Annotated in this window: 54 protein-coding genes, 1 riboswitch and 1 other annotated feature (2 of these 56 cut by a window edge); all 54 genes read left to right on the top strand. The window is 42.0% G+C overall.

All coding sequences use genetic code 11. The features are described from left to right. Positions 1-214 carry the 3' end of a 2-dehydropantoate 2-reductase gene (locus AMR95_RS05005; protein WP_058837744.1) on the top strand. It extends 686 nt beyond the left edge of the window, so 214 of the gene's 900 nt are visible here — the last part of the coding sequence; its start codon lies off the left edge, out of view; it ends in the stop codon at positions 212-214. Positions 215-279: 65 nt separating this feature from the next. Continuing rightward, positions 280-1,899, top strand: a complete 1,620-nt coding sequence (bshC, locus tag AMR95_RS05000) for a bacillithiol biosynthesis cysteine-adding enzyme BshC (RefSeq protein ID WP_058837743.1) — start codon at positions 280-282, stop codon at positions 1,897-1,899. 128 nt (positions 1,900-2,027) lie between these two features. Next, positions 2,028-2,459 carry a division/cell wall cluster transcriptional repressor MraZ gene (mraZ, locus tag AMR95_RS04995; RefSeq protein WP_003211163.1) on the top strand — a complete coding sequence of 144 codons (432 nt, stop codon included), beginning with the start codon at positions 2,028-2,030 and terminating at the stop codon, positions 2,457-2,459. A 66-nt stretch (positions 2,460-2,525) separates the two neighbouring features. Next, positions 2,526-3,458 carry a 16S rRNA (cytosine(1402)-N(4))-methyltransferase RsmH gene (gene rsmH / locus AMR95_RS04990; RefSeq protein WP_024426925.1) on the top strand — a complete coding sequence of 311 codons (933 nt, stop codon included), beginning with the start codon at positions 2,526-2,528 and terminating at the stop codon, positions 3,456-3,458. A gap of 37 nt (positions 3,459-3,495) precedes the next feature. After that, positions 3,496-3,843 carry a cell division protein FtsL gene (gene ftsL, locus AMR95_RS04985; RefSeq protein WP_039178324.1) on the top strand — a complete coding sequence of 116 codons (348 nt, stop codon included), beginning with the start codon at positions 3,496-3,498 and terminating at the stop codon, positions 3,841-3,843. A 7-nt stretch (positions 3,844-3,850) separates the two neighbouring features. Beyond that, complete coding sequence (locus AMR95_RS04980; RefSeq protein WP_058837797.1) at positions 3,851-6,001, top strand: penicillin-binding protein; 2,151 nt, start codon at positions 3,851-3,853, stop codon at positions 5,999-6,001. A 128-nt stretch (positions 6,002-6,129) separates the two neighbouring features. Beyond that, positions 6,130-8,049, top strand: coding sequence for a stage V sporulation protein D (locus tag AMR95_RS04975; RefSeq protein ID WP_039178327.1), 1,920 nt, complete (start codon positions 6,130-6,132; stop codon positions 8,047-8,049). 211 nt (positions 8,050-8,260) lie between these two features. Then, positions 8,261-9,736, top strand: a complete 1,476-nt coding sequence (locus AMR95_RS04970) for a UDP-N-acetylmuramoyl-L-alanyl-D-glutamate--2,6-diaminopimelate ligase (RefSeq protein WP_058837742.1) — start codon at positions 8,261-8,263, stop codon at positions 9,734-9,736. Positions 9,737-9,871: 135 nt separating this feature from the next. Continuing rightward, positions 9,872-10,846 carry a phospho-N-acetylmuramoyl-pentapeptide-transferase gene (gene mraY, locus AMR95_RS04965; protein WP_003211854.1) on the top strand — a complete coding sequence of 325 codons (975 nt, stop codon included), beginning with the start codon at positions 9,872-9,874 and terminating at the stop codon, positions 10,844-10,846. A gap of 9 nt (positions 10,847-10,855) precedes the next feature. Then, positions 10,856-12,202, top strand: a complete 1,347-nt coding sequence (gene murD / locus AMR95_RS04960) for a UDP-N-acetylmuramoyl-L-alanine--D-glutamate ligase (protein WP_052196550.1) — start codon at positions 10,856-10,858, stop codon at positions 12,200-12,202. Between the two features lie 59 nt (positions 12,203-12,261). After that, positions 12,262-13,362 (top strand): stage V sporulation protein E, encoded by a 1,101-nt coding sequence (gene spoVE, locus AMR95_RS04955; protein ID WP_024424259.1) that lies wholly within the window; start codon positions 12,262-12,264, stop codon positions 13,360-13,362. A 199-nt stretch (positions 13,363-13,561) separates the two neighbouring features. Beyond that, positions 13,562-14,656, top strand: a complete 1,095-nt coding sequence (murG, locus tag AMR95_RS04950; RefSeq protein ID WP_058837741.1) for an undecaprenyldiphospho-muramoylpentapeptide beta-N-acetylglucosaminyltransferase — start codon at positions 13,562-13,564, stop codon at positions 14,654-14,656. Between the two features lie 31 nt (positions 14,657-14,687). Beyond that, complete coding sequence (gene murB / locus AMR95_RS04945) at positions 14,688-15,599, top strand: UDP-N-acetylmuramate dehydrogenase (RefSeq protein ID WP_041084933.1); 912 nt, start codon at positions 14,688-14,690, stop codon at positions 15,597-15,599. A gap of 127 nt (positions 15,600-15,726) precedes the next feature. Then, positions 15,727-16,506: a cell division protein FtsQ/DivIB gene (locus AMR95_RS04940; protein WP_039178345.1), complete on the top strand. Its 780-nt coding sequence runs from the start codon at positions 15,727-15,729 to the stop codon at positions 16,504-16,506. Next, entirely contained in the window at positions 16,503-17,192 is a 690-nt protein-coding gene (locus AMR95_RS04935; protein WP_039178348.1) for a DUF881 domain-containing protein, read from the top strand. The genes AMR95_RS04940 and AMR95_RS04935 overlap by 4 nt, the downstream gene beginning before the upstream one ends. A 20-nt stretch (positions 17,193-17,212) precedes the next feature. After that, positions 17,213-17,938, top strand: coding sequence for a DUF881 domain-containing protein (locus AMR95_RS04930; RefSeq protein WP_058837740.1), 726 nt, complete (start codon positions 17,213-17,215; stop codon positions 17,936-17,938). Next, positions 17,938-18,306 (top strand): small basic family protein, encoded by a 369-nt coding sequence (locus AMR95_RS04925; RefSeq protein WP_003210988.1) that lies wholly within the window; start codon positions 17,938-17,940, stop codon positions 18,304-18,306. Before AMR95_RS04930 ends, AMR95_RS04925 begins: the two co-directional genes overlap by 1 nt. A gap of 159 nt (positions 18,307-18,465) precedes the next feature. Continuing rightward, positions 18,466-19,788, top strand: coding sequence for a cell division protein FtsA (gene ftsA / locus AMR95_RS04920; RefSeq protein WP_039178353.1), 1,323 nt, complete (start codon positions 18,466-18,468; stop codon positions 19,786-19,788). A 33-nt stretch (positions 19,789-19,821) separates the two neighbouring features. Then, positions 19,822-20,967, top strand: a complete 1,146-nt coding sequence (ftsZ, locus tag AMR95_RS04915; RefSeq protein WP_024424252.1) for a cell division protein FtsZ — start codon at positions 19,822-19,824, stop codon at positions 20,965-20,967. Positions 20,968-21,269: 302 nt separating this feature from the next. Next, positions 21,270-25,586 (top strand): S8 family peptidase, encoded by a 4,317-nt coding sequence (locus AMR95_RS04910; RefSeq protein ID WP_058837739.1) that lies wholly within the window; start codon positions 21,270-21,272, stop codon positions 25,584-25,586. Positions 25,587-25,836: 250 nt separating this feature from the next. After that, positions 25,837-26,766 (top strand): sigma-E processing peptidase SpoIIGA, encoded by a 930-nt coding sequence (gene spoIIGA / locus AMR95_RS04905; protein WP_039178359.1) that lies wholly within the window; start codon positions 25,837-25,839, stop codon positions 26,764-26,766. A gap of 58 nt (positions 26,767-26,824) precedes the next feature. Beyond that, positions 26,825-27,544, top strand: coding sequence for an RNA polymerase sporulation sigma factor SigE (gene sigE / locus AMR95_RS04900; protein ID WP_007499746.1), 720 nt, complete (start codon positions 26,825-26,827; stop codon positions 27,542-27,544). A gap of 143 nt (positions 27,545-27,687) precedes the next feature. Then, positions 27,688-28,467 (top strand): RNA polymerase sporulation sigma factor SigG, encoded by a 780-nt coding sequence (gene sigG, locus AMR95_RS04895; RefSeq protein ID WP_024424250.1) that lies wholly within the window; start codon positions 27,688-27,690, stop codon positions 28,465-28,467. A 151-nt stretch (positions 28,468-28,618) separates the two neighbouring features. After that, on the top strand, positions 28,619-29,557 hold the full coding sequence (locus tag AMR95_RS04890; RefSeq protein WP_039178363.1) for a sugar-binding transcriptional regulator: 939 nt from the start codon (positions 28,619-28,621) through the stop codon (positions 29,555-29,557). A 244-nt stretch (positions 29,558-29,801) separates the two neighbouring features. Continuing rightward, complete coding sequence (locus tag AMR95_RS04885) at positions 29,802-31,046, top strand: NAD(P)H-dependent oxidoreductase (protein ID WP_039178366.1); 1,245 nt, start codon at positions 29,802-29,804, stop codon at positions 31,044-31,046. Between the two features lie 12 nt (positions 31,047-31,058). Continuing rightward, the gene (locus AMR95_RS04880; protein WP_039178369.1) at positions 31,059-31,490 is read left to right on the top strand and encodes a transcriptional regulator GutM; all 432 of its coding nucleotides are present in this window, start codon (positions 31,059-31,061) and stop codon (positions 31,488-31,490) included. Positions 31,491-31,508: 18 nt separating this feature from the next. Continuing rightward, the gene (gene srlA, locus AMR95_RS04875; protein WP_003210918.1) at positions 31,509-32,039 is read left to right on the top strand and encodes a PTS glucitol/sorbitol transporter subunit IIC; all 531 of its coding nucleotides are present in this window, start codon (positions 31,509-31,511) and stop codon (positions 32,037-32,039) included. A 13-nt stretch (positions 32,040-32,052) separates the two neighbouring features. Further along, positions 32,053-33,063: a PTS glucitol/sorbitol transporter subunit IIB gene (gene srlE, locus AMR95_RS04870; RefSeq protein WP_024426936.1), complete on the top strand. Its 1,011-nt coding sequence runs from the start codon at positions 32,053-32,055 to the stop codon at positions 33,061-33,063. A gap of 26 nt (positions 33,064-33,089) precedes the next feature. Continuing rightward, positions 33,090-33,446, top strand: a complete 357-nt coding sequence (locus AMR95_RS04865; protein WP_007499733.1) for a PTS glucitol/sorbitol transporter subunit IIA — start codon at positions 33,090-33,092, stop codon at positions 33,444-33,446. A 128-nt stretch (positions 33,447-33,574) separates the two neighbouring features. Then, positions 33,575-34,351 carry an ABC transporter ATP-binding protein gene (locus AMR95_RS04860; protein WP_039178373.1) on the top strand — a complete coding sequence of 259 codons (777 nt, stop codon included), beginning with the start codon at positions 33,575-33,577 and terminating at the stop codon, positions 34,349-34,351. 79 nt (positions 34,352-34,430) lie between these two features. Continuing rightward, entirely contained in the window at positions 34,431-34,667 is a 237-nt protein-coding gene (locus AMR95_RS04855) for a YlmC/YmxH family sporulation protein (RefSeq protein ID WP_008344958.1), read from the top strand. A 211-nt stretch (positions 34,668-34,878) separates the two neighbouring features. Beyond that, positions 34,879-35,742, top strand: coding sequence for a peptidoglycan editing factor PgeF (pgeF, locus tag AMR95_RS04850; protein WP_039178375.1), 864 nt, complete (start codon positions 34,879-34,881; stop codon positions 35,740-35,742). Between the two features lie 6 nt (positions 35,743-35,748). Further along, positions 35,749-36,438, top strand: a complete 690-nt coding sequence (locus AMR95_RS04845; RefSeq protein ID WP_039183105.1) for a YggS family pyridoxal phosphate-dependent enzyme — start codon at positions 35,749-35,751, stop codon at positions 36,436-36,438. 1 nt (position 36,439) lies between these two features. Then, on the top strand, positions 36,440-36,898 hold the full coding sequence (gene sepF / locus AMR95_RS04840) for a cell division protein SepF (RefSeq protein WP_003212271.1): 459 nt from the start codon (positions 36,440-36,442) through the stop codon (positions 36,896-36,898). Positions 36,899-36,904: 6 nt separating this feature from the next. Then, a complete protein-coding gene (locus AMR95_RS04835) occupies positions 36,905-37,186 on the top strand; it encodes a YggT family protein (RefSeq protein WP_041084921.1) in 282 nt (93 codons plus the stop codon). Between the two features lie 53 nt (positions 37,187-37,239). Then, positions 37,240-38,016, top strand: coding sequence for a YlmH family RNA-binding protein (locus AMR95_RS04830; protein WP_039178378.1), 777 nt, complete (start codon positions 37,240-37,242; stop codon positions 38,014-38,016). A gap of 26 nt (positions 38,017-38,042) precedes the next feature. Beyond that, complete coding sequence (locus AMR95_RS04825) at positions 38,043-38,537, top strand: DivIVA domain-containing protein (RefSeq protein ID WP_008344947.1); 495 nt, start codon at positions 38,043-38,045, stop codon at positions 38,535-38,537. A 59-nt stretch (positions 38,538-38,596) separates the two neighbouring features. Next, positions 38,597-38,834 (top strand) — a binding site (T-box leader). A 59-nt stretch (positions 38,835-38,893) separates the two neighbouring features. Continuing rightward, positions 38,894-41,659, top strand: a complete 2,766-nt coding sequence (gene ileS / locus AMR95_RS04820; RefSeq protein WP_058837738.1) for an isoleucine--tRNA ligase — start codon at positions 38,894-38,896, stop codon at positions 41,657-41,659. A 160-nt stretch (positions 41,660-41,819) separates the two neighbouring features. Further along, complete coding sequence (locus AMR95_RS04815) at positions 41,820-42,194, top strand: TraR/DksA family transcriptional regulator (RefSeq protein WP_039178384.1); 375 nt, start codon at positions 41,820-41,822, stop codon at positions 42,192-42,194. Positions 42,195-42,288: 94 nt separating this feature from the next. After that, the gene (gene lspA, locus AMR95_RS04810) at positions 42,289-42,756 is read left to right on the top strand and encodes a signal peptidase II (RefSeq protein WP_024424236.1); all 468 of its coding nucleotides are present in this window, start codon (positions 42,289-42,291) and stop codon (positions 42,754-42,756) included. Beyond that, on the top strand, positions 42,753-43,667 hold the full coding sequence (locus tag AMR95_RS04805) for an RluA family pseudouridine synthase (RefSeq protein ID WP_058837737.1): 915 nt from the start codon (positions 42,753-42,755) through the stop codon (positions 43,665-43,667). Before lspA ends, AMR95_RS04805 begins: the two co-directional genes overlap by 4 nt. A gap of 170 nt (positions 43,668-43,837) precedes the next feature. Next, the gene (gene pyrR / locus AMR95_RS04800; RefSeq protein WP_024424234.1) at positions 43,838-44,380 is read left to right on the top strand and encodes a bifunctional pyr operon transcriptional regulator/uracil phosphoribosyltransferase PyrR; all 543 of its coding nucleotides are present in this window, start codon (positions 43,838-43,840) and stop codon (positions 44,378-44,380) included. A 155-nt stretch (positions 44,381-44,535) separates the two neighbouring features. Beyond that, a complete protein-coding gene (locus AMR95_RS04795) occupies positions 44,536-45,864 on the top strand; it encodes a solute carrier family 23 protein (protein WP_039178389.1) in 1,329 nt (442 codons plus the stop codon). A 130-nt stretch (positions 45,865-45,994) separates the two neighbouring features. After that, positions 45,995-46,918, top strand: coding sequence for an aspartate carbamoyltransferase catalytic subunit (locus AMR95_RS04790; RefSeq protein ID WP_039178391.1), 924 nt, complete (start codon positions 45,995-45,997; stop codon positions 46,916-46,918). Further along, positions 46,902-48,188 (top strand): dihydroorotase, encoded by a 1,287-nt coding sequence (locus tag AMR95_RS04785; protein ID WP_024424231.1) that lies wholly within the window; start codon positions 46,902-46,904, stop codon positions 48,186-48,188. The genes AMR95_RS04790 and AMR95_RS04785 overlap by 17 nt, the downstream gene beginning before the upstream one ends. Continuing rightward, on the top strand, positions 48,185-49,279 hold the full coding sequence (locus tag AMR95_RS04780; protein WP_058837736.1) for a carbamoyl phosphate synthase small subunit: 1,095 nt from the start codon (positions 48,185-48,187) through the stop codon (positions 49,277-49,279). The genes AMR95_RS04785 and AMR95_RS04780 overlap by 4 nt, the downstream gene beginning before the upstream one ends. Beyond that, complete coding sequence (gene carB / locus AMR95_RS04775; RefSeq protein ID WP_058837735.1) at positions 49,264-52,479, top strand: carbamoyl-phosphate synthase (glutamine-hydrolyzing) large subunit; 3,216 nt, start codon at positions 49,264-49,266, stop codon at positions 52,477-52,479. The genes AMR95_RS04780 and carB overlap by 16 nt, the downstream gene beginning before the upstream one ends. Next, positions 52,476-53,252: a dihydroorotate dehydrogenase electron transfer subunit gene (locus AMR95_RS04770; RefSeq protein ID WP_058837734.1), complete on the top strand. Its 777-nt coding sequence runs from the start codon at positions 52,476-52,478 to the stop codon at positions 53,250-53,252. Before carB ends, AMR95_RS04770 begins: the two co-directional genes overlap by 4 nt. After that, positions 53,246-54,178: a dihydroorotate dehydrogenase gene (locus tag AMR95_RS04765; protein WP_058837733.1), complete on the top strand. Its 933-nt coding sequence runs from the start codon at positions 53,246-53,248 to the stop codon at positions 54,176-54,178. Before AMR95_RS04770 ends, AMR95_RS04765 begins: the two co-directional genes overlap by 7 nt. Next, positions 54,150-54,854 carry an orotidine-5'-phosphate decarboxylase gene (gene pyrF / locus AMR95_RS04760; RefSeq protein ID WP_058837732.1) on the top strand — a complete coding sequence of 235 codons (705 nt, stop codon included), beginning with the start codon at positions 54,150-54,152 and terminating at the stop codon, positions 54,852-54,854. The genes AMR95_RS04765 and pyrF overlap by 29 nt, the downstream gene beginning before the upstream one ends. A 7-nt stretch (positions 54,855-54,861) precedes the next feature. Continuing rightward, positions 54,862-55,500, top strand: a complete 639-nt coding sequence (gene pyrE / locus AMR95_RS04755; RefSeq protein WP_058837731.1) for an orotate phosphoribosyltransferase — start codon at positions 54,862-54,864, stop codon at positions 55,498-55,500. A gap of 162 nt (positions 55,501-55,662) precedes the next feature. Next, a riboswitch (SAM riboswitch) is annotated at positions 55,663-55,765 on the top strand. A gap of 116 nt (positions 55,766-55,881) precedes the next feature. After that, positions 55,882-55,986, top strand: a complete 105-nt coding sequence (locus tag AMR95_RS18735) for a DUF2292 domain-containing protein (RefSeq protein WP_369810469.1) — start codon at positions 55,882-55,884, stop codon at positions 55,984-55,986. Positions 55,987-56,031: 45 nt separating this feature from the next. Further along, positions 56,032-56,733, top strand: a complete 702-nt coding sequence (locus AMR95_RS04750) for a phosphoadenylyl-sulfate reductase (protein WP_047202129.1) — start codon at positions 56,032-56,034, stop codon at positions 56,731-56,733. 13 nt (positions 56,734-56,746) lie between these two features. Beyond that, positions 56,747-57,671 carry the 5' portion of an inorganic phosphate transporter gene (locus AMR95_RS04745; RefSeq protein ID WP_047202130.1) on the top strand. Its footprint extends 140 nt past the window's final position, so 925 of the gene's 1,065 nt are visible here — the first part of the coding sequence; its start codon is at positions 56,747-56,749; its stop codon lies off the right edge, out of view.

Genomic DNA, 57,671 nt, shown 5'->3' with positions numbered 1-57,671 from the left:
CTGGTCACACGTCGTTTCAATTTGTAAGAAAACGGCCGCCAATCAATCGTCGATGCTTCAAGATATCGTCAAAGGCCGTGAAACCGAAAGAAAAGCCATCGTTGGCTATCTTTTAAAAAAGGCTCAAGCTCAAGAGATTCTGGCGCCACATCTTACTTTCTTCAATCGAAGCTTGGAAGTATTGGAAAAAAAGCAAACAAAATCTTTTGAGTGAGCTCATTTACATGCTATACTTTTTTCGGGAAACTAACTATTTATTGAAGAAAGGAAGTTCTAAACATGCAATTGACTGAACTTTCCATCCGAAGTCAGAATTTATTCATACGTGATTATATAGAAGAAAAAAAAGAGATGACTGCTTTTTTTGATTATGATATACATTCTGAGCACACATGGAAAAAGAGATACGACGATCTCATGGAAATGAGCTTCCCGCGCGAGGCTTTAGCAGATTATATGAGCGCATACCACGCAAAGTTTGAATCGGCAGCGATGCGTCAGAACATTGAAAAGATCCGTGACAAGCGGAGTGTCATGGTGGTTGGAGGGCAGCAGGCAGGCCTACTTTCAGGACCGCTTTATACCATACATAAAATCATATCCATTATTCAGTTCGCAAAAGAAAAAGAATCAGCGCTTGGCGTTCCTGTGATTCCAGTCTTTTGGGTAGCAGGTGAGGATCATGACGTAGATGAAATTAATTTTGTCTACACATCTGGCGAAAAAGGTCCAGTCAAGCAAAAGCTGCCATTACATAACGTTAAAAAAACTGCTGCAAAAAGAACACCGCTGCATCAAGAAAAAACAGAGAAATGGCTACGTGACGTGTTTTCAACGTATGAGGAATCTGCATATACAAATAACTTGCTTGATCAGCTTCTTCGATGTTTACGCAAATCACAAACGTTTACGGATTTCTTTGAATGGATTGTATGCGACCTTTTTGAAGAAGATGGACTTCTTCTATTTAATTCAGGAGACTTAGGCGTTAAACCACTTGAGCGTACGTTGTTCAAGCACATTGTCGAGACAAATGATGCGGTCACAGCTCGTTTGAATGAAACGCAGGCTGCCATGAAACGAGCGGGATATCAGCCGATCATTGAAGCTGGTGACAATCAGGCGAACCTGTTTTACGAATATGATGAGGAGCGTTTCCTTATTGAAAAAGAAAACGGCCAGTTTTCTATATCAGAAGTGGGGCTTACATGGACAAAAGAAGAGCTTTTGCAGGAAATTGAGGAGCACCCAGAACGGTTCAGCAACAATGTGGTGACGCGCCCCTTAATGCAGGAAACCCTTCTCCCGACACTTGCTTTTATGGCAGGACACGGTGAAGTCAACTATTGGGGAGAGCTGAAAGGAATCTTTGAGCATTTTAAATTAAAGATGGCACCTGTTCTTCCAAGACTGCATGTGACCATTCTTGAAAGGCATATCAATAAGAAGCTCCCGGTCAGAGAACTTTCTGTAGAAGAAGTGCTGACAAGCGGAGTAAAAGAAAAGAAAGAGGCTCACTTTGAGCAAAGCCTTCCAGACAGCTTTGTTCAAGCCGTTGATCATGCGAAACGTGAATTAGCGAAAGTTCACGGTGTATTGAGAAAAGAAGCACTGGAGGTTGAACCAAACTTCGAGCAGCTTCTAGATAAAAATGCCAAATTTATCGAAGACCAGCTTCAATTTGTTTATCAAAAGGTGGCGCAGCGTGTGGAAGAGAAGGAAGGATATATCCTTCGAGATTTTGAACGGATTGAAAACAGCTTAAAACCACTAGATGCGCCGCAAGAAAGAATTTGGAATATCATGTACTTTTTAAACAAATATGGTCCAGAATTCTTCAAAACGTTCAAAAATCTGCCATTTTCATTTCAAAACAAGCAGCAAATTGTCAAACTTTGAAATAAAGTTTTAATGAACCCTGACTAGTTCAGGGTTTTTTTTTATGTAGAAACAGTGTAAAATAAGTTTTGTGGAGAGAAGTGGTGGATAGTGGAGAGTAAGGGTGAGAAAGTGGGGCTCTGTTTATCATGTTCATGGGTGAATACCAACATACGATTGATACAAAAGGGCGCATGATCATCCCTGCTAAATTTAGAGACGGTCTCGGAGAACAGTTTGTGCTGACGAGAGGGCTTGATCAATGTTTATTTGGCTACCCTATGAGTGAGTGGAAACTAATTGAAGAGAAACTCAAAGCACTGCCGCTAACGAAAAAAGATGCACGTGCGTTTACCCGGTTCTTCTTCTCCGGCGCAGTTGAATGCGATCTGGACAAGCAGGGGCGCATTAACATCGCATCAAACCTACTCCAATATGCAAAACTCGAAAAAGAATGTGTGGTCATCGGCGTTTCAAATCGAATTGAGTTGTGGAGTAAGTCGATCTGGGAACAATATACAGAAGAGCAAGAAGATTCTTTTGCTGAAATTGCTGAAAACATGATTGGGTTTGATATATAATAATCCCTTGTGCAGCAAGCTTTCTACACATTCATTTCTATTTGAAAAAGGTGGGACCATAACATCATGTTTCAACATGAGACAGTATTATTAAAAGAAACAGTTGACGGTTTAAACGTCAAAGAAGACGGTACATATGTAGACTGCACGCTGGGCGGAGCAGGTCATAGCTCATATTTACTATCTCAACTATCAGAAAAAGGTACATTGATTGGATTTGACCAAGACGATGCTGCACTGGATCATGCACGAGAGAAGCTCGCGGATTCTAAAGCGAACATTCTTTTCATAAAAAGCAACTTCCGATATTTAAAAGAACGTCTGAATGAACAAGGCATTACAAGCGTAGACGGTGTGATTTTTGATCTTGGGGTTTCATCTCCTCAGCTCGACACACCAGAGAGAGGCTTTAGTTATCACCATGATGCACCTCTTGACATGCGAATGGATCAAACAGCCGCATTGTCGGCAAAGCAAGTGGTGAATGAATGGCCATTTGAAGATCTAGTTCGGATTTTCTACAAATATGGGGAAGAAAAATTCAGCAAGCAAATCGCACGCAAAATTGAAGAAGCTAGAAAAAAAGCGCCAATTGAAACAACAGGTGAACTTGTCGACATTATCAAAGAAGGAATTCCCGCACCTGCAAGACGAACTGGCGGACATCCAGCAAAAAGAGTGTTTCAAGCGATCCGAATTGCCGTAAATGATGAATTGAAAGTTTTTGAAGAAGCACTAGAACAAGCAATAGAGTTACTCAATCCGAAGGGGAGAATTTCTGTCATTACATTCCATTCACTTGAAGACCGGATTTGTAAAAGTACATTTAAAGAAATGTCTTCTCTTCCAGAACTTCCGCACGGACTACCAGTGATTCCAGAAGGACTTGAACCAAAGCTGAAGCTGATCACGAGAAAACCAATCGTTGCATCAGAACAAGAGCTGGAACATAACAACCGTGCCCGTTCAGCGAAGCTCCGAATTGCAGAAAAAAAGTAAAACGACACCATAGATGATGATAAAAAGGAGGTTTCTTATGAGTAATTTGGCTTACCAAAGAGAAGTAAAACAATATCAAACAGAGCAGCAAGGCCAATCGGTTGTTATTAAAAGAAGAGGTTCTATCACACTTGGTGAAAAAATCTTACTTGTCATGTTTGTCATGGCTCTTATGTGCAGCTCTATTCTCATCATTTCTAAAGCCTTTGCTGTCTATCACGCCAATATCGAGGTGCAGAAATTAGAGCAGCAAGTATCTTTAGAATCGAAGAAGATTACTGAGCTTCAAAAGGAAAAAGACTTGCTGAGTGAACCAGAAAGAATCATTGAAGCTGCGAAAAAAGCAGGCTTAAGCATTTCGAAAGATGTTAAGAAGGTCGATTAAGATGGCGATGCCTAAAAAGAATAAAATGATGAACAGAGGCGCGGCAATTGCGAGTATTTGCTTCGCCCTGTTTTTCTTTATCATCCTTGCACGTTTTATTTATATCCAGATTACAGGAACGGTCGATGGTCAAGTGTTAGCCGCAAAGGCAAATGAACAATATCAATCGAAGAAAACACTTGAAGCCAAAAGAGGGTCTATTTTAGACCGAAATGGGAATGTGATTGCCGAGGATACATCTGTCTATAAGCTCATTGCGATCATGAGCAAGAAAATGACGGTCGATCAAAAGCACCCAATGCATGTCGTCGACAAAGAAAAGACAGCAAAAGAGCTGTCAAAAGTAATTGATATGAGCGAAAGCGAAATTTTAAAGCGTCTGAATACAAAAGATGCGTTCCAAGTTGAGTTTGGTAAAGCTGGGAAAGACATCAGTTTTTCAACAAAGGAAAAAATTGAAAAGCTGAAGCTTCCAGGGATCGCATTTGAAAAAGACACGAAGCGATATTATCCAAACGGAATGTTTGCTTCAAATCTGATCGGTTATGCAAGATTAGATGAGGCGACAAAGGACATGTCAGGCGCGATGGGACTTGAGAAGGCGCTGAACAAATTTTTAAAAGAAAAAGACGGCTATGTGACATATAACAGTGACAGAAGCGGGTGGGCTCTTCCAAATAGTAAAGAAGACATTGTCGCTCCGAAGGATGGGAAAAACGTCACGCTGACCATCGATCAAAAAATCCAAGCGTTCCTTGAAGAAAGTATGACGCAGGTTGCTAAAAAATATAAACCGAAGAAAATCATTGCTACAGTCGTTGACCCAAAAACGGGAAAGGTGCTCGCGATGGGACAGCGGCCAAGCTTTAATTTAAATGAATTAGACATTACGAATTATAACAATGATGTCATTTCATATGCGTTTGAACCAGGTTCAACGATGAAAATCTTTACACTTGCTGCGGCAATCCAAGAAGGGGTCTACCAAGGCAATGATAAATATCAATCTGGTACTTATAAAGTAGGCGGCGGCCTTGTAAGAGACCACAACAACGGAAATGGCTGGGGGAAAATTGACTTTCATGAAGGTGTTCTCCGTTCGTCAAACGTAGCCTTTGCAAAGCTGGCAAAAGAAAAGTTAGGCTTCACGCGCTACGAACAATATTTGCAGAAGTTCCATTTTTACGACAAAACAGGTATTGACTTGCCGAACGAAGCGTCTAGTAAAATCAATTACAGATACGAATATGACAAAGCATCGACAGCTTACGGTCAAGCGTCTGCCATTACACCGATTCAACAAATTGAAGCAGCAACAGCCATAGCAAACGGTGGAACGATGATGAAGCCATATGTCATTGATCATATTACAGACCCGAACACAAACAAAACGATTTTACAGCACGAACCAACAGTAGCTGGAAAGCCAATTTCCTCAGATACAGCAAAGCAAGTACGTGACATTTTAGGCGAAGTTGTTTCCTCGAAGATTGGAACAGGTCAGCCTTACCAAATCAAAGGCTTTGACGTTGCTGGAAAAACAGGAACAGGACAAATCGGCGGTGCCGGCGGTTACCTCCAAGGAAGAAACGATTACGTCTTTTCATTTATGGGAATGGCGCCGAAAGATGATCCAAAGCTGCTCGTTTATGTAGCTGTACAGCAGCCGCAGCTGTCTGACACAGAAACTGGCTCTGCCCCAGTTGCACAAATCTTTAACCCAGTGATGAAAAATAGTCTGCTATATTTAAATATTGCACCAACAAAAACAGACGATAAAAAATCAGGCGAACAAAAAGTGAAGCAAGAAACAATGCCTTCACTCTTAGATTTAGAAGTGAAGCAGGCGGAAACAGAAGCCAAAAACAAAAACTTAACGCCTGTTGTCATCGGCGATGGCCTCTCCATTAAACGACAGTGGCCAAGTGCAGGCTCTGAATTCTCTGAAAGCCAGAAAGTTTTCTTGAAAACAGCAGGAAAAACCATCAAAATGCCTGATATGACAGGCTGGTCGAGAAGAGAAGTTCTTCAATATGCATCCATTTCCGGTGTGCATATCGAAACAAAGGGACAAGGATATGCTATCAAACAAAGTGTGAAAAGTGGAGCGGAGATTTCAGATAAAGTTGTTACAGTGACATTTAAAAGCCCGAATTAATTGCAAAACCTAGCAAACGACTTGCTAGGTTTTTTCTTTTGCCGAGCGGGATAGACGAGACGTTCTACATAAGGACGGGCCTGCATATGATGGAAACAAGCCATATGTATGTAAGGAGTGAACCGGGCGTGCGAGTATCAAGTGTAACAGTGAGAAAACGATTGCTTTTCGTGCTGCTGATTGGGGTGATCATTTTTTTCATCATAGATACTAGATTAGGATATGTACAGTTTATTATGGGTGAGAAGCTCACAAGCTTAGCAAAAGATTCATGGAGCCGGAACCTCCCGTTCGAACCAGAAAGGGGAGATATTTTGGACCGAAATGGGGTAGAGCTTGCGACGAACAAAAGTGCCCCATCTATATTGGTCGTTCCGCGTCAAATTAAAGATCCCGCAGAAACAAGCAAGAAACTGGCGGCAGTACTGAATATGTCAGAGGAAAAAGCGTACAAGCACGTCACAAAGAAAACATCGATCGAACGAATTTCTCCAGAGGGAAGAAAAGTATCTCATGAAAAAGCAAAAGAAGTCAGAGAGCTTGATTTAGATGGCGTTTATGTTGCGGAAGACAGCATCAGACACTATCCGTTCGGCAGTTTTCTTTCTCATGTGCTTGGCTTCGCTGGAATTGATAATCAAGGGTTACTTGGACTTGAAGCCTATTATGATGATGACCTGAAAGGTGAAAAAGGCTCTGTAAAGTTCTATTCCGATGCAAAAGGGCAGAAAATGCCAGATGAAGCAGATGATTATACACCGCCTAAAGATGGCCTTGATATGAAGTTAACTGTCGATGCGAAAGTACAAACCATCATAGAGCGGGAATTAGACAACGCGCAGGCGAAATATAACCCAGACGGCATGATTGCAATTGCGATGAATCCGAAGAACGGTGAAGTGCTTGGAATGTCGAGCAGACCGGATTTTGATCCAGCGGATTATCAATCAGTTGACTCGAAAGTGTTTAACCGAAATCTACCGGTGTGGAGCACATATGAGCCAGGTTCGACGTTTAAAATTATTACGCTTGCAGCAGCGCTAGAAGAGAAAAAAGTCAATTTAAAACGCGATCATTTTTTTGACAGCGGATCTGTAACAGTTGATGGTGCAAGGCTTAGGTGCTGGAAAAAAGGCGGCCACGGATCACAGTCATTTTTAGAAGTGGTGCAAAATTCCTGTAACCCCGGCTTTGTTGAACTAGGCGACCGTCTAGGAAAGGATAAATTATTTTCCTATATTAAAAATTTCGGGTTTGGCCAAAAAACAGGAATTGATCTTCAAGGGGAAGGGCGAGGCATTTTGTTCCCGCTGGACCGGGTTGGCCCTGTAGAGCAGGCGACAACTGCCTTTGGTCAAGGTGTATCTGTTACGCCGATACAGCAAGTAGCTGCCGTAGCCGCAGCGGTAAATGGCGGAACACTTTACACGCCGTACATTGCAAAAGAATGGATAGATCCAATCACAAAAGAGGTTGTGAAAAAGCAATCACCGATTGCCAAAAAGAAAGTGATTTCAGCAGAAACATCAAAAGAAATCAGATATGCGCTTGAAAGTGTAGTCGCTCAAGGGACTGGCCGAAATGCATTTGTTGAAGGATATCGAGTTGGCGGAAAAACAGGGACAGCACAGAAGGTAAAAGACGGCAAGTACATGGAAAATAACCACATTGTGTCGTTTATCGGGTTTGCGCCTGCTGATGATCCAAGTATCGTTGTATATGTGGCTGTAGATAACCCGAAAGGCACTATTCAATTTGGCGGGACAGTTGCTGCGCCAATTGTGGGTCATATTATGCGGGACAGCCTGCCTGAAATGGGTGTGAAAAAAAGAAAAGGACAAATTGAAAAGAAGTACCAGTGGCTGGACACAAAAACGATTGAAGTACCGAATCTTGTAGGGGGATCTGTTTCAGACCTTGAATCCCTCCTGATTAATCTTAAGATCGATGCTTCTGGAACTGGCAGTAAAGTGGTGAAGCAATCACCTGCTGCTGGGACGAAGGTCAAAGAAGGCTCCACCATCAGATTATACTTAAACGATGAATAATAAAGAATGAACAGAGGGTAGCCGCACTCATTCGGCTACCTCTTTTTGTTGAAAGAGAAGGTCTGTTTGAAAAAAAGAACCTAAAGTGTGTTTTTTCCAAGAGAAACTTAAGGAATACGCTGGATGTATCCTTTTTTTTACGATAAAATATAGACTGTGTGTTTTTTTCGCAAGACATGCACGTGAACGAATTTGAGAGGTTTGATATGAAATGAAATTACAAGAACTCCTTACATACTTTAAAAGTGAAAACAACGAATTAATAAACGAAAATCCTGATATCACTTCCATCGAAATGGATTCTAGAGAGGTGAAAAAAGGAAGCCTTTTTGTCTGTATAAAAGGCTATACAGTAGATGGACACGATTATGCTGAAAAAGCGGTGAAAAGCGGGGCTGCAGCGATTGTAGCAGAACACCCTCTTAACATAACAGATGTACCAGTCATTATTGTGAAACACTCTCAAAGAGCTCTTGCAAGAATAGCTGATGCGTTTTACGAACAGCCAACTCATAAGCTGAATCTCATCGGGATCACAGGCACAAACGGAAAAACTTCCACAACACACATGATTGAACAAATGATGAGAAAAGCCGAAAAGAAAACAGGCTTAATCGGTACGATGTATATGAAGGTGAATGATGACATTCTCGATGTGAAAAACACGACACCTGAAAGTGTCACACTTCAGAAGACCTTCAAACAGATGCTTGATCAAGATGTAGACACAGCCATTATGGAAGTATCATCACACGCACTGCATCTTGGCAGGGTACATGGATGTGATTATGATATTGCCGTTTTCACAAACCTTTCGCAGGACCATCTTGACTACCACAACACAATGGAAGAATATAAACATGCGAAAAGCTTGCTGTTTTCACAGCTGGGCAGTGCCTTTCATCACGATAAGCCAAAGCATGCGATTTTAAATGCGGATGATGATGCTTCGAGTTACTATGAAAAAGTGACAGCTGCTGAAGTCATGACATATGGCTTAGAGCAAAAAGCAGATGTCATGGCAAAGAATATTCAAATCAAGCCGAAGGGAACTCAATTTGATTTAATCACTCCAATTGGTACCAAAAATGTGACAGTTGCCCTCATCGGTAAGTTTAATGTGTACAACATCCTAGCAGCTGTATCAGTAGGGATCGTATCTGGCTTAACATTTGAAACGATTGTAAGTGCTATTGAAGAGCTGGAGGGAGTCAAAGGCCGATTTGAACTTGTGAACTGTGATCAAGATTTCCCTGTGATCGTCGATTACGCCCATACACCTGACAGCTTAGAAAATGTCCTGACAACGTGTAGAGAATTAACAGACGGCAAAATTTTCTGTGTGATAGGCTGCGGCGGCGACCGTGATAAAACAAAGCGCCCTCAAATGGCCCAAATCGCTGTGAAGTATGCAGATGAGCCTGTATTTACATCAGACAACCCAAGAAGCGAAGATCCTTCAGCTATCTTAAAGGATATGGAAAATGGTGTGCCAGACGCATATTATCATAGCTTTGTGAATCGCAAACAAGCCATCTTTTTTGCAATTGCCAATGCGAAAAAGGGCGATACAGTCTTAATAGCGGGTAAAGGTCATGAGACATATCAAATCGTTGGCGATCAAGTGTACGATTTTGATGATGCAAAGGTTGCTATGGACGCTATTTTAGATCTAAACAAATCTTAAAATGATGAAAAGAGTGTAATGAAATGAAGCATTTTGTACAAAAACAACATACGAAGAACGCGAATGAATACCTTAATAATGAATGCAATTTTCTGATGGAAAACGGCTTTGGAAATTCGGAAGGAGTAAAGAACGATGCTTGAACAGGTGATATTGTTTACAATCATAATGGGATTTTTAATCAGTGTTCTTTTATCCCCGATTTTTATTCCGTTTTTAAGAAGACTTAAATTTGGTCAAAGTATTAGAGAAGAAGGACCACAGTCTCACCAAAAGAAATCAGGTACTCCGACAATGGGCGGAATTATGATTATCTTTTCTATCACAATTACGACGATTGTGATGATCAACAAATTTTCTGAGATTAGTCCAGAAATGTTTTTATTGTTATTTGTCACGCTTGGCTACGGTCTATTAGGATTTTTAGATGATTATATTAAAGTAGCGATGAAACGAAACCTAGGTTTAACATCGAAACAGAAATTAATCGGTCAAATTGTGATCGCAGTGATTTTTTATGCAGTCTTCCATTATTATCAGTTTGCAACGACGATTCGCATTCCAGGAACAGATGTCAGCTTCGATTTAGGATGGGCTTACTTTATCCTTGTCGTTTTCATGCTTGTCGGGGGTTCAAATGCTGTGAACTTAACGGATGGACTGGATGGTCTATTATCTGGTACCGCTGCTATTGCCTTTGGAGCCTTTGCTATACTGGCTTGGAATCAATCACAGTACGATGTAGCGATCTTTTCAGTAGCTGTTGCTGGAGCCGTTCTTGGGTTTCTTGTGTTTAACGCGCATCCTGCAAAAGTATTTATGGGCGATACAGGGTCGCTTGCTTTAGGCGGAGCGATTGTAGCGATTGCCATTTTAACAAAGCTTGAAATTTTACTTGTCATTATTGGAGGAGTATTTGTTGTCGAAACGTTATCCGTTATTCTTCAAGTGATCTCCTTTAAAACAACTGGAAAAAGAATCTTTAAGATGAGTCCGCTTCACCACCACTATGAGTTAGTTGGCTGGTCTGAGTGGAGAGTAGTTGTCACCTTCTGGACAGCTGGTTTATTACTTGCTGTTTTAGGAATTTACATCGAGGTGTGGTTATAATTGAATAAGATGCAAATGTTAAAAAACGAACATGTACTAGTATTAGGTCTTGCAAAAAGCGGATATGCGGCAGCTTCAATTCTTCATGAGCATGGAGTAAATGTCATAGTAAATGACCAAAAGCCGTTTGAAGAAAATGAACCTGCTCAGCTTCTTTCTGAAAAGGGGATTGATGTCATTTGTGGCAGCCATCCTCTTCGTATGTTCGATGATAATGAAATAACGATTTTAATTAAAAATCCAGGAATTCCATATGAAAATGTGATGGTTCAAGAGGCGATTCGCCGCCAAATTCCAGTTTGGACGGAAATTGAATTAGCTTATCATTTAACCTCAGCTCCTTTTATTGGGATTACTGGATCAAATGGAAAAACCACTACCACGACTTTGATTTATGAAATGCTGAAAAGCGATAGTCAAAAAACTTTAGTGGCAGGTAATATTGGCACAGTTGCCAGCGAAGTCGCTGCAAAGGCAGCTGGCGATGAGTGGATTGTAACTGAGCTGTCTTCTTTTCAGTTAATGGGAACAGTTGATTTTAGACCTAAAATCAGCTTAATATTAAATATTTTTGATGCACATTTAGACTATCACCACACTCGTGATGAATATGAAAAAGCAAAGCAGAAAGTATACGCACATCAACTTGAAGATGACATAGCTGTCATTAACCTTGATGATCCATCAGTTGTAAAACTAGCCGAAGCTTCAAAAGCAAAAAAAGTATTTTTCTCGGTAAAAGAGCAAGTAGAACATGGTGCGTATATTAAAAATGGTGCAATTTACTACATGAATGAACATATCATCGATTTAAAGGATGTTGTTCTTCCTGGTGAGCATAACCAAGAAAATATTTTGGCAGCTATATGTGTCGTGAAAAATACAGGCTGTTCAAATGAAGCAATCGCACACGTTCTCACGACTTTTAGTGGAGTGAAGCATCGTCTCCAGTTTGTAGATACAATTCAAAGCAGAAAATTCTATAACGATAGTAAAGCCACCAATATACTGGCAACAAGTAAAGCATTGTCAGCTTTTAAGCAGCCGACCATTTTACTAGCCGGCGGGCTTGATCGCGGTAATGAATTTGATGAATTGAAGCCTTTTATGAAAAATGTAAAAGGAATCATCACATTTGGTGAGACGGCACCTAAGTTTGTGAAGCTTGGTGAAGAACTGGGAATACATCACGTAAAACATGTCGATAATGTTGAACAAGCAGTACCTGCGGCGTTTAACATTTCTGAAGAAGAAGACGTGATTTTATTATCCCCGGCTTGTGCAAGCTGGGATCAACATAAAACATTTGAAGAACGTGGAGACATGTTTGTAAACGCCGTGCATATGCTTAAATAAGGGCTTGTCTCTCATAATGACTGACAGCCCAAATGAATTATGCTTGGGGTGTCGGTCTCTTGACGAATAAGAAAACTTCTCCGGACTTTTTGCTTGTTGTCATTACGTTACTTTTATTGACGATTGGTTTAATTATGGTGTACAGCGCTAGTGCTGTGTGGGCATCGTATAAATTTGATGATTCGTTTTATTTTGCAAAAAGACAGCTTTTGTTTGCCGGAATCGGAGTTATCGCGATGTTTTTCATTATGCGAGTCGATTATTGGACGTGGCGGACTTGGTCAAAGATATTGATTGCTGTTTGTTTTCTCCTTTTACTGCTTGTACTTATTCCAGGTATCGGTATGGAGAGAAATGGATCAAGAAGCTGGATCGGTGTCGGTGCGTTTAGTATTCAGCCCTCTGAATTTATGAAGCTTGCGATGATTGCGTTTCTTGCAAAATTCTTATCTGAAAAACAAAAAAATATCACATCCTTTCGTAAAGGTTTCGCACCAGCATTAGGCATTGTGTTTTCTGCATTTGCCATCATAATGCTGCAGCCAGATTTGGGAACAGGGACGGTAATGGTTGGAACCTGTATTATTATGATATTTGTTTCAGGTGCGAGAATTGCTCACTTTATATTTCTCGGTCTTTTAGGGCTCAGTGGATTTGCTGCACTCGTCTTATCAGCGCCCTACCGCATAAAACGAATTACATCGTACTTAAATCCTTGGGAAGATCCACTAGGCAGTGGGTTTCAAATTATTCAATCCTTATACGCTGTTGGTCCAGGCGGTCTGTTCGGAATGGGTCTCGGTCAAAGTAGACAGAAATTCTTTTATTTACCTGAGCCTCAAACAGACTTCATCTTTGCGATATTGTCTGAAGAGCTTGGCTTTATAGGAGGATCACTCATTTTGCTGCTCTTTAGTGTTCTATTATGGAGAGGCATACGAATAGCACTTGGAGCCCCAGACTTATACGGAAGTTTCCTAGCAGTTGGCATTATTTCAATGGTTGCCATTCAAGTGATGATTAATATCGCAGTTGTTACTGGACTCATCCCTGTGACAGGGATCACGCTCCCATTCCTAAGTTATGGCGGCTCATCACTGACATTAATGCTGATGGCAATTGGCGTACTTCTGAATGTAAGCAGGTACGCTAGATATTAATGTGCTGCTAGTTAATGAAACCATGATGACATTTATTTTGCAAAAGTACAAAAAAATGATTTGAAGAGTGAAAAAGACAGCTTTCGTATTGAAAACATGTTTTTTTGACTCTTCTTTACAGGTTTTAACGGAGCCCTGTTGTTTAAAACAGGGTTTATACTTTGTTCAGAGCAGAAAAAAATTGAGGGGAAATGGTATAATGCGTATAGTAATCAGTGGAGGCGGAACAGGCGGACATATTTATCCGGCCTTAGCTTTTATTAAAGAAGTGAAAAGACTGCATCCTAATGTAGAATTTTTATATATTGGTACTGAAAATGGACTTGAAAAGAAAATTGTAGAAAGAGAAAATATCCCTTTCAAGTCCATAGAAATTTCAGGTTTTAAAAGAAAGCTTTCCTTTGATAACGTAAAAACGGTGATGAGATTTCTAAAGGGCGTTCAAAAAAGTAAATCTTACTTAAAAGAATTCAAGCCAGATGCGGTCATTGGAACAGGTGGTTATGTGTGCGGCCCTGTTGTTTATGCAGCTTCTAAGCTGAAAATCCCGACTATTATTCACGAACAGAACAGTCTGCCTGGAATCACAAATAAGTTTCTGGCGAGATATGTTGATAAGGTAGCCATCTGCTTTGAAGAAGCAAAGGAACATTTTCCTTCTGAAAAGGTTGTATTTACGGGAAACCCTAGAGCCTCTGAAGTCGTCTCTATAAAAGAGGGGAAATCTCTTAAAGAGTTTGGGCTGGATGAAAAGAAAAAAACAGTTCTTATTTTTGGCGGGAGCCGGGGGGCTGCACCGATTAATAGAGCAGTCATTGACATGCAAAATGAATTAAAGGCTAAGAACTATCAGCTTTTATATATCACAGGTGAGGTTCATTATGAAAAAGTGCTGAACGAACTAAAGGAAAAAGATGCAGCACCTAATATGATCACAAAGCCTTTCTTGCACCAAATGCCGGAGTACTTGAAATCAATTGATGTGATTGTTGCAAGAGCGGGTGCCACAACGATTGCTGAAGTGACAGCCCTTGGAATCCCAACTATTTTTATTCCAAGCCCATACGTCACAGCAAATCATCAGGAAATTAATGCAAGATCATTAGAAAAGCATGACGCTGCAATCGTTTTAAGAGAATCAGAGCTTTCTGGAGAGAGCCTCCTTCATGCCATTGATGAAATTGCTGGTAATGAAGAAAAATTAAACGAAATGAGCCGCTTAACAAAAGAACTGGGAGTACCAGATGCGGCTGGACGTTTATATAATGTATTAAAAGAAATTACGACTACATGATGGAATGATATTAGGTAAGGCGGAGGGTAATATGGAGAACTTGAAGAATGAATTATTAGAAGCGCAAGTCGGTAAAGTGCTTGAAAATGAGCCGCTTGCAAATCATACGACAATGAAAATAGGCGGGCCGGCAGATCTATTGATTGTTCCTAAAGATATCGATGCAGTTAAAACGATCATGGATCAGATAAAAAAACACCACGCGGACTGGACGGTTATTGGGAGAGGGTCGAATTTACTCGTACTTGATAAAGGAATACGTGGCGTTGTCCTGAAGTTAGGTGCTGGACTTGATCATTTAACTGTAAATGATGAAGAAATTACAGTTGGCGGCGGCTATTCGGTTGTAAGGCTTGCAACGTCTCTTAGTAAGCAGGGTCTTTCAGGGCTGGAGTTTGCAGCTGGTATCCCGGGATCTATTGGCGGTGCTGTTTATATGAACGCAGGTGCGCACGGATCTGATATCAGTAAGATCCTTGTGAAAGCGAGAATCTTATTTGAAGATGGCAGCATCGAGTGGCTAACAAATGAGCAGATGAACTTTAGCTATAGAACATCTGTCCTTCAAAAGGAACGACCAGGCATTGTTCTCGAGGCCGTGTTTAAGCTCAAACAGGATGATCGCGAGAAAATCACAAAGAAAATGCAGCAAAATAAAGACTATCGTAAGGAAACACAGCCTTATAATCGACCATGTGCCGGAAGTATTTTTCGAAATCCGCTGCCTGAATATGCAGGACAGCTTGTAGAAAAAGCGAATTTAAAAGGGTACCAAATTGGCGGAGCAAGAATCTCTGATATGCATGGCAACTTTATTGTGAACGCTGGTGGTGCTACTGCTCAAGACGTGCTGGACTTAATTCAGTACATCCAAAAGAAAATTAAAGATGACTACAATGTAGATATGCATACAGAAGTAGAAATTATCGGTGAAGCAAATTAAAAGCTAGTTTTTATGAATGATGGCATCACAGGAAAACAAACGGCATGAAAGAATGCCGTTTGTTTTCTCATCAAAATGATGACCCAAAGGTGTGGACAAGCAGCTTTGAATGGGGTGAAGAATATACATGCGACCTGATCATGAAAATGAAAAGATCGTCAATATAGAAGAACGAATTCCTAAAATTAAAGAACAAAGGAAGCAGAAAGCGAACCGGAGACTAATCTCTTTTATTCTACTGTTTTTTATCATGGTTTTAATCATTATTTATTTGCAGACACCAATCAGTAAAATTTCTTCTTTAACTATTACGGGTAACGAGCATGTCCCTACAAAACAGCTTGTGAAACTTTCTCAAATCAAAGAAGGCGAAACAGAGTTTTGGAATTTAAATAAAGATTTAACAGCAGATCATATTAAACAAAACAAACTGATTAAAAGTGTCAGTATCAAAAAACATTTTCCAAATAAGGTCAGTATTGCTGTCAAAGAATATGCCAATATTGCGTATCTTCAAAAGGGAAATCTATACTATGAGCTTCTTGAAAATGGGACAGCATTACCAGAAGAAGTCACACCAAGTCATGCAGGACCTATTTTTGTGGATTGGGACAATAAAGAGAAGCTGAAGCAAACTGTAAGATCTTTAAATCAGCTGCCAGCCTCTATTCAGGAACTCATCTCGGAAATATATTATGTGCCGACAAGCTCAAACCAATGGCTCGTTAAATTTTATATGAATGATGGGAACACTGTGATTGCATCAATTAAAACATTCGCTGATAAAATGGAAACCTATCCTGCCATTGTAAAAGAACTTTCACCTTCTGAAAAAGGCACAATCCATATGGAAGTCGCGACGTATTTTGAAGCGTTTAAATCTAAGAAAAAGGAAGATGAACGTTGAGAGGCAAAACAGTTATATTCTCAATTGTAATGCTTGTTCTTGGTTTTCTGATTTCTTTTTCATACCAATATACTAAGCAGCATCAGGCAGAGGTCATTCGCACAGAGCAATGGAAAAAAGAATACTCCTTGAAAAGTCAGCTGACAAAGCAAGAAAAGGCGAATCAGAAACTTGAAAAAGAATTATACAGCCTTCAATCACAGGTTCAAGCCACTGAGTCCAATTTGAAAAATGAAAAAGAGCAGTATTTTAATGTATTGGAAGATGTTGAGAAATACAGGATGTTTACAGGAGAGATCGGCGTAAAAGGAAAAGGGGTAAAAGTATCCCTTGAAGATGCATCTTATATCCCGAGTGGACAAAATGTCAATAATTACATTGTTCATGAGAGCCACATTTTTCATGTGATAAACGAACTGTTTATATCAGGGGCCTCTGCCGTATCTATTAACGGACAGAGAATTACACACCAATCATACATACATTGCAACGGCCCAGTTGTCACAGTTGACGGTGTTCAGCATCCAGCGCCGTTTGTCATTTCTGCTATCGGTGATCCGGCTGTGTTAATACCTGCATTAAATATTGCAGGAGGAGTGGTCGATCAGCTGACAAGTGATCATATTTCGATGACGATTGAAAAAAAGGATATTCGTATGAATCCTCTTTTAAAACACAAAGATTAAAAGTGAAAAGGTGAGTGGTGTTGAGGAAAAAGAAGCCTTTACTTAGTTTGACAGTCTTAATGGTGATATTCGGCATCATGGTCTCCATCCAATTTAACTCATTGCAAAAGCCCAAAGTTCGTGATACTCGCGATGTGTGGGAGCTAAGAGAGGATTTATCTGCATCTAAAAGTAAAGAATTGGATTTACTGAAAGAAATTGATAAATATGATGAAATGCTGAAAAAGTATGGTCATCAAGGTGATCAATCAAAAGAAGCTCAACTAACAAAAACATTAAAAGATTTAAAAGAAAAGGCTGGTTTTACAGAAGTGACAGGAGAGGGAATTGAAGTTGATATCTCTCAGCTCTTCTCAAAGGATCTGACTGGAGAAGAAGTGAAAAATATCCCGCCTGATCTTCTGAAAAAGCTAATCAACGAAGCCAATATGTATGGGGCAAAGCATATTTCCATTAATGACCACCGTGTGATTAATACTAGTGTGATTCGAGATATTAATGGCACGACAAAAATGGATGGCTACAGCTTAGATGGTGATGAAGTGACCATCAAGATGATCAGCGACCAGGCCGACAAATTATACAGCCGTTTAAATGTATCAGATATTGCTGATTTGTTTGCTCAGGAAAATTTCGGCTTGAGTATTAGCCAGCCAAAGCAACAAATACAATTAAAAGCATATGACGGTGCAATTCAGGTAAACGAGTTGAAGCCTCTTGACGATGTAAAGGAGGGGAAATCTTAATGTGGCTTCCTGTACTTGGCTTAATCATAGGAGTTGCGATCGGTTTCTTAACAAATTTTACGATACCGAATGAGTATTCTAATTATCTTTCCCTCGCTGTACTTGCTGCACTTGATACATTGATTGGTGGAATCAGGGCACATCTGCAAGGGGCATACGATGAACTAGTGTTTGTATCAGGCTTCTTTTTTAATATTATACTTGCAATAAGTTTAGCTTTTCTGGGCGTCCATCTTGGTGTAGACTTGTATTTAGTCGGAATGTTTGCTTTCGGCGTTAGATTGTTTCAAAATATAGCAGTTATTCGAAGAATTCTACTAACTAAATGGACAATTTCTAGAGAAAAAAAGAAAAAAAGTGAGTCATAAAAAAGGATATACATATGATGTAACGAATATTTTCAGTAATCCTAATAAAAAATGTTGATTTTTTAAGTTTTGTTACACACTTGTAAAAACACATTCATTGTATTGTTGTTCAGCAAATAATAGAATAGAAAGTATTGATATGTGAGGAGGTGCCATAGAATGAACAACAATGAAATTTACGTCAGCCTTGACATCGGTACATCCAATATTAAAGTCATCGTCGGAGAAATGGCGGATGATTCGCTTAACATTATAGGTGTTGGAAATGTCCCTTCAGAAGGGTTAAAAAAAGGATCGATTGTTGATATAGATGAGACAGTTCATTCTATTAGACAAGCATTTGAACAGGCTGAAAGAATGGTAGGTTTTCCTTTACAAAAGGCGATTGTCGGAATTAACGGAAACCACATTCATATTCAGAATACGAGCGGCGTGGTCGCAGTATCTAGTGAAAACAAAGAAATACATGCTGAAGATGTGAGACGTGTCTTAGATGCTGCACAGGTAGTATCTATTCCTCAAGAACATCTCGTCGTAGACGTCATCCCGAGGCAATTTATCGTCGACGGAAGAGATGAGATCACTGATCCGAAAAAAATGCTTGGTGTTCGGCTAGAGGTGGATGGATCGTTAATTACAGGTTCTAAAACGATTCTACATAACTGGCTCCGATGTGTAGAGAGAGCTGGAATTGAAATTATGGATATTTGCTTGCAGCCGCTCGCATCGGGCTCAGCAGCATTATCGAAAGATGAAAAAAATCTAGGGGTAGCTCTCGTTGATATTGGCGGCGGATCTACAACGATTTCCGTATTTGAAAACGGGCATCTCTATTCTACTCACAGTATCCCTTTGGGCGGAGAGAACATTACAAAAGATTTGTCTATAGGACTTAGAACTTCTACTGAAGAAGCTGAACGAATCAAAAAACAATTTGGACATGCGTTTTATGATGAGGCATCGTCTGATGAAACATTTGAAGTTTCTGTCATCGGTACCGATCAGAAACAGACGTATACACAGCTTGAAGCGGCTAATATCATCGAAGCTCGGCTGGAAGAAATCTTGCTCTTTGTGGCAGAGGAATTAAGAAATATGGGTGTCCATGATTTGCCTGGCGGATTCGTTCTAACAGGTGGACAGGCAGCTATACCAGGTATCCTTTCTCTTGCACAAACGGTCTTGCAAAACAATGTTAGAATTGCAAGTCCGAATTATATTGGGGTGAGAGAACCTCAGTATATGACAGGAGTGGGTCTGATCCACTTTGCTTATCGCAATGCAAAGATTCAGGGCAGACAGGTTGGATTCCAAATGCCGGATGAGGCGTTTCATGAAGTAGGCGCATCCATGGAGCCGGTTTCTTCTGCACCACAAGTGAAAGAAGCGCAGCCAAGACCGAAAGTAAAACAAAAAGCACAAGAAGAGACAAATAAAAAACCGGGCAAAATGAAAAAACTATTTAATATGTTCTGGGAATAGAATTAGATTTTCGACGGATTAGGAGGATTCAGCATGTTGGAGTTTGAAACAAATATAGACGGCCTAGCATCAATTAAAGTAATCGGAGTAGGTGGAGGCGGAAATAACGCTGTCAACCGAATGATCGAAAATGACGTACAAGGTGTCGATTTCATTGCAGTTAATACAGATGCACAGGCGTTAAATCTATCAAAAGCAGAAACGAAAATGCAAATCGGTGCTAAGCTGACAAGAGGGCTTGGAGCAGGTGCGAATCCTGAAGTCGGTAAAAAAGCTGCTGAGGAAAGCAAAGAACAGATTGAAGAAGTATTAAAAGGCGCAGACATGGTCTTTGTTACTGCTGGTATGGGCGGTGGAACTGGTACGGGTGCTGCACCTGTCATTGCAAAAATCGCAAAAGATTCTGGTGCATTGACAGTTGGAGTCGTGACTCGTCCTTTCACATTTGAAGGAAGAAAACGTCAGCTTCAAGCAGTAGAAGGAATTGCTTCTATGAAAGAAGCAGTTGACACATTAATTGTGATTCCAAACGATCGCTTGCTTGAAATTGTTGATAAAAACACGCCAATGCTTGAAGCATTCCGTGCAGCAGATAACGTACTACGACAAGGTGTTCAAGGGATCTCAGATCTTATTGCTACACCAGGTTTAATCAACCTTGACTTTGCTGACGTGAAAACGATCATGTCTAATAAAGGTTCTGCTCTTATGGGTATTGGTGTCGCAACAGGTGAAAATCGTGCTGCTGAAGCTGCGAAGAAAGCTATTTCTTCACCGCTTCTGGAAACGGCAATCGATGGTGCACAAGGTGTCATCATGAATATTACTGGTGGTACGAACCTAAGCCTTTATGAGGTACAAGAAGCAGCGGACATTGTTGCTTCTGCATCTGACGAAGATGTAAACATGATTTTCGGGTCTGTCATTAATGATAACTTGAAGGATGAAATTGTGGTAACCGTGATCGCAACTGGATTTATTGAGCAAGAGCCAGAGGTGACAAAACCACAAAGAAATCCATTAGGACAAGGATTAAAGCAAAATCAATCCATTCCTCAAAAGCGTGAAGTGAAACGTGAGGAGCATCAGCAGCCATCATCTCAGCCGAGACAAAATACACAATCAAGCGATGATACGCTGGATATCCCAACGTTCTTGCGCAATCGTAATAAACGCTAATCAAGTATTACTCATCCCCTTCCATTGGAAGGGGATTTTTTCATGTCTCATATATAAAGAAACCAGCATCTCGTCTGAATAAAAAGTCTTGAATGTGTCTGGGTCACTTCATTCAACATATGTATTTTGGCTTAGGGTGATTAAGTAAAAAGAATCATTTTTAAATCCTATTACAAAAAGCGACAAAATGATGATCTTTATTTGACTACATTAAATAGAACACCATGAATCTTGTCATGAACAAAGGAAAGGGAGGAGTGAGACCCGCACTCTGTTTGACCATTTGAGGAGGAGGGATTTGATTGAAAGTGAAGTTTCGCAAAACCGCCGGCTATCGTTTGATGAGTCTTTTGGTGATTGGTACTTTAACGATGACAAGCTTTGGGATGGTTCAAGCAAAATCGACTTCTACCTCATATCAAGAGGAAGCTGTTTCCTCCAAGAAAACAAAAGCCAAGATCTCATCTAGATTAATGAAACAGTTTCAACAAGAAGACAAGGTGACCTTTTTAGTCAAAATGAAGGAACAAACAAATGTCAAAAAAGTGGCGAAGGATGCTGTGTCAAAAGCCAAAAAACAGAAGTTAACAGCTGCTAAAACGCAGTACACAAAAAGATCAGCTGTTGTATCAGAACTAAGAGCAACATCTGAAGAGACGCAGGAAGCGCTGCTTGCTTATTTACAAAAGGCACAAAAGAAAAAGCAAGTGAAGGATATTCATTCGTACTATATTGTGAATGGTCTCGCTGTGACGGGAACGAAAGAAGTCATGGAAAAGGTTGCTTCCTTCCCAGAAGTAGATCAAGTACTGCCAAATGAAATCCGTCAAATTCATCGTCCTGTTGATTTGAAGACTTCAAAGCCGAACAAACAAATCAAAGCAGCAGATGGAATCGAGTGGAATATTTCTCAAGTTCATGCCCCGGAAGCATGGGCTTTAGGCTATGACGGTACTGGTACCGTTGTGGCAAGTATTGATACAGGTGTGGAATGGGATCATCCTGCATTAAAAGAAAAGTACCGCGGATTTGATCCTGCACGTCCGAATGAACCTTCACATGAATTCAATTGGTACGATGCAACGACAGGTTCTGAAACGCCATACGATGATTTAGAGCATGGTACACATGTGACGGGAACGATGGTTGGCTCTGAGCCAAATGGAGAGAATCAAATTGGCGTCGCACCAGGTGCAAAATGGATTGCGGTGAAAGCTTTCTCAGAAGATGGTGGATCAGATGCTGATCTGCTTGACGCAGGTGAATGGATTTTAGCCCCAAAAGATGAAAATGGGAACCCTCATCCGGAAAAGGCACCTGACGTAGTGAATAATTCTTGGGGCGGCGGGCCTGGTCTTGATGATTGGTATAAAGATGTGGTCAATGCTTGGAGAGCGGCAGACATCTTCCCAGAGTTTTCAGCTGGTAATACGGATTTATTTAACCCTGGCGGTGAGGGATCTATTGCAAATCCTGCGAACTATCCAGAAGCCTTTGCGACGGGTGCAACAGATCAAAACAACAAATTGGGTTCTTTCTCTTTGCAAGGTCCCTCTCCATATGGCGTCATGAAACCAGATATTGCGGCCCCAGGGGTAAACATTCGTTCTTCTATACCTGGAAAAGGGTATGAGGATGGCTGGAATGGAACCTCGATGGCAGGTCCGCATGTTTCAGCTGTTGTGGCTCTTCTTCGCCAAGTACAGTCAGATCTGTCTGTGGAAGAGATCGAAGAAATTCTCATTGATACTGCAAAACCGCTGACAGATCAGCAATTCCCGGAATCCCCTAACAATGGCTATGGGGCAGGATTAGTTGATGCAAGAGAGGCGATCACAGCATTAACAGATGGAATTGGCAAGATTGAAGGACAGGTAACAAAAGAAGGAGAAGATACAGAACCACCTGTTTTTTCTCATAAAGGACCGAATGAAATTTTTGCCTCTACGCCAACTCCTCTAAGCATCACAGCCGAAGATGAAGTAGCTGTGACAAATGTCTCCTTGAGCTATCAAGTGGATCAAGGGAAAAGGGAGACGCTGCAAGCAAAACGTACGGATGGAAATCATTTAAAGGGGACATATGTTGTCCAGCTGCCAGAACTTGAGGGAGAAAACGTCACGTACCGATGGATTGTGAAAGATTTTGGAGAAAATGAAGCCGCATCAGAACCGTATACGCTTCCGATTAAAACATCCATCACGACTGGCTACTCGCAAGATTTTGAAGCGTGGCCTAGTGGATGGTTCAGTGGTGGAACAAAAGATCCTTGGCAGTGGGGAAAGCCGACCACAGGTCCGAAACAAGCCTTTACTGGAGATCATGTCTACGCCACGAACCTAGACAGTCCTTATGAAAATCAAACAGATGCTCATTTATCCATGCCGATGATTGCTGTACCTGAGTCAGGCTCCTCCTTTTTACAATATCAATACTGGCATGACCTTGAAGCAAATTATGACTATGTGCATATTCATGTGCAGCCTGAGGGGGAAGATGCTGTCCAGGTGGCAGCCTATACAGGTAAAACAAGTGCATGGACAAAAGGAGAAGTTGATTTATCGGCCTACAAAGGTCAAAATGTGAGGGTTATTTTTCAGCTCAGAACGGATGGCAGTGTGACAAAAGACGGTTTTTATTTAGATGATGTGAAAATAACAGATCAAGCTCTGCCTCAAAAGGCAAAGAAACAACTTGGCATCATCAAAAAAGAAAAGCCTGCACAGGAGCAGAAGAAACCCGTCGATCCAAAAAGGGCAAAGCCTGCTAAAATAAAAGAAAAACATGTCCAGATGAAAAAGGAAAAAAGCTTAGATGCTCCGTCTATCAAAGCTCTTCCGATGAAGGCAGAAATCAGCGTTCTTGAAAGCGGCAAGTCCACGTACACAGATGAAGCGACAGGGAGATATCAGCTTTCTCATGGTGCAGGGGAGTTTACAGTGAAAGCTGAAGCATATGGATTTGAATCACGCACCCAAAAAGTCAATATTTCCTCAAATGACACGACAGAGGCGAATTTCTCTTTGCAGCCACTTGAGAAACGAACGATCTCCGGCACAATTGTAAACGAAACAACGGGTGAAAAAGTCAAGGATGCCACGGTTTATCTTGTAGAAGATGCGAAAATTGAGCCGGTCAAAACAGATGAATCTGGCGAGTTTTCTCTAGAGGCATTGAGCGGTGTGTATACAGTCAAAGTATTTGCGAAAGGGTTTAAAGGATATTCGTTTACAGCGGATGTGACAGAAAAGCCGCTTGAAAAAGCAATTAAGCTTGAACCTTTCATCGGTTTTGCTGGCGAAATTGGCTACGATGACGGAACAGCTGAAAATGCGCGGGCGTTCTATGATCCTGGCAATGGCTGGGCGGTGAAATTTTCATTAGAAAAGGGGAAGAAACAAGCGCAAGTCACAGGTGGGCTTTTCCGTTTCTGGACAACAGAGTGGCCAGCCCCTGGCGGGAATGAATTTGCGGTTGAAGTGTATGATGCGTCCGGGAAGGACGGCGCTCCAGGTGAGAAAATCGCTGGACCTTTCAAAGCGAATGCGCTGCGCAATGGTGAATGGACAAAAGTAGATTTAGTAGATCAAGCCATTACGGTGGAGGGAGATTTCTACCTTGTCTATATTCAAACGAAAAAGAATACGGAATCTCCAGGCCTTGCAACAGATGAAGATGGACCAAATGCTGAAAGAAGCTGGCAGCTGACAAGCGGTGCCTTTTCTCCTTCTCCAAAAGAAGAGGGAAATTATATGATTCGTGCGCTTGTCCAATATGAAGCAGATGTACCAGAAATAACGTCTCCAAAAGCAGGAACGATCACGAACAAAGATGAACTGGAGATTGAAGGAAAAGCCTCTCCAGGTCTTGATGTAGCGATCTATCAAAATGATGAAGAGGTTGCCAAAGTGAAAGCAGACCAGTCAGGTGTTTTCAAAGAGAAGGTCACAGTTTCAAGCGGAGAGCATGTATTCACGGCTGCTACTGTTACGGATAAAGGCGCAACGAAAAAATCCAAATCAGTAAAGGTGATCATTGATCAAACAGCCCCGGCGTTAACGATAGATACACCGAAAAAAGGGGAAAAGTCTAACAAAGAATCTCTCACTGTAGAAGGAAAGGTAACGGATGATCATCTTGATCAAGTCACTGTGAATGGAAAAAAAGCAGCAATAGAAGATGGGAAATATTCTGCAAGAATACTGCTTGAAAACGGGAAAAATACGATCAAAGTAACAGCGAAAGATGCAGCAGGAAACAAAACGACTAAAAAAGTCGATATCGATGTTCAATACGAAGCACCTGAGATTTCAAAGCTGACACCAGCAGAGAATGTCAATCTATCATCAGGTGAGTCTGTTAAAATTTCATTTCACAGCAGAGAAAAGCTAGACGCAACGTTTGTCATTCACATGCCGCTGACAAACGCTAGATCAAAGCTGCAAAATACAACAGAGCTGCCGCTTCGCGAGGTAGCTAACGGAACATATGAAGGCTACTGGACAGCTACCTCTACTGCCAAAGCAAAGGGTGCAGTCATTGAAGTGATTGTGCGGGATGATTATGGAAATGTCACACGACAAAAGGCTCCAGGCACATTAAATATCAATGAAAAATAATCCTTGAAAAAAGGCACGACTCCTAGGAGCGTGTCTTTTTCGTTTCGAACGATTGTTTGAAGGCTTGTCCGGGAGAACACTCTCTTGCTTTGCGCTCTCATTCCTCGACAAAAACAATAACAATCCACCAAAAGTTCTCTATCATCCCCAACAAGAATTGACAGACTTCCATCTCATGGCTGTTTTATACTGGTACAAACAAGTGCAAGTACTGCTTTTGATTCTTTGTTTCAGATGAAAGGAGCAGAAGGTGGTCATTTATTTAGATGTGATTTGGCTGTTAAACTTTTGTTTTGATCTATTGCTTCTCTTACTCACTGCATTTATTCTCAAACGACAAGTAAAAAAAAGGCGATATATGTTAGGAGCTCTGATTGGATCGAGCATTGTTCTCTTGCTCTTTACACCATTTGCAATGTTTGTGTCACACCCTCTAGGCAAACTGCTTTTTTCTGTCTTGATCGTGCTTGCAACTTTTGGATTTCAAAGATTTCGTTCCTTTTTTCAAAACCTGTTTGCTTTTTACTTTGTCACATTTTTGATGGGAGGAGGCATGATCGGGGTTCATTCGTTTTTACAAACCAATACTGTTATTCAAAACGGGCTGCTGATTTCACAAAATGATGGATTTGGTGATCCCATTAGCTGGCTTTTCGTTTTAACTGGCTTTCCTGCGATTTGGCTCTTTTCAAAGAAAAGATTAGGAGAGGTCGGTGCGAAAAAAAGACAGTTTGATGAACAAGTACTTGTGGAGATACACATTCACGGAGAGACCATCCGGCTAAAGGGACTCGTCGATTCTGGCAATCAGCTGTATGATCCTATGACGAAAACACCTGTGATGATTGTTCAGGCCGATCAGCTCATGTCCATTTGCGGAGAGCCTTTTATAGAGCTTATGAAGCAGTCTCATCCTGTTGAAGTGATGCAAAAGCTAGATGATCGATTTCCGCTTCTTGATCGTTTAAGACTTGTTCCATATCGAGCGGTCGGTCATGATCACGGGTTTCTTCTATGCTTAAAACCAGATACGGTCATCATTTATTCAAAAACACATATGATCCAGCCAGCCAAGTGTTTTGTAGGCATGAGTCTAAGCGGTTTATCAGCAGATCAGGAATTTCAATCCATCATTCATCCAGATATGTTAGACGGAAAAATCATCCAAGGGGTGTCTTAAGTTTTGGTGATGTCTTTTATCTTACGAGGTCAACTTGACATTTAGAAGGGAGAAGAAGATGAAAAAATTAAAATTTAAACTCACTTACTACTGGTATAAACTCCTCATGAAGCTAGGTCTAAAGAGTGATGAGATTTATTATATTGGTGGTAGTGAGGCGCTGCCGCCGCCATTATCAAAGGATGAAGAGCAGGAACTGCTTGTCAAATTACCAAAAGGTGATCAAACAGCAAGAGCCATCCTGATCGAAAGAAATTTGCGGTTGGTGGTCTACATCGCAAGAAAATTTGAAAACACAGGGATTAATATAGAGGATTTAATTAGTATTGGAACCATTGGCCTGATTAAGGCGGTCAATACATTTAACCCAGAAAAAAAGATCAAGCTCGCGACATATGCTTCGAGATGTATTGAAAATGAGATTTTGATGTATTTGCGCCGGAATAATAAAATTCGTTCAGAAGTGTCGTTTGATGAGCCGCTCAATATTGATTGGGACGGAAATGAACTGCTTTTATCAGACGTCCTTGGAACAGATGATGATATTATCACGCGGGATATTGAAGCAAATGTAGATAAAAAACTTTTGAAAAAAGCGCTGGAGCAATTAAATGACCGCGAAAAGCAGATCATGGAGCTCAGGTTCGGTTTGGTCGGCGGCGAAGAAAAAACCCAAAAAGATGTCGCTGACATGCTAGGAATTTCTCAATCGTATATTTCGAGGCTTGAAAAAAGAATTATTAAACGATTACAAAAAGAATTTAACAAAATGGTCTAAAAAAAATTTTTTGAAAGCTCTGTCCCTTTGCTGTCAAAGGAATCAACTTCTTTTCTCATGATTCTCATCATCACTCGTGCATATTTTTCCATCCCAAGGAGATACTGAACTTTGTACAACAGCTCCTGTAGGGAGGGAAAAAAGTGTCCAGAAATAAAGTGGAAATCTGCGGAGTCGACACCTCCAAACTGCCTGTTCTGAAAAACGAAGAGATGAGAAAATTGTTCAGACAGCTGCAAGATGAAGGTGACGATACAGCAAGAGAAAAGCTAGTCAATGGCAATTTGCGGTTGGTTTTAAGTGTGATTCAGCGTTTTAACAACAGAGGCGAGTATGTGGATGATCTCTTCCAAGTAGGCTGTATCGGATTAATGAAATCAATTGATAATTTTGATTTAAGCCACAATGTCAGATTTTCAACTTATGCGGTCCCTATGATCATAGGAGAAATCCGTCGATACTTGCGTGATAACAACCCGATTCGGGTGTCTCGTTCACTAAGAGATATTGCCTATAAAGCGCTTCAGGTCCGTGAGAGGCTGATTAGTGAGACAAGCAAGGAGCCAACGGCAGAAGACATTGCCAAAGTGCTGGAAGTGCCTCATGAGGAAATTGTCTTTGCCCTAGATGCGATTCAAGATCCTGTTTCTTTGTTTGAACCGATTTATAATGACGGAGGAGATCCGATTTATGTGATGGATCAAATTAGTGATGATCGGAACAAAGACACACAATGGGTAGAGGAATTAGCCTTAAAAGAGGGAATGCGCCGATTGAATGATCGAGAAAAAATGATTCTCCGCAAACGTTTCTTCCAAGGAAAAACGCAAATGGAAGTCGCTGAAGAGATCGGGATTTCTCAAGCACAAGTCTCAAGACTTGAAAAAGCAGCCATCAAACAAATGAATAAAAATATCTTTTAAAGCCGCCGCTTCATGTGCGGCTTTTTTCATTCTTGTGAGAGAGCACGTCTCTAGTATTGACTCTGTTATTTTTTTCATTTAATCTGTTTTTAACAAATGTTATTTTAGATATCATTTGTTAGGGAACACTTAAGCGGAAAGAAGGGTTATTATGACATTCCATGATGAAAGAAGGCTGCTCATAAAGGTTGCGCATATGTATTATGAAGAAGGCGCCACTCAATCTAAAATAGCAGAAGCTGTTGGGGTTAGCCGTTCGCTCATATCGAAATATTTGGCAAAAGCACGTGAAGCAGGAATCGTGGAAATCATTATTCATGATGAAGTGAATCAACAATATGGATCATTAGAAAGAAAAATAGAGCGGAAATATGGGCTGCGAGAAGTCGTCTGTGTGGAAACGCTCAGCCAAGAAACAACCAAAAGCCGAATCGGCGCTGCAGCGGCAGGCTTTTTGTTAAAAGTAATAAAGGATGGACAAGTTATCGGTTTTTCCTCAGGAACCACTTTGCATGAAATGGCGAAAGCGCTTACGTCAGTTCAGCACTTTCCATCCGTGACATTTGTTCCGCTTGTCGGGGGTGTGGGAAACGAAGATGTTGATATCCACGCCAACTATATTATTGCAAGGTGCACAGAAGCACTCAAATCTAAATGTGAGTTTTTACATGTGCCTGTTATGCTTGATACGAAAGAAGCGAAGGACGTACTAATCCGGCAGCCATCAATCAAAAAAGTGATTAAACTAGGAGAATCATCAAATATTGCGGTTGTCGGAATTGGCGGGGTTCCGCAGCATTCAACGATGGTGAAATCTTATATGACAAGCGGTGAGGAGGATATTCTTCAAGCGAAGGATGTGGCGGGTGACATTTGCTATAACTTTATTGATCATCAAGGGGAAGTGTATCCCCACCCGTGGAACGACCGGGTAATGGGCATAAGCCCGCAAAAGCTGAAGGAAATCCCGCTAGTCATTGGTGTCGCTGGAGGCGAAGAGAAAATTGAAGCGATCAGGGCAGCATTAGAAGGTGGATTAATTCATGTATTAATTACGGATGAACGAACAGGAGATGCCTTGTTAAAGTAACTACCTAATCATATTAGGTAGTTTTTTTGAGTCTTTAGACTCAAAAAGATTGAAAATTTTATCGATTTTAGCTTGACACAAAGTTGACACATCATATAAACTAAGTTCATAACAAATGATAAATAAAATAACAAATGTTACAAGGAACAGATTTTTGTTAATTTTTATAACATTTGTTAAAAGTTTCAGATTATTTTTCTAGCAATCTACCCGAGAAGCAAGAAAACCTGAAAGGATGATTTTTATGTCAATCTATCAACAATTGTTAGCTCGAGAACGCAGTGGAGATCCAATCAAAGTAGGAATTATTGGGGCAGGCCAAATGGGCTTTGGACTCATTTCACAAATTTCTAAAATTCCTGGCATGATTGTAGCAGGTGTTTGTGATATTCACCTTAGTGCAGCAGAGAAGGCAGCGAATTTTTACAAGCAGCATGCGAAGCCGCATCAAATGGTCGTCACAAATGATTATAGAGAAGTGATTCAATCAGATTTTGTGGAAGTAGTTGTAGATGCAACAGGTGTTCCAGAAGTCGGAGCAAACATTTCTTTGGAAGCGCTTAATTCAAAAAAACATCTCGTTCTTTTAAATGTAGAAGTTGATATTACCATCGGTTTGGTGATGCATAAATTATTCACAAATGCAGGACTTGTTTACTCTGGATCAGCTGGTGACGAACCGGCAGCAACACTAGAATTATATGAATTTGCGAAAACAATGGGACTTGAGGTGCTCGTTGCTGGGAAAGGCAAGAACAACCCATTCTTCCCAGAAGCAAATCCAGATACGTGTAAAGCAGAAGCAGATAGTAAACATATGAGTGCACATATGCTCGCTGCCTTCCAAGACGGAACAAAAACAATGGCAGAAATGAACTTATTAAGTAACGCGACAGGGCTTTTGCCAGATAAAGTCGGTATGCACGGAGTCGAAGCAAATTTAGAGAATGTAGCAGATAAATTGAATCAAAAACAACAAGGCGGCGTGCTCGATAACTTCGGAGTCGTTGAATATGTAAATGGGCTAGCACCAGGCGTATTCGTTATCGTCAAGAGTGATCTTGAGCCAGTAGATGAAGAGCTTCGTTACTTAAAAGTTGGAAAAGGTCCTCACTACACGCTTTACCGTCCCTTCCATTTAGCGAGTCTTGAAACACCTGTTACCATCGCCAAAGCGGTCTTACAGCATGACTCATCGATCCACCCGATTGGTGTACCAGTGTCAGAAACAGTCGCTGTTGCGAAAAGAGATATTCAAGCAGGAGAATCACTTGACGGAATTGGCGGATACTCCGTAAGAGGTGTACTTGAAACGCATCAAGACATGAAATCGAACGGTCATATTCCAATTGGCTTAATCAGCGGAAAAGTCGTAGCGAAAAAAGACATCAAATTAGGACAGTTCCTCACTCATGATGATGTAGAGCTTGATTCAAACACAACGGTTTGGAAGCTGCGTTCATTACAAGATCACTTATTTCAATCATAAGGACGTGAAGCTATGGAAAAATTAGCAATCGTACTTTGTATCATTCTCATCGTGCAGTATGGATTATCTTTTATTCAGATCAAGTATTACCGCAAAAGCATGGACTCACTAATTGATGACTACAGAGGGAAACAGGGATATCACTTATTTTCAGGAATGGAACGGCGCAAAGTTGGCCCTGGGGCCATTGCGCTCATCATTGTGGATGAATCGTATATCATTCAAAAATGTCATGTGCTTGGCGGCGTGTCGATCTTATCTAAATTTAAAGAAGTTCCTTCATATGAAGGAAAGCATGTAGGGGCTGTGCTGGACGAGCACCACATGATGAAGAAAACATTGAAAAAACGTAAAAAGACGCCAGCTGTCATGCAAGCACTATCCATGGCGGCTGAGCAGGCACTTGTCTCGATTTCGAAAAAAAATATAACAAATGTGAACTAAAGAAAGGGGAGATGAAACATGGAATGGATTCAATGGTTTGGAGAGCACTTTATCGGAATGTTTGAAGCCGGCGGAAAGCAATTCATGGGTCTTGTTACAGGTATCGTTCCAACGCTTGTTGTGTTACTTACTTTCACTTATGCTGTCATGAAATTTATTGGAGAAGAGCGAGTGAATAGAGCCATTCAGTTTGCAGCGAAGTATACCATTTTGCGCTACACGTTAATGCCGATCTTATCCGTTCTTATTTTGACAAACCCAATGGCTTATACGTTTGGCCGCTTCTTACCTGAAAAACAAAAACCAGCATTCTATGATTCAGCTGTTTCATTTGTTCATCCGGTGACATCACTGTTCCCGTATGCCAACGCAGGAGAACTATTTGTCTACTTGGGAATTGCGAACGGGATTAAAGAAGCTGGATATTCAATGTCAGAGCTTGCTGTTCGTTACTTCTTAGTCGGGATCGTCGTCATTTTACTACGCGGAATCATTACTGAATGGATTACAAAATATTTAGCAGGAAAAATGAAAGCGAATTCACAATAGGGGAGGGTTAGACATGACAAACCACAAAGTATTTGTTGCAAAAGGTGCTGGCGGATGGGGAGAAGGCTTAGAGCTTGAACCAACTGGTAAAAGAAGAAAAGTTGTTTCCATTACAGGGGGAGGCATTCACCCGGTTGCACGTAAAATTGCAGAAATGACAGGGACAGAAGCATGTGACGGCTTTAAAAACTCCATACCAGAAGATGAAATGATGTGTGTTGTCATTGACTGCGGGGGAACAGCGCGAATCGGACTTTATCCAATGAAACGCATTCCTACTGTAGACGTTTTGGCATCCTCTCCTTCTGGACCGCTTGCTAAACATATTACAGAAGATATCTTCGTATCAGGCGTAACAGAAAAAGATATTTCCTATGCAGAAGCATCTGATGGTGAGGCAAAAGCAGAAGGTCAGGAAAACAGTGAGTCGATTGACAAAGAGAATTTCAAAGAGACGTATGCAAAGCTGAAAGAGGAAAATATCGAGCGGCAGGAAAAAGGCAATTTTCTGATGAGATTCTCGCGTGGAATTGGGAAAGTCACCGGTACGTTCTACCAGGCTGGCCGTGATTCTGTTGATATGCTTTTGAAAAACATTATTCCATTCATGGCATTTGTCAGTATGTTAATTGGAATTATCAATTATACAAAAATTGGTGACCTGATTGCCCATTTTCTATCACCTTTGGCAGGATCTCTTTGGGGGCTCTTACTGCTCGTAGTGGTCTGTACATTGCCGTTCCTATCACCAGTCTTAGGACCTGGAGCAGTCATTGCCCAAGTTATCGGCGTTCTGATTGGTAGTCAAATCGCACTAGGAAACATTCCGCCTCAATTTGCACTTCCTGCACTATTTGCCATCAACGGTCAAGTAGGGTGTGATTTTATTCCAGTGGGGCTGTCACTTGGTGAAGCGAAGCCGGAAACGGTACAATATGGGGTACCGGCTGTTTTGTATAGCCGTCTCATTACAGGGGTTCTATCTGTTGTGATCGCATACGTTGCTAGCTTCGGTATGTATTAAACGTATTAAAGGAGGAATCGAGATACATGGTAACACAATCTGTCGTAAAAGAAATTGGGATCTTAGTCCCGCAATTTAAAGAAGATAAGCTGATTGTATTATTTGGACCCGCAGCGCCGCAGGAATTAAGAGATATGTCTGTCATTCATGAGTTCGAACATCTAGAAGAAGAGCCGCTGAAGCTGGGCGGAACCATTCAAGTGGGCGATCAAACGTACACGATCACAGCACTCGGCAATAAAGCAAATGACAACTTTAAAGAGCTCGGCCATATTTCGATCTACTTCCAAGAGCCGTTTGATGATGTATTACCAGGAGCTGTATTTGCATCCCCGCACACGTTTCCTGATATAAAAGAAGGCGTACGAATTGAAATTTCGTAACCATAAAAAAAGCTGTTCCTAAAAAGGAGCAGCTTTTTTACATGAGGTTTACCAGAAAGAGCATTTGCGATATGCTGTAAACATTCATTATTTGTATATTCAGAATTTTTACTCAGGAGGAAGTTATCGTGTCACTTGAATTGAAGAATGTTTCATTAAAACGAAATGGGAAATGGCTGCTTGAGTCTATTGACTGGCAGGTGAACAAGCAGGAACACTGGGTACTTTACGGTTTAAATGGTGCGGGGAAAACCGCATTATTAAATATGCTCTGCTCTTATTATTTCCCCACGTCAGGCGAGATGACAGTGCTGGGACATGTCTTTGGCAAGGAGGCTCTTGGTGAAAAGCTCAGGAGGAAAATTGGACTCATCTCAGCAGGACTTGAAAAGAAATTGCACAGAGACGACAATGCTTTTGAAATTGTGCTGAGCGGCGCATTTGCTTCTATCGGGCTTTATGAAACCCCGACAGATGAAATGAGAGAGAAAGCCATTGATCTATTAAAAGCATTTGGTTCATTCAAATATGCCAACAGAACTTATGAAACACTCTCACAGGGAGAGAAGCAAAAAGTCTTGATTGCGAGAGCTTTAATGAATGATCCGCAGCTCTTGATTTTAGATGAACCTGTGACGGGTCTTGATTTTCTAGCAAGAGAGCAAGTGCTGGAGACCATCTCATTGATTGCAGCAAAGCCTGATGCGCCTACTTTGCTCTATACGACCCATCATGCAGAGGAGATTCTGCCTGTTTTTCAGCATACCTTATTATTAAAAAATGGATCTGTTTTTGATCAAGGAGAAACAAAAGAGATGATGACAAGCGGCCTGCTTTCTTCTTTTTTTGAATGTCCGGTAGATGTCATGTGGAGAAATGGCCGTCCGCATTTAAGTAAATTGTAGATAAAAGAAACTATTGGTCTGCGTCCCTGCTTTTCCATCATACATATTATAGTAGAAAACGAAAGGCGGGGAAGGACAGATGATCAGCATTTCTGAATTCCAAATCAAGGATGTCGTCGATGTATCCAGCGGGAAAAAACTAGGTACCATTGGGGACATTGATATTAATGTCACAAGCGGCAAAATCCAAGCGATTATTATTGGCGGCACAGGTAAAATGATGGGATTTTTCGGAAAAGAAGAGGAAATGATTGTCCCATGGCGAAATATAGTAAAAATTGGCGAAGATGTGATACTTGTCCGCTTGTCTTCTTAATTCGTATAACTCCTCAATGAATCATTCAATTTTTCCTTAAAATAAACTCTTCATTCTTAGCAAACAATGTCTTTTTCGGGTAAAAAGATTACGTTTTCATATCAATTTGAAAAAAAACCTGCAGAAAGGGCACATTTGAGTGTAATATTTAATGAATCCCACTAACTGTCTATGTATGTCTTGTGGTAAAATAGGAGCGAAATAAAGAGAGATGAATGAAAGGTGGGAGGCAGCTTTGACACACAAATATGACCCCTTTCAGCAGAAATCACCATATGCAATGACCATTCATGATTGGACGAACATGACATGTTCTGGTAAAGAGGTATTGGCCGGATTTACAACAAAAAATGGCGGCTTCAGCCTTACTCCATATCAATCATTGAACACTGGACTCCATGTAGGAGACGATGCTTCTAGTGTTCAAATGAATCGTCAAGTCATAGCAGATGCTGCTGCTGTGCCGCTCTCTGATTGGGTGTTTGCAGACCAAACACACGAGGATCGCATCCTGAAAGTCACCAAGGAGCAAAGAGGAAGAGGAAGTCTTCATTATGATGAGGCACTGCCAGGTACAGACGGTTTATATACGTCTGAGACGAACATGATGCTCGCTCTTTGTTTCGCTGATTGTGTTCCGCTTTATTTTCTAGCTCCGCAAAACGGATTAATTGGAACGGCTCATGCCGGCTGGAAAGGAACCGTCAAGCAAATTGGTGCAAAGATGGTTGATGTATGGGTCAGCCAAGAAGGTGCCAAGGTCGATCAGATTCAAGTCGTCATTGGACCATCCATTGGCAGCTGCTGCTACATAGTCGATGACGTCGTCATGGATCAAGTGAAACAGCTTCCTTTTTCAACAGAGGATGTGTATTCCGAGATTTCACAAGGACAATATAAAATTGATTTGAAAACACTAAACAAAAACGTATTGCTTCATGCAGGAATAAAAGAAGAAAACATACATGTCAGTTCGATGTGCACAAGCTGCAATGATCAGCTTTTCTTCTCACACCGGCGTGATCAAGGGAAAACAGGACGTATGATGTCTTTTGTCGGGTTTAAGGAGGCATAAGTGCAATTGAATGTACGAGAGAATCTCAGACAAATAAATGAACAAATAAACGAAGCATGTAAAAGAGCCGGTAGACAACCAGCAGATGTATCAGTCGTCGCTGTGACAAAATATGTCTCGATTGAACGAGCACTAGAAGCCAAGGAAGCAGGGATTGTGCACTTTGGTGAAAATCGAGACCAAGGGTTACTTGAAAAGCAGGCGGCCATAACCGATGAAAACATTAACTGGCACTTTATCGGCAGTTTACAAACACGAAAAGTGAAATCAGTCATTCAGACAATTGACTACTTACATTCGCTCGACAGAATGTCTCTTGCGAATGAAATTGAAAAAAGAGCGGATCACACAGTTCGCTGTTTTGTACAAGTGAACACATCACTTGAGGAGTCAAAACACGGCTTGAAAAGTGAAGACGTCATTCCATTTGTGAAGCAGCTCGCTGATTTCAAACAGATTGAAATTGCAGGACTGATGACGATGGCTCCATTTACAGAGGATCACACTGTGATTCGCAACTGTTTTAAAGCATTAAAAAACCTTCAAGAAGAAGTAAAACATCTTAACCAAGTAAATGCACCTTGTCAGCATTTATCGATGGGCATGTCAAATGATTTTGAAATCGCAATTGAAGAAGGTGCGACATTCGTTCGGATTGGCTCTTCACTTGTTGGAAATGAAACAGGAGGTGCGTGACATGAGCATAAAAAATAAGTTTAAAAGCTTTTTCACTCTCGACGATGAAGAGTATGAGTACGAATATATTGATGAAGAAAGAGAACCCGTTCAAGAAGAAAAAGGAACGAAGGACAAAGCAGCATTTCAAGAGCGCCCGCAGACAGGAAAACAAAATGTTGTCAGCTTGCAAAGCGTGCAGAAATCCTCTAAAGTGGTGTTAAGTGAGCCGCGTGTTTATGCAGAAGCGCAGGAGATTGCAGACCATATTAAAAACAGACGTGCAGTCGTCGTGAATTTGCAGCGCATTCAGCATGATCAAGCAAAGCGAATCATTGACTTCTTAAGCGGAACCGTTTATGCAATCGGTGGAGACATCCAGCGTATTGGCTCGAATATATTCCTCTGCACACCTGATAATGTAGATGTATCTGGCACAATATCAGAGCTATTGACAGAGGAAGAACCTCAGAGGTGGTAAATCATAGTGATTCTAAATTTCATTTTTAATATTTTAGGAACGGTATTAACGATTTACTCATTCGCGATTATTATTTACATCTTTATGTCATGGGTGCCATCTGCAAGAGAAACTGTGTTTGGCCGTTTTCTGACAAATATTTGCGAACCGTATTTAGAACCATTTCGTAAAATTATTCCGCCAATCGGTATGATTGACATCTCGCCGATTGTGGCATTGCTTGTGATTCGCTTTGCTTCAGAATATGGATTGAGAGGTCTTTATCAAATGATTGCAGGAATCATGTAAACAGGCTGCCGGGCTTGGCACTGCCAGGCTCTTTTACATAAGAGGGGAACAAAATGAGCGATATCTATCAGCATTTTAGAAAAGACGAACAGCCATTTGTCGACCAAGTGTTAGGCTGGAAAAAAATCGCACTCGACCAATATCGAATGAAATTAACAGACTTCCTTGATCCGCGTGAGCAATTTATTACCGAGTCCGTCATCCAGCATGCTGAAGAACTTGGGATCATGTTTTTTGGCGGGTATGAGGGAGCGGAGCGCAAAAGAGCTCTCATTTATCCTGATTATTTAGAACCTTCTATTGAAGATGTTGAGCTGTCATATTTTCAGGTGAACTATGCGAAAAAGTTTATTTCCTTAGAACACCCGAAGCTTCTCGGCTCATTGATTGGGACAGGCTTGAAGCGTCAAAAATTCGGAGATCTATTATTTTCAGAGGAAGATGTGCAGTTTATTTGTACAAGTGATGTCGCTGATTTTGTGCGGGCGCAGCTGACACATGTCGGCAGAGCATCCGTTTCATTAGAGGAAATCACGCAGGCAGAAATAAAGCCAGTGATGACGAAGACTGATATCAAAGAAGATACCATTTCTTCACTTCGGCTTGATGCTGTATGTGCTGCTGTCAGCCGTCAGTCTCGGCAAAAAGCACAGCTTTTAGTCAAAAATGGACTTGTCAAAGTCAATTGGAAAGTCACTGAGGACCCTTCCTTTACAATCGGTGAAGGCGATCAGCTCTCTGTAAGGGGATTTGGCCGCTTTAGCCTCAAAACGATTGATGGGAAGACCAAAAAAGATAAATTCAAAGTAACATTTGAGCTTATGACATAACGAACTTGAATCTGGAGGTGGCGAGGTTGCCATTAACACCTAATGATATTCATAATAAAACGTTCACAAAAAGCTTTCGCGGCTATGACGAAGACGAAGTAAACGAGTTTTTAAGCCAAGTACGTAAAGACTACGAGATCGTACTCCGTAAAAAGAACGAGCTTGAAGACAAAGTAAACGAGCTTGACGAAAGACTAGGTCATTTTGCCACAATTGAAGAAACATTAAACAAATCGATTCTTGTGGCGCAGGAAGCAGCAGAAGACGTTAAGCGTCATTCTGATAAAGAAGCAAAATTGATTATTCGTGAAGCAGAGAAAAATGCAGACCGTATTATCAACGAAGCGCTGTCAAAATCAAGAAAGATTGCAATGGAAATCGAAGAACTGAAGAAACAATCGAAGGTCTTTAGAACTCGTTTCCAAATGCTCATCGAAGCGCAGCTTGATCTTCTGAAAAATGACGATTGGGATCATTTACTGGAATATGAAGTGGACGCTGTCTTTGACGAAAAAGAATAAGCGCATCATCTTGACATGACGTGCTCATGTTGCATATAATACCATCATAAATTAACAAGAGATAAACGTTTGAAAGGGACACTCGCAGCTGTCACATGCGTAATTAAGCGAATCAGGGATGGTGGAAGCCTGACATTACGAGACGCTGCAATGAGATCACCCCTTTAGTTCCTTTTCTGAAAAAAACAGTAAGAAAAGGCGTCTGATCACGTTACGATTTTAGAGTGGATAAGCGGCTGCTTAAATAGCGCTTGTCTAAAAGGGTGGTACCGCGAGACAAGCCTTCTCGTCCCTTATGGGATGAGAGGGCTTTTTTTATTGTTTTTTAATCAGAATTTGCATGTGGAGGAATGGGTATGAACTACAAAGACACCTTATTAATGCCGAAAACAGAATTCCCAATGAGAGGGAACTTGCCGAACAAAGAGCCTGAAATCCAAGAGGAGTGGGCAGAGAAAGACATCTATCAAATGGTTTTAGAGCGGACAAAAGGACGCCCAACGTTTATTTTGCATGATGGGCCTCCATATGCGAATGGTGACATTCATATGGGGCATGCACTCAATAAAATCCTAAAAGATTTTATCGTCCGTTTTAAATCAATGAACGGGTACCATGCTCCGTACGTACCAGGCTGGGATACACACGGGCTGCCAATTGAAACAGCTCTTACTAAAAATAAAAAAGTAAAACGCAAAGAAATGTCTACAGCAGAATTCCGCAAACTATGCGAGGAGTATGCTTGGAAGCAAATTGAAGGTCAGCGCAGCCAGTTTAAACGCTTAGGCGTCAGAGCAGACTGGGACAATCCATATGTCACATTAAAGCCTGAATATGAAGCGCAGCAAATTCTTGTCTTTGGTGAAATGGCGAAGAGAGGCTATATCTATAAAGGATTAAAGCCAGTTAACTGGTCTCCTTCAAGTGAATCAGCTCTTGCTGAAGCGGAAATTGAATATAAAGACAAACGTTCACCATCGATTTACGTTTCGTTTAAAGTAAAAGATGGCAAAGGCGTTCTTGAAAACGGCGAACAATTCATTATCTGGACAACAACACCTTGGACGCTTCCGGCAAACCTTGGCATTTGTGTTCATCCAAACTTAGAGTACAGTGTTCTTCAAGTGGGTGCTGAGCGATATGTCGTAGCATCTGAACTGGTTGAACAAGTGGCAAAAACACTCGGCTTTGAAGAGTATGAAGTCGTGAAAACGCTAAAAGGAAAAGAATTAGACAACATCGTTGCAGAGCATCCAATCTATGGTAGAGATTCTCTTGTGATGCTTGGTGATCACGTGACAACGGATGCGGGAACAGGCTGTGTTCACACTGCACCAGGCCACGGGGAAGATGACTTTATTGTCGGTACGAAATACGGTCTTGATGTGCTCTGTCCAGTAGATGAAAAAGGTGTGATGACAGATGAGGCACCTGGTTTTGAAGGACTATTCTACGAGGATGCCAATAAAGCCATCACAGAACAGCTTGAAGCAAAAGGCGCGCTGAAGAAGCTCGACTTTATCACGCACTCCTATCCGCATGACTGGAGAACGAAAAAACCAACGATTTATCGTGCGACAGCTCAGTGGTTTGCATCCATTAAAGATTTTAGAGAAGCGTTATTAGACAATATTAAAGAAACGAAATGGGTTCCAGCATGGGGTGAAACACGCCTGTTCAATATGGTGCGTGACAGAGGTGACTGGTGCATTTCAAGACAGCGTGTATGGGGCGTTCCAATTCCGGTGTTTTATGCAGAAAATGGTGAGCCGATCATCACAGACGAAACCATCCAGCATGTATCTCAATTATTTAGAGAGCATGGCTCGAATATTTGGTTTGAAAAAGAAGCGAATGAGCTATTGCCAGAAGGCTTTACACATCCAGGCAGCCCGAATGGTGAATTCACTAAAGAGCAGGACATCATGGATGTATGGTTTGATTCCGGTTCTTCTCACCAAGCCGTTTTAGAAGAAAGAGATGACCTAGTCCGTCCGGCAGATCTTTACCTTGAAGGCTCTGACCAATATCGCGGCTGGTTTAACTCCTCTTTATCAACAGCTGTTGCTGTCACTGGAAAAGCACCGTATAAAGGTGTCCTAAGCCACGGCTTTACGCTTGATAAAGAAGGACGTAAGATGAGTAAATCATTAGGCAACACGATTGACCCAACGAAGGTTGCGAAGCAGCTCGGTGCAGAAATTCTTAGACTTTGGGTATCTTCTGTCAACTATCAAGCCGATCATCCAGTGTCTGATGATATTTTGAAACAAGTAGCAGAAGTCTATCGTAAAATCCGTAACACCTTCCGCTTCCTGCATGGAAACCTATTTGACTTTGATCCAGCAGTAAATGCCGTGCCGGTAGAAGAGCTTCGCGAAGTGGATCAATACATCTTGATCAAATTAAACAAATTGATTGATAAAGTGAAAAAAGCTTATGATGATTACGAATTTGCGGTCGTCTATCATGCGATTCACAATTTCTGTACAATTGAGCTCAGCTCTTTCTATCTCGATTTTGCAAAGGATGTCGTCTACATTGAGCATGCAGATCATCCAGACCGCCGCAGCATGCAGACTGTCTTCTACGAAACATTAATGGCATTAGTGAAGCTGACTGCACCAATTCTTCCGCATACAGCAGATGAATTATGGAGCCACTTAAGCTTTGTTGAAGAGCCAAGTGTTCAGTTAACAGATATGCCAGAAGGTGTGGCAGTTCCTCAAGCTGAAGCGACAGAAGCGAAGTTTGACCGCTTTATGGAGGTACGTGACGATGTGCTAAAAGCGCTGGAGATTGCGCGTAATGAGAAAGTCATCGGTCGTTCACTTGAAGCAAGTGTGACGCTTTATGCGACAGACGAAGTGAAAAACCTTCTTGCATCCATTAAAGAAGATGTGAAGCAGCTCTTTATCATCTCTGAATTAACGGTCGAGGATAAGCAGCATGCAGATACATCGGCGCCTGAATATACATCAGGAAGAATTGTGGTTCAAAAAGCAGAAGGAGAACTGTGCGAACGTTCCCGCATTATTTCAAAAGATGTTGGTGCAAATCCGAAATACCCAACATTGTCGCTGAAAAATGCTGAAATCGTGGAGAAATATTACCAAAATTAACAGTGCGATATCACAAGCTGGCGCCCCGTCATATGCGGGGCGTTTTCTTTTTTGAGAAAATGACAGCGTTTAGAACGAAAGGAAAAATCTTATGGCTTTAAAGTAACCAGGCAGGGCAACAATATGATTATCACGACAGGGCAGGAGTTGAAATAGCGACATGAATGGCGATCTAGAGACGATTTACACGGAACTCCTTCAAATCAAAGAAGAGCTGCAATCTAAACTGTTTGAATACGCATCATTTCGTTCACCCGCTGAGCATGTCTCGTTGAATGACGTTAAAACGACCACACTTCTTTATCACATCAAAGAAGAGCTGCAAGATGTGTCTCTCGCTATTGCAAAGATCGAACAAGGGACCTATGGCATATGTGAGGCGACAGGTAATATGATTCCGCTTGAACAAATGAGCATTCTTCCTACCGCCCGCACGGCTGACGACTTTTTATATCATAAGCAATACGAGAAAAAAGCATTCACTCCTTATCCTTCCGAATCAAATGATTCTCATTTTGAAGCCTTCCACATGTAGGGAGGTTTTTGTCTGTCAACTAAAGTTTCTTTACTCCTTCCTGTTTTCTTGATAAAATGCTTAAAGATCAAAGTATGAAGATGGAGGAACGTGTGTGTTCTATTACATAATCGCATTCGTTATCATTTGTTTAGACCAATTAACAAAATGGCTCATTGTCAAAAATATGATGCTCGGTGATTCTGTTCCAGTAATTGATGGATTCTTTTATATCACGTCTCACCGAAATTCAGGAGCCGCATGGGGAATTCTCCAAGGGCAAATGTGGTTTTTCTATGTGATCACACTCGTTGTTATTGCGGGAATTGTTTATTACTTACAAAAACATGGACAAAAGGACAAGCTGCTTGGAGTAGCGCTGGCCTTAATGCTTGGCGGAGCGATCGGAAACTTTATCGACCGTATTTTCCGTCAGGAAGTGGTTGATTTTGCTCATTTCGTATTTGGGGATTATCACTACCCAATCTTTAATATTGCAGATTCTTCTCTCTGTGTAGGGGTTATTCTGCTCTTCATTCAAATGCTGTTAGATGGAAAGAAAAATAAGGAGTCAACTACATGAATCAAGTAAAAATTGCCGTTTCAGAAGAACAAACGAGTGAACGGCTAGATAAATTTCTAAGCACAACAGAACCAGAATGGTCAAGAACCCAAGTCCAGCAATGGGTAAAAGATGGGCTGATCGAAGTAAACGGGAAACAAGTAAAGGCCAATTACAAAGTGCAAGCTGGGGATCAAATCAAAGTGGAGATTCCAGATCCAGAAGCGCTAGATGTAGAAGCAGAACCAATGGATCTTGATATTTATTATGAGGATGCAGATGTGTTAGTCGTAAATAAGCCTCGAGGAATGGTCGTTCATCCAGCTCCAGGTCATGTGTCAGGTACACTTGTAAATGGTCTGATGGCACATTGTACGGATTTATCAGGGATTAACGGTGTGATGCGTCCTGGAATTGTCCACCGAATCGATAAAGATACGTCTGGGCTGTTAATGGTTGCAAAAAACGATATCGCACATGAGTCACTCGTCAATCAGCTGGTGGCTAAAACTGTCACAAGAAAGTATACGGCTGTTGTCCACGGTATTATCCAGCATGATACAGGCACAATTGATGCACCAATTGGCAGAGACAAAAAAGACCGCCAAAGCATGACGGTCACAAAAGAAAATGCAAAACAGGCTGTCACTCACTTTGATGTGATTGAACGCTTTAAAGACTTCACAGTTGTCGAGTGCCGTCTTGAAACAGGAAGAACACACCAAATTCGTGTTCATATGAAATATATCGGTTACCCTCTTGCAGGAGATCCGAAATATGGACCGAGAAAAACAGTAGATTTTAATGGACAGCTTCTGCATGCAGGTGTTTTAGGATTTGATCATCCTAGAACAGGAGAATATATCGAGTTCACAGCACCAATTCCAGCTGATATGCGGGGCTTTATCGATTCATTAAGAAATAACGATTGACAGGCCGTTCTTTTTCTGAAATAATAAACGAAGAAATTGAGATTCTTTAAAACAGTCCAGAGAGGCTGAGAAGGATAACGGATCAATTTGTGCACGAGTATGCACAAATGAACGCCCCTCTCTGCTCTTTGCAGAAGGGGCTTTTTATTTGTCAAAAAGAGGTGTAAAAGATGGAACAAAAAGCAGTCATTCTTGATGAACAAGCGATCAGACGAGCGCTTACCCGAATTGCACATGAAATGATTGAGCGCAACAAAGGGATGAAGGATGTCATCCTTGCTGGGATCAAGACAAGAGGCATACATCTTGCAAAGCGCCTTGCAGAGCGCATCGAGCAAATTGAAGGAAATCCAGTCACTGTGGGTGAACTTGATATTACGCTATACCGTGATGACCTGACAAAAAAGACAGACAACCAAGACCCGCTTGTAAAGGGTGCAGACATTCCAGCTGACATTAATGACAAAACACTCATTGTCGTTGACGATGTTCTGTTTACAGGCAGAACCGTCAGAGCAGCTATGGATGCCCTTGTGGATGTAGGAAGACCATCTTCCATTCAGCTGGCTGTGCTCGTCGACCGGGGACACCGGGAGCTGCCAATTCGAGCGGATTATATCGGGAAAAACATTCCGACATCAAAAGCAGAGACCGTTATGGTTCAACTGAATGAAGTAGATCAAAACGACCTTGTCGCTATATACGAAAAATAACCTTTTTAAATGCATTCCAGAGAGTTTGCAAAGAGGGCAATAACAGAGACACCGAGCACACGGCTAACATGACGTGTCTGGTTTTTCTAGGCCTCTTTGCGCATACTCGCAAAGAGGCTTTTTTAATGAAAAAGGACACATCTAGGAGGAAAATCATGAGTCAGCAAAAAGCCAATTTAGGCATTCGAGATATCCCAAAACCATTCACATGGCTATCACTTAGCCTGCAGCATTTGTTTGCGATGTTTGGTGCAACCATTCTTGTACCAAAAATCATTGATATGAGTCCAGCCGTCGCGCTCATCTCAAGCGGTGTGGGAACGATTGTTTACTTAATCATCACAAGAGGACAAATTCCGGCGTATCTTGGATCGTCCTTTGCCTTCATCGCCCCCATACTGAATGTGAAAGCAACGGGCGGCCCCGGAGCCGCAATGGTTGGCGCCTTCATGGCGGGTGTCGCTTATGCGCTCATTGCCCTGTTCATTAAATGGCTCGGCACAGGCTGGCTGATGAAGCTTCTGCCGCCGGTCGTCGTAGGACCAGTCATTATGGTCATTGGACTTGGACTCGCTGGAACAGCAGTCAACATGGCGATGTATGTTGATCCGAATGCAACCGAGCTTGTTTACAGCCTCAAGCACTTAATGGTCGCTGGCTTCACACTGGCTGTCACGATTATCAGTATGATTTTCCTAAGAGGATTCCTTAGCTTAATCCCAGTTTTAATCGGCATTATCAGCGGCTATCTCTTTGCCTTAACACAAGGCATTGTGAACTTCCAGCCGGTCATTGACGCAAAATGGTTTGCTGTCCCAGACTTCGTCGTGCCATTTGTCGACTATACACCTGCTGTGACTTTAAGCATTCTCACAGTGATGGTGCCGGTTGCCTTTGTCACAATGTCTGAGCATATTGGCCACCAGGTGGTGTTAAGTAAGGTCGTAGGACAAGATTTTATTAAAAAACCTGGTCTTCACCGCTCCATTTTAGGGGACAGTGCGGCGACCATCTTCGCTTCACTTATTGGTGGACCACCAACAACAACTTATGGAGAGAACATTGGCGTACTTGCCATCACAAGAGTGTTCAGTATCTTCGTCATCGGCGGAGCAGCCGTGTTTGCGATCTGCTTCGGTTTTGTAGGGAAAATTTCAGCATTAATCAGTACAGTGCCGTCCGCGGTGATGGGAGGCGTTTCGTTCCTGCTCTTTGGAATCATTGCCTCAAGCGGCCTGAGAATCCTGATTGATCATAAAGTGAATTTTGAAGAAAAGCGTAATCTCATTATCGCATCAGTCATCCTAGTCATCGGAATTGGAGGGGCATTCATTGAGGTGAAACAAATCAATCTCACTCTATCTGGAATGGCACTTGCTGCGATTACGGGTGTCCTGTTAAACCTGATCCTGCCGCATCAAAAAGCGGAAGATGACGAGTCAAATGAATCAAATACAGAAAACCTTTTAAAAGAAGTCCAGTGAGGCTGACAAGGGTTCTAAATGGAGCAGAATGCACGAAAGTGCCGCTGCTTCTTTTGGAGAACCCTAAGCTGCCGAGGCTTAGGGTTTTTTTGAACCTGAAAGTGATGAAAAACTAGAGGGGGAAGAAAAAATGAATGATTTATCGACAATGAGCAGCTTATCAAAAGAAGAGATTTTACAGCTGATTGAAGAAGCAGCTGCACTCAAAAAGGGGAAACAAGAACATGGATTAGCCGGAGAATTTGTGGCAAACCTCTTCTTTGAACCAAGCACAAGAACACGTTTTAGCTTCGAAGTAGCAGAGAAGAAATTAGGGATGAATGTCCTGAGCTTAGATGCAGCAAGCACCTCCGTTCAAAAGGGCGAAACACTTTACGATACGGTAAAAACACTGGAATCGATCGGAGTAAAGGCATGTGTGATCAGAGACAGCACCGATGAATATTATAACGAGCTGATCGGGAAGGTTGGAATTCCCATCATCAATGCAGGTGATGGCTGCGGACAGCATCCAACCCAATCACTGCTTGACCTCATGACCATTTTTGAAGAGTTTGGCGGCTTTGAAGGCTTAACGATTTCGATTCATGGAGACATCAAACATAGCAGGGTAGCAAGGTCAAATGCTGAGGTTCTCTCAAGGCTGGGAGCGACAGTCCTCTTTTCAGGACCTGCTTCCTTCCAGGATGAACAAAACCCTCACGGAACGTACGTCCAAGTAGATGAAGCCATCGCACTATCTGATGTGGTGATGCTGCTCAGAATCCAGCATGAACGGCACGCTGAAAAAATGGGCAGTGAAGATTACTTATCAACTTATGGATTAACAGTAGACAGAGCAAACAAAATGAAAGAACGCGCGATTATTATGCATCCAGCACCAGTAAACAGAGGTGTTGAAATAGATGATTCTTTAGTAGAGTCCAAGCAGTCAAGGATTTTCAAGCAAATGGAAAATGGTGTTTATATCCGAATGGCCGTATTAAAAAGAGCTTTTCAAAATAGCACACTACATCAAAAAGGGAGAGATTCTGTCTATGTCATATCTCATTAAAAACGGTTTTATCTTAACAAGCACAGGTGAAAGAGTGCAGCAGGATATTAGGGTAAAAGGAAAAGTGATTCAAGCGATTGGTCACCTAGAAAGAGAAGACGGAGAAGAGGTTATTGATGCAGCAGGGCTATTTGTGTCACCAGGCTTGATCGATCTGCATGTGCATTTAAGAGAGCCAGGCGGAGAGAAAAAGGAAACGATTGAAACAGGCTCTAAAGCAGCCGCAAGAGGCGGATATACGACGATTGCAGCGATGCCAAATACAAGACCGGTTCCAGATACAAAAGAGCAAATGGAATGGCTCATGAATCGAATCGAAGAGACTTCATCTGTGAGAGTACTGCCATACGCCTCCATCACAACGAGACAAATTGGGGAAGAGATGACGGATTTTGCAGCACTAAAAGAAGCAGGCGCCTTTGCTTTTACAGATGACGGTGTCGGCATCCAAACAGCAGGCATGATGTACGAAGCGATGAAACAGGCAGCAAGTCTTGATCAAGCGATTGTGGCGCACTGTGAAGATAACTCGCTCATTTACGGCGGGTGCGTTCATGAAGGAGAATTTTCAAAAGCAAATGGGTTAAACGGTATACCGTCCATTTGTGAATCGGTGCATATTGCAAGAGATGTTCTTTTAGCAGAAGCAGCGAACTGTCATTATCATGTATGTCATATCAGTACGAAAGAATCTGTACGGGTCGTACGCGATGCAAAAAAAGCAGGCATCCGTGTGACGGCTGAGGTGTCACCGCATCACCTGCTGTTGTGTGATACGGACATTCCAGGTCTTGATACAAACTATAAAATGAACCCGCCGCTCAGAGGGAAAGAGGATCGCGAGGCATTGATCGAGGGACTGTTAGATGGAACGATTGATTTCATCGCCACAGACCATGCGCCGCATACAGAAGAAGAAAAGAACGAAACCATGCAGCGTGCCCCGTTTGGAATTGTGGGACTTGAAACAGCGTTCCCGCTTCTGTATACACGATTTGTCAAAACAGGCGAATGGACATTAAAAGAACTCGTTGATTATATGACAATCAAACCAGCAGAAGCCTTTTCCCTTCCATACGGAAAGCTTGAAGAAGGACACATAGCTGATATTACACTCATTGATTTAAACAAAGAAATGGCAATCGATAAAACAAGCTTCTTATCAAAAGGACAAAATACACCGTTTGACAAATTGACTGTATCAGGATGGCCGGTCATGACACTTGCATCTGGGAAAGTCGTTTATGAAGAGGGGAGACTAGTAAAATGAAGAGACGCTTAGTGCTAGAAAACGGAACAGTATTCGAAGGAACAGGCTTTGGCAGCTTAGAACCATCAGTCGGAGAAGTCGTCTTTAATACAGGGATGACGGGCTATCAAGAAATTTTATCTGATCCATCATACTGCGGACAAATTGTCACACTCACTTACCCGCTTATCGGCAACTACGGCATTAACCGTGATGATTTTGAATCGATCACACCGTTTGTGAAAGGGCTGATTGTGAAAGAGCTTTGTGAAAAGCCCTCAAACTGGCGCTCTTCATACTCACTCGATGAATATTTAAAAATGAAAAACATTCCGGGGCTGAGCGGAATCGATACACGGAAGCTGACTAGAATGATTCGAAGTGCAGGGACTTTAAGAGGGGCGTTTGCAGGACCTGAAGAACAAGTGGAAGACGTTGTCCGCCGCCTTCAAACATTGCAGCTGCCAACTGATCAGGTGAGTCAAGTATCTGTGAAAAATGCGTACCCAAGCCCAGGCAGAGGGAAAAGAATTGTTCTTGTCGATTTCGGCATGAAGCACGGCATTTTGCGCGAGCTCAATAAACGTGATTGCGACGTTATTGTGGTGCCATACAACATCACTGCAGATGAAGTGCTGCAGCTAAAGCCTGATGGCATAATGCTTTCAAACGGACCTGGAGATCCTGTGGATGTACCAGAAGCCGTTGAGATGATTCAACAATTGATTGGAAAGGTGCCGCTCTTTGGCATTTGCCTCGGACATCAGTTATTTGCTCTAGCGTGCGGTGCAAGCACAGAAAAAATGAAATTTGGTCACAGAGGGTCGAACCATCCAGTAAAAGAACTAGCAACTGGCAAGGTGACACTCACGTCTCAAAACCATGGCTACACGGTTAGCAAGATTAACGAAGACGTGCTCGAAGTCACACATATTGCCTTAAACGACAATACGATTGAAGGATTAAAACATAAAGAAGCACCAGCATTCACTGTTCAGTACCACCCAGAAGCATCACCGGGTCCAGAAGATGCAAACTACTTATTTGACCAGTTCATGGAAATGATTCATACGACTGAGAAAGAAGGGGAAGAAGTATGCCAAAACGCGTAGACATCAAAAAGATTTTAGTAATCGGATCAGGTCCTATCATCATCGGTCAGGCAGCGGAGTTTGACTATGCAGGCACACAGGCTTGCTTAGCACTAAAAGAAGAGGGCTATGAAGTCGTTCTTGTGAACTCTAACCCTGCTACCATCATGACAGATACAGAAATGGCCGACAAGGTATACATCGAACCACTGACACCAGAATTTTTAACACGAATCATTCGAAAAGAACGCCCTGATGCGATCTTGCCAACACTTGGCGGGCAAACTGGATTAAACCTTGCTGTTGAATTGTCAGACCTTGGTGTATTAGCTGAATGCGGCGTTGAAGTACTCGGTACAAAGCTGTCAGCCATCCAAAAAGCAGAGGATAGAGATTTATTCCGTAATTTGATGAATGAACTAAATGAGCCTGTACCAGAAAGTGAAATCATTCATAACCTGGAAGAAGCAATGGCGTTTACGGATCAAATCGGTTTCCCTGTCATCGTCAGACCAGCCTATACATTAGGTGGAACGGGCGGCGGAATTTGTACAAACGAGCAAGAACTGAAGGAAATCGTTGAAAACGGCCTGAAGCTAAGCCCAGTTACACAATGCTTACTTGAAAAAAGCATTGCAGGCTTTAAAGAAATTGAATATGAAGTCATGCGAGACAGCGGTGACCATGCAATCGTTGTTTGTAACATGGAAAACTTTGACCCTGTCGGTATCCATACAGGTGACAGTATTGTTGTAGCGCCAAGCCAAACGTTAAGTGATCGTGAATATCAGCTGCTTCGCAATGTGTCGCTTAAGCTGATCCGCGCACTTGGCATAGAAGGCGGCTGTAACGTTCAGCTGGCACTTGATCCAAACAGTTTTCAATACTATATCATCGAAGTAAACCCGCGTGTGAGCCGTTCCTCTGCACTTGCGTCAAAAGCGACAGGCTATCCAATTGCCAAATTGGCAGCGAAAATTGCAGTCGGCTTAACGCTTGATGAAATGATGAACCCAGTCACAGGTAAAACCTATGCAGCCTTCGAGCCTGCACTTGACTATATCGTTTCAAAAATACCGCGCTGGCCGTTCGATAAATTTGAATCTGCCAACAGACGTCTTGGTACGCAAATGAAGGCAACTGGTGAAGTCATGGCGATCGGCCGCACATTAGAAGAGTCTCTTCTAAAGGCTGTACGTTCACTTGAAGCCGATGTGCATCACATTGAATTAAAAGATGAAGCAGACATCACAAATGAAGTGCTTGAAAAACGGATTATTAAAGCGGGAGACGAACGATTATTTTATATCGCTGAGGCGCTTAGAAGAGGCTATACAGTCGAACAAATACACGAATTCTCAAAAATTGATTACTTCTTCCTTCATAAACTGGAAGGCATCATCGCCTTTGAGAAGACATTAAAAGAAAACAAAGGCAATACAGACGTATTAAAAGAAGCGAAAGAAAAAGGCTTCTCAGATATCTACATTAGCCGCGAGTGGAATATGAACGAATCGGATGTCTACAAGCTAAGACAAGAAGCAGGCATTGTACCTGTATACAAAATGGTAGATACATGTGCGGCAGAATTTGAATCAGAGACACCTTATTTCTACAGCACGTATGAAGATGAAAATGAATCAGAACGTACAGACAAGAAAAGCGTTATCGTATTAGGTTCAGGTCCTATCCGAATTGGACAAGGGGTTGAATTTGATTATGCGACCGTTCACTCTGTGTGGGCAATTAAACAAGCAGGCTATGAAGCGATCATTATTAACAACAACCCTGAAACGGTCTCAACAGACTTTAGTATTTCAGATAAGCTCTACTTTGAACCACTCACTGTAGAAGACGTGATGCATATCATCGACCTTGAACAGCCTGAAGGAGTTGTCGTTCAGTTCGGCGGGCAAACAGCGATCAACTTAGCAGATGAATTATCAAATAGAGGGGTTAAAATTCTTGGAACTTCTCTAGAAGACCTAGACCGCGCAGAAAACCGGGACAAGTTTGAACAAACGTTAGAAACACTCGGCGTGCCCCAGCCTAAAGGGAAAACAGCAACGTCTGTGCCTGAAGCAGTAGCGATTGCCAATCAAATTGGCTACCCAGTCCTTGTCCGTCCTTCCTATGTATTAGGCGGCCGCGCGATGGAAATTGTGTATCAAGAAGATGAGCTTCTTCACTACATGGAGAATGCGGTGAAGGTCAATCCGCAGCATCCAGTGTTAATTGACAAGTATTTGACAGGAAAAGAAATTGAAGTAGATGCCGTGTCTGATGGCGAAACTGTCGTGATCCCAGGTATTATGGAACACATTGAAAGAGCCGGAGTTCACTCTGGTGACTCGATTGCGGTCTATCCGCCGCAAACATTGTCTGAGGACATCAAAGCGAAGATCGCAGAATACACGATCAAGCTTGCAAAAGGACTCAACATTATTGGACTTTTGAACATCCAGTTTGTCCTATCAAAAGGTGAAGTGTATGTACTTGAAGTGAACCCGCGATCAAGCCGGACGGTTCCTTTCTTAAGTAAAATCACAGGCATCCCGATGGCCAACCTTGCGACAAAAGTCATCTTAGGAGACAAGCTCAAAAATTATGGCTACGAAGAAGGGCTTCACACAGAGCAAGAAGGAGTGTACGTTAAAGTCCCAGTCTTCTCTTTTGCTAAATTAAGAAGAGTCGATATTACACTCGGACCTGAAATGAAATCAACAGGTGAAGTCATGGGGAAAGATGTCACGATCGAAAAAGCCCTATATAAAGGATTGATTGCCTCAGGTATTCAAATTCCTAATGACGGAACAGTACTTCTGACAGTGGCTGATAAGGATAAAGAAGAAGGACTTGAGATCGCAAGAAGATTCCATTCAATCGGCTATCATATTTTAGCGACAGAAGGAACGGCGAATTATTTAAAACAAGCCTACATTCCATCAAGTGTCGTCGGCAAAATCGGAGAGGAAGGCAAAAATCTTCTCGATGTCATTCGAAACGGGGAAGCGCAATTTGTCATCAACACCTTAACAAAAGGAAAACAGCCGGCAAGAGACGGCTTTAGAATTAGACGTGAATCTGTTGAAAACGGAGTGGCCTGCTTAACGTCCTTAGATACAGCAGAAGCCATTTTAAGAGTGCTTGAGAGCATGACATTTAGAGCAGATGAAATGCCAGAAGTGAAAACGAATGCTGAGGTGACAGTAACGATATGAAAAAAGCATACTTGACGGTCGTCTCGAACCGAGAGATCGCTGATCATATTTACGAAATGACATTAAAAGGTGACCTTGTGGACTCCTTTCAAACGGCTGGACAATTTCTTCATCTAAAGGTCAGTGAATCCATGACACCGCTGCTGAGAAGACCGATCAGTATTGCCAACATTCATGCCGAGCAAAAAGAAGCAACCATCATTTACCGCGCAGAGGGAGAGGGCACAAAGCTCCTCTCCCAAAAGCGGGAGGGAGAATCAGTCGATGTATTAGGGCCGCTTGGAAACGGGTATGATCCTTCAGTCGTCCAGCCCGGAGAGACGGCATTACTAGTCGGCGGCGGAATTGGCGTACCGCCTCTATATGAACTGTCCAAGCGTTTAACGAAAAAAGGCGTCATCGTGAAGCATGTCCTCGGCTTTCAATCGAAAAAGGATGTATTTTACGAGGAGAAATTTCAAGCACTCGGTGATACGTTTATTGCAACGGTTGATGGCACATACGGTACTAAAGGCTTTGTAACAGGTGTGATAAAAGAGCAAAACCTGAGCTTTGATGTGCTGCTTTCCTGCGGTCCAACACCTATGCTAAAAGCGCTGAAAGACACGTATCCTGATAAGCCCGTTTATATTTCGATGGAAGAACGAATGGGCTGCGGAATTGGTGCGTGCTTTGCATGTGTCTGTCATACCGATCAGCTCGACAAACCTTACGTCAAAGTCTGTCTTGATGGACCTGTTTTTAAAGCAGAGGAGGTGGCGTTGTCATGCTAAACGTTGAGTTACCGGGATTATCTTTAAAAAATCCAATCATCCCTGCATCAGGCTGCTTCGGGTTCGGGAGAGAATTTGCATCCTTATATGACCTATCATTGCTAGGCGGTATCATGATCAAAGCCACAACCCTTGAACCGAGATTTGGCAATCCCACGCCAAGGGTAGCCGAGACAGGAGCTGGTATGCTTAATGCAATCGGCCTTCAAAATCCGGGTCTAAAAGGCGTGTTTGAAAATGAGCTGCCTTGGCTTGAACAATTTGATACACCTATTATTGCGAATGTTGCTGGCTCACAGGTTGATGATTATGTGGAAGTAGCCAAGCAAATCAGCCAAGCAAAAAATGTTCATGCCCTTGAACTGAATATTTCTTGCCCAAATGTGAAAACAGGCGGGATTGCCTTTGGTACAGATCCAAATATGGCGGCGACATTGACAAAAGCGGTCAAGGAAGTCTCTTCTGTACCTGTCTATGTCAAGCTGTCACCTAACGTAGCCAATATTGTGGAGATTGCTCAAGCGATTGAAGCTGCTGGAGCAGATGGACTCACCATGATTAACACATTAATCGGTATGCGTTTAGATTTAAAAACAGGGAAACCTATCCTTGCCAATAAAACAGGCGGATTATCAGGACCAGCTGTCAAACCGGTCGCTGTGCGCATGGTACACGAGGTGAGTCAAGCGGTTTCTATTCCGATTATCGGGATGGGCGGGGTGCAAAGTGCTGAAGATGTACTTGAATTTTTACTAGCAGGTGCAAGTGCAGTAGCTGTCGGCACAGCCAATTTTGTGAATCCATTTATTTGCCCGGAAATCATTGAAGAGCTGCCAAAAGTGTTAGCAGCATATGGTTATTCATCTGTAGAGGAATGTATCGGAAGGAGCTGGAAACATGAAGCACTTGCCCATCATCGCGCTTGATTTTCCATCAGGGAAGGACGCGCTTGCCTTTTTAGACCCTTTTGAAGGGACACCATTATTTGTGAAGGTCGGCATGGAGCTGTTTTACCAAGAAGGACCTGCCATTCTTGATGCGCTGAAAGAAAAAAATTGCCGCATTTTTCTTGATCTAAAATTACATGACATTCCAACAACGGTGCAAAAAGCGATGAACCGGCTTGCTGCACTTGGTGTTGATTTGGTCAATGTGCATGCTGCTGGCGGGAAACGAATGATGCAGGCTGCGTTAGAGGGGCTTGAAAGCGGGACTCCTGCTGGACAAAGCCGCCCGGGCATCATTGCAGTGACCCAGCTGACTAGTACGTCAGAAGACATGATGAGAAACGAATTACTCATTGACCGTCCGCTGCAAGAGACTGTTATCCGGTACGGACAATTAGCATATGAAAGTGGGCTGGACGGGGTTGTTTGCTCTGTTCATGAATCTAAAGCACTTCATGAACATATTTCACCATCCTTTCTCACTGTAACGCCAGGAATTCGCTTACCGAATGATCAAACTGATGACCAACAGCGCGTGGCGACACCGGCCTATGCAAAAGAGCAAGGTGTTTCACAAATCGTTGTTGGAAGATCAATCACAAAAGCTGATAAACCAATAGAAGCATATCATCAAATTTTGAAAGAGTGGGAGTGACTGCCAGATGAAATCAAAAATCGCGAAACATCTATTACAAATCAAAGCGGTCTCATTAAAACCAGACGAACCGTTTACATGGGCGAGCGGTATAAAATCACCGATCTATTGTGATAACCGCCTGACATTGTCATTTCCAGAAGTGAGACACGACATTGCTGAAGGTCTAAAAGATTTGATTCTCACTCATTTCAAGGGAGCAGAGGTTGTCGCGGGTACTGCAACAGCAGGCATTCCTCATGCGGCATTAGCAGCAGACCGCTTGAACATCCCGATGTGTTATGTCAGAAGTAAGCCGAAAGCACATGGAAAAGGAAATCAAATTGAAGGGGCCGTATCAAAAGGCCAAAAGGTTGTCGTCGTAGAAGACCTTATTTCCACAGGAGGCAGTGTGCTTGAAGTGGTCGCTGCTCTTCAAGATGAGGGCTGCGAGGTACTAGGAGTTGCCGCGATCTTCACATACGGACTGCCAAAAGCAGCGGCAGCCTTTCAAGAAAAAAATATTCCATATGTCACCCTAACAGACTATGACACATTGACAGACGTGGCACTTGAACTGAAAGCGATTGAGCCTGCTGCGATGAACAAACTAAAACGCTGGAGACAAGATCCTTCCTCAGAATCTTGGATGGAAGAAACGGTCTGAAAAGTGAAAGCCCATCGTTAACAAAAACTGTGCCTGCCCGCACAGTTTTTTTGTTTAGGTAAAAATAGTAAAATAGACTCAAATTTTAATAAAAACTAATCCTATCAATAAAGTCGGGTTGACTTTTGTTTGAATTGTGTTAATATTTAAGACAAATTGAAACTCTTATCCAGAGAGGTGGAGGGACTGGCCCGATGAAACCCGGCAACCTGCGATTCGCAAGGTGCTACTTCCTGCAAAATGATTCTATTTTGAAAGATAAGGAAATCGTGAGCTTCCTCATCTTTCTTTCGGACTGAAAGAAAGTTTTTTTATTTTAACGGTGAGGAGGAAGAGGAGATGGAAGTGAAACAAAATCAGGATGAGGACTTAGTAAAGCATATGCAAGAACTGATTGGGGATATGAAATTCGGTTCAATTACGTTAATTGTTCAGGACGGTCAAGTGATTCAAGTGGAAAAGAACGAAAAAATTAGATTGAAGTAGTGCGGAAAAAAGCAATATGAGCTGTACTCCGGAAGGGGAGAAATCATGTTAACTTATGAAAATTGGCAAGAGCCGTCCATTACATTTCAAGAAGATGATTTGTATAAAGGAGCCCTGTCTGTACTGAAATGGGCGTACGGTCATTATGGTGACCAGCTCGTATATGCGTGCAGCTTTGGGATTGAGGGCATCGTTCTGATTGATCTGATTGCAAAAGTAAAAAAAGATGCGAAAATTGTCTTTTTAGATACAGGTCTGCATTTTAAAGAAACATACGACACAATTGATGCAGTAAAGGAAAGATACCCGGGTTTAGACATTGAATTGAAAACGCCTGAGCTGACGGTTGAACAGCAAAATGAGCAGCACGGTGAACAATTATGGAAAACAAATCCTCAAAGCTGCTGCCATATGCGTAAGGTCATTCCTTTGCAAGAAGCCCTATCTGGTTATCCAGCTTGGCTTTCCGGTTTAAGAAGAGAGCAGTCACCAAAACGAGCAGGGACGAATTTCTTAAATAAGGATGAAAAATTCAAATCAGTGAAAGTATGTCCGCTTATCCATTGGACGTGGAAGGACATATGGAGATATGCATCTAGAGAAGAACTTACTTATAATCCGCTGCATGACCAGGGATATCCAAGTATCGGCTGTGCACCGTGTACACAGCCAGCATTTACTGCAGATGATCTGCGTTCTGGCAGATGGTCAGGCACAGCAAAGACAGAGTGCGGATTACATGAGTAAGGGAGCATAATGTATGGAAATCGCCGCAATTTTATTTAGTCTATTCTTTGCTTTAAACATAGGCGCAAGCGGAGCAGCTGCTTCTATGGGCATTGCGTACGGGTCAGGCGCGATTCAAAAGCCCATTTATGCGCTCAGCGTTTGTGCAGTTGGGATTTTAGCAGGTTCAGTGATTGGCGGCGGTGAGGTCGTCAAAACGATCAGCTCTGGTATTATGCCAGAATCAGTCATTACACTTGAAATCGTTTGTATTATCATTGGTTCTGCTGCACTATCACTTTTTATAGCGAATCTGATGGCGATCCCTTTATCAACAAGTGAGGTCACAGTAGGGGCTGTGGTTGGTGTGGCAGTCGCGTATAAAGTATTGTTTGTGAAATCCATTTTAGTGATTGTGGCATTTTGGGTGATCATCCCGATTTTCGCCTTTCTTTTTACCTTTGCTGTCGTCAAAATCATCAGAATGTTCCCTAAACGGAAGCTGTCTAAAAAAGGCACAGCTATTTTATCTGTCGTATTAATCCTCAGCGGATTTCTAGAGGCGTTTTCAGCTGGTATGAACAATGTCGCAAATGCGGTCGGCCCGCTTGTCGCGTCAGGCGTTTTGTCAGTCGGGCAAGGAACTCTTTACGGCGGGATCTTTGTTGCACTTGGTGCCCTTTTGCTTGGGAGAAGGGTACTAGAAACAAACGGAAAGAAAATCACCCGCTATCAAACAGGCGAAGGGATTTTACTTTCGAGTACCGGTGCTGGGCTTGTCATCGTCAGCTCTATTTTTGGGCTGCCTGTTCCGCTTACGCAAATCACCTCCTCGTCTATTATCGGGCTTGGAATGGCAAAAGGCGGGCCAAACATTTTTCACAAACATGTTGTGAAAAAAATGCTGAAAGTGTGGGTGGTGTCACCCTTCTTATCACTCAGCCTATCGTATTTGCTGG

It is taken from the genome of Bacillus sp. G1(2015b) (assembly GCF_001482475.1).
Classification (GTDB): Bacteria; Bacillota; Bacilli; order Bacillales; family Bacillaceae; genus Bacillus; species Bacillus safensis.
Note: the sequence above shows the minus strand (reverse complement) of the source record. Positions and strands in the feature narration are given on the sequence as shown.

Coding starts and splice junctions, on each gene's coding strand:
- bshC (WP_058837743.1), top strand. CDS start 280: ATGCAATTGACTGAACTTTCCATCCGAAGTCAGAATTTATTCATACGT.
- mraZ (WP_003211163.1), top strand. CDS start 2,028: ATGTTCATGGGTGAATACCAACATACGATTGATACAAAAGGGCGCATG.
- rsmH (WP_024426925.1), top strand. CDS start 2,526: ATGTTTCAACATGAGACAGTATTATTAAAAGAAACAGTTGACGGTTTA.
- ftsL (WP_039178324.1), top strand. CDS start 3,496: ATGAGTAATTTGGCTTACCAAAGAGAAGTAAAACAATATCAAACAGAG.
- AMR95_RS04980 (WP_058837797.1), top strand. CDS start 3,851: ATGCCTAAAAAGAATAAAATGATGAACAGAGGCGCGGCAATTGCGAGT.
- AMR95_RS04970 (WP_058837742.1), top strand. CDS start 8,261: ATGAAATTACAAGAACTCCTTACATACTTTAAAAGTGAAAACAACGAA.
- mraY (WP_003211854.1), top strand. CDS start 9,872: ATGCTTGAACAGGTGATATTGTTTACAATCATAATGGGATTTTTAATC.
- murD (WP_052196550.1), top strand. CDS start 10,856: ATGCAAATGTTAAAAAACGAACATGTACTAGTATTAGGTCTTGCAAAA.
- murG (WP_058837741.1), top strand. CDS start 13,562: ATGCGTATAGTAATCAGTGGAGGCGGAACAGGCGGACATATTTATCCG.
- murB (WP_041084933.1), top strand. CDS start 14,688: ATGGAGAACTTGAAGAATGAATTATTAGAAGCGCAAGTCGGTAAAGTG.
- AMR95_RS04940 (WP_039178345.1), top strand. CDS start 15,727: ATGCGACCTGATCATGAAAATGAAAAGATCGTCAATATAGAAGAACGA.
- AMR95_RS04925 (WP_003210988.1), top strand. CDS start 17,938: ATGTGGCTTCCTGTACTTGGCTTAATCATAGGAGTTGCGATCGGTTTC.
- ftsA (WP_039178353.1), top strand. CDS start 18,466: ATGAACAACAATGAAATTTACGTCAGCCTTGACATCGGTACATCCAAT.
- ftsZ (WP_024424252.1), top strand. CDS start 19,822: ATGTTGGAGTTTGAAACAAATATAGACGGCCTAGCATCAATTAAAGTA.
- sigE (WP_007499746.1), top strand. CDS start 26,825: ATGAAAAAATTAAAATTTAAACTCACTTACTACTGGTATAAACTCCTC.
- AMR95_RS04890 (WP_039178363.1), top strand. CDS start 28,619: ATGACATTCCATGATGAAAGAAGGCTGCTCATAAAGGTTGCGCATATG.
- AMR95_RS04885 (WP_039178366.1), top strand. CDS start 29,802: ATGTCAATCTATCAACAATTGTTAGCTCGAGAACGCAGTGGAGATCCA.
- AMR95_RS04880 (WP_039178369.1), top strand. CDS start 31,059: ATGGAAAAATTAGCAATCGTACTTTGTATCATTCTCATCGTGCAGTAT.
- srlA (WP_003210918.1), top strand. CDS start 31,509: ATGGAATGGATTCAATGGTTTGGAGAGCACTTTATCGGAATGTTTGAA.
- srlE (WP_024426936.1), top strand. CDS start 32,053: ATGACAAACCACAAAGTATTTGTTGCAAAAGGTGCTGGCGGATGGGGA.
- AMR95_RS04865 (WP_007499733.1), top strand. CDS start 33,090: ATGGTAACACAATCTGTCGTAAAAGAAATTGGGATCTTAGTCCCGCAA.
- AMR95_RS04855 (WP_008344958.1), top strand. CDS start 34,431: ATGATCAGCATTTCTGAATTCCAAATCAAGGATGTCGTCGATGTATCC.
- pgeF (WP_039178375.1), top strand. CDS start 34,879: ATGAATGAAAGGTGGGAGGCAGCTTTGACACACAAATATGACCCCTTT.
- sepF (WP_003212271.1), top strand. CDS start 36,440: ATGAGCATAAAAAATAAGTTTAAAAGCTTTTTCACTCTCGACGATGAA.
- AMR95_RS04830 (WP_039178378.1), top strand. CDS start 37,240: ATGAGCGATATCTATCAGCATTTTAGAAAAGACGAACAGCCATTTGTC.
- ileS (WP_058837738.1), top strand. CDS start 38,894: ATGAACTACAAAGACACCTTATTAATGCCGAAAACAGAATTCCCAATG.
- AMR95_RS04815 (WP_039178384.1), top strand. CDS start 41,820: ATGAATGGCGATCTAGAGACGATTTACACGGAACTCCTTCAAATCAAA.
- AMR95_RS04805 (WP_058837737.1), top strand. CDS start 42,753: ATGAATCAAGTAAAAATTGCCGTTTCAGAAGAACAAACGAGTGAACGG.
- pyrR (WP_024424234.1), top strand. CDS start 43,838: ATGGAACAAAAAGCAGTCATTCTTGATGAACAAGCGATCAGACGAGCG.
- AMR95_RS04795 (WP_039178389.1), top strand. CDS start 44,536: ATGAGTCAGCAAAAAGCCAATTTAGGCATTCGAGATATCCCAAAACCA.
- AMR95_RS04790 (WP_039178391.1), top strand. CDS start 45,995: ATGAATGATTTATCGACAATGAGCAGCTTATCAAAAGAAGAGATTTTA.
- AMR95_RS04785 (WP_024424231.1), top strand. CDS start 46,902: ATGTCATATCTCATTAAAAACGGTTTTATCTTAACAAGCACAGGTGAA.
- AMR95_RS04780 (WP_058837736.1), top strand. CDS start 48,185: ATGAAGAGACGCTTAGTGCTAGAAAACGGAACAGTATTCGAAGGAACA.
- carB (WP_058837735.1), top strand. CDS start 49,264: ATGCCAAAACGCGTAGACATCAAAAAGATTTTAGTAATCGGATCAGGT.
- AMR95_RS04770 (WP_058837734.1), top strand. CDS start 52,476: ATGAAAAAAGCATACTTGACGGTCGTCTCGAACCGAGAGATCGCTGAT.
- AMR95_RS04765 (WP_058837733.1), top strand. CDS start 53,246: ATGCTAAACGTTGAGTTACCGGGATTATCTTTAAAAAATCCAATCATC.
- pyrF (WP_058837732.1), top strand. CDS start 54,150: ATGAAGCACTTGCCCATCATCGCGCTTGATTTTCCATCAGGGAAGGAC.
- pyrE (WP_058837731.1), top strand. CDS start 54,862: ATGAAATCAAAAATCGCGAAACATCTATTACAAATCAAAGCGGTCTCA.
- AMR95_RS18735 (WP_369810469.1), top strand. CDS start 55,882: ATGCAAGAACTGATTGGGGATATGAAATTCGGTTCAATTACGTTAATT.
- AMR95_RS04750 (WP_047202129.1), top strand. CDS start 56,032: ATGTTAACTTATGAAAATTGGCAAGAGCCGTCCATTACATTTCAAGAA.